Here is a 53,149-nt window from a genome sequence, read left to right as displayed (position 1 = left end):
TCTTCGTACTTATCTAAAAACAAGACAAGAGTAACCTTCATGTTTTTTTACTGTAATCCTTATTGGATGGAAGAAATGTGCGACACTCCTGCCGAATAACTGGCTAGCCGAGACCCCACAGACGCTTGAGTCGAGGAGGCTTGGCAGACAGTCGGCGGAAAGGGAGCGGATTTCTGAAATCAACTGGAACTTATTCAAAGAAAAAACTGCAGGCAAACGCGTTTTCTTCGTACTTATCTAAAAACAAGACAAGAGTAACCTTCATGTTTTTTACTGCAATCCTTATTGGATATGGCAGCTTATGCATTCAGAAACACTCTCTTTTGTAGGTTATTGTTATATTGTGTCAGATTATACTAAGAATTCTTTACATATTAAAGGGTTCAAGTCTTAATTGGAGAAGTATATAATCATGATGTTTTTAACAAAGGAATACTGACTGCAAGGATTTTGACGTAGAAGGAGGGCTCTTAATTAAAAAGCAGCTGTTTAAACTAAGTATATTTTGCTTTATAATCTTTGTTCAAACATTATGGTCTCCCGCTGTTTTTGCTGAAGAAAAAACATTTATAATTGCTGGAGAAAGTGCCCTTCCTCCATTTTCATTTGAAAATGAAGCTGGTGAACTGACAGGTATCAATATTGATTTAATGGAGGAAATAGCGAAATATAATGACGTAGATTTCAAATATATTCCGATGAGGATGGAAGAAGCCGAAAAAGCCTTAAGTAACGGAACAATTGATGCTATTGTCGGAAGTACCTATAATACCGAAAAAGATAACCAATTTGATTTCACGCAATCCTATTTTACAATGTCCCAATCCATAATCATTCCTAGTAAAAGGAAACAGGATATTCATACGTTAACGGATCTACGTGATTCACATGTTGTCCTTGACCATAACACACCAGTTATCAGTACATTTCTCAATATGAGGAATACAAACTTAACGACCGTTTCAAATCAATACTCCGGAATTTTAACATTATTGAACAACCGAGCTGATGTGTTCATCGGAAACAAATGGACTGCTGATTTCTATTTAAAAAAATTCCGCCAAGAAAAGAATTACATCATTCTTGATGAAGTCATTGAACCTGCGGATTATACGATTGCAGTGAAAAAGGGTAATCAATCGCTTCTTTTCATGATGGACAATGCACTCACAGAACTTAAGGCAAACCGAAATATCAATGGGATAATCGATAAATGGGTAATGCCACAATCCAATCAAAAAATTGCCAGACTCGAACAATTCATTTTTTGGTTGATCATAATCTTAACTGCCGTGGCCCTTATCCTTCTAATCATTTACATATGGAATCAAAAGCTAAAAAAATCCGTACATAACCAGACTTTGAAATTACATTTATTAAATAAGGATTTAGAGAAACAACGGCAAAACATCGCTAATGCTGAAGCGTTCAAAGATCAAATCTTAAACAATATCCATAATGGCATCATAACATTCGATCTCGATTTCATGATTACTAGCTGCAATGCAAAGGCATCGGACATTCTAAACATTTCCAAGGAAATGATTCTGAATCTTACGAATCATTCGCATTTAATGAAGAATTTCGAAGCTTTACACCAAGAACAAAATGAGAATAATCGTACGGGTTCTTTTCGGATATTGGTATTAAATGAGGAAAATGAACAGAAGGTGATTTCTTATTCGATTCATAAGATGTTCAATTCTGAAGATATACAAACCGGATACTTACTTTCCATGAATGATGAGACGGAAAAGAAAACATTGGAGAAAAAATTGGTCACACAAGAAAAGCTGCACGCTCTTGGTCAACTAGTTGCAGGTGTCGCACACGAAATAAGGAATCCTTTAACATCGATTAAAACATTCATTGATTTACTTCCGAGTAAATATGATAATCCTCAATTCCGACAAGTTCTAATGGAACACTTACCTACTGAAGTTAACCGCTTGAATGGGATTGTTACCGATTTAATTGAATATGCACGTCCGCGTCCGCCAAATATTACAAATTGCCACGCTCATGAGCTTATATCCTTACTTGCTTTTCATAAGGTGACAATGGAAAAGAACCAAATAAATTTCGAGCAGATGATTGAGGAGGACTTTATTTTTTATATAGATTTACAACAAATTCAACAAGTGCTTCTTAACTTGGTGTTGAATTCGATTCATGCCGTGGAAGAAACAAAGGAAAAGACCATTAAAATCACCATTGATAAAGTGAACGAAAAGACAGGGCGGATTACCATATCGGATACGGGAAAAGGGATGAAGCAGGAAGAACTGAACCATATTTTTGAGCCTTTTTTCACGAATAAAGAAAAGGGCGTCGGTTTGGGACTTACGTTATCGTATAGGCTTATTAAAGAAAATAACGGAGATATCCATGTAAAAAGTTACCCTAATTCAGGAACGACATTCACCATTTTACTACCTATATATATTGAATAGAAGCCTGGAAAGAGGAGGAGTCATATGAAAATGCAAGTATTGGTGATTGATGATGAACCTGCTATTTGCACCGCTCTTAGCTTTGCATTGGAAGATTCTTATGTTGTCATGACAACTACAGACCCGGATGAGGGTCTACGGAAAATCGACAATCAGCACTTTGATATTGTGTTACTTGATTTGAGAATAGGAAATAAAAGTGGACTTGATGTCCTCCAGAAAATCAAACAAATATCACCTAACGTAACAGTCATCATGATGACTGCCTATTCATCCATTGAAACTTCCATTGAGGCCATAAAAAAAGGAGCCTACTACTATATTGAAAAGCCAATTAATATTGAAGAACTTTCTTTGCTGTTGATGAGGGCAGCCGAATTCAAACAGATGTCCAATCAATTGGAGACATTACATGAAGAATTAGAGATTCAAAAGAGATTTGGTAACTTCCTTGGTAACAGCAAGGCGATGCAGCGTATTTTCTCAATGATCGAAAGAGTGAAAGATATTGATTCCAGTGTTCTCATCACGGGTGAAAGTGGTACTGGAAAGGAGCTTGTAGCACGAAATATCCATACTTTGGGAAGAAGGAAAAACAATCCAATGCAGATCGTCAACTGTGCAGCAATTCCTGAGATGCTGCTGGAATCTGAATTGTTCGGTTATGAGAAGGGAGCATTTTCAGGTGCAACTCAGAGGAAGGAAGGGAAATTCGTTGCTGCTAATGGAGGTATCCTTTTTCTGGATGAGATCAGTGAAATGCCCCTTCCACTTCAAGCCAAATTATTAAGGGTATTGCAGGAACGGGAAGTGACGCCTCTGGGATCCAATACAAAAATCTCATTGGACGTCCGTATTATAAGTGCAGCCAATAAAAACCTGGAACAAATGGTGATGGAAGGGGAATTTAGGGAGGATTTGTTTTTCAGGCTAAATGTCATTCCCATCTCGATGCCGCCACTAAGAGATAGAAAAGAAGATTTACCGATCCTTATGGATTATTTTATAAAAAAACACGCGAAGGATATGAATCGTGAAGAAAAGATGTTCTCGGCAACCGCACGTCGGATTTTACTGGATTATCATTACCCTGGGAATGTCCGGGAGCTTGGAAACATTATAGAATATGCTGTTGCCCTATCAAACTCAAAAAAAATGGAAGAAACCGACTTGCCGCAATATGTTCAAGAACAGAAGTTCATTCTCCAGCCGGATGGCACGGACGACGATTTTAACAGTTTCAGGATTCCCATTGGCATTTCCATGAAAGAGATAGAAGAAAAAGTCATAACGGCCACTCTTCAATATTGTAATAATCATCGTCAAAAAACAGCCCAAATCCTAAAAATTTCTGAAAGGAGCCTTCGTGATAAAATCAAGCTCATTTCAAAAGAAGAATAAAGGGTTCATCGTGTTAACCGGCAATTTTTTCTGGAAAACCGGAAAAAATTGCCGGTTTATCCTTGTATAACATTCTTGAAATCGGCAGAATTTGCGTTTTAAAGCAGAAAATCGACTTGGCATGGCATTTGCATCTAAATTCATTAAGAAAGGAGGATCACGATGAAAAATGGAGCACTCTTTATAAAAGTCGCTTTGTTATTTTGTTTCATGACAGGATGTTCTTTTATGAATGAGCAGCAGGAAATATCTAAACCTGCTACTACCTTGATCCAGAGGCAACTAACTTCTGAAGGACAGGATTTAAATAACAGGATGTTAATCATTGGAACCGGAGATATGACAGGGGTTTACTTTTCATTAGGACAAAGATTATCAAATATGTATGAAAAATACAACGGGGCTGTGTCAGGTACCCAGGTCACCGATGCTTCCATCGAAAATACTGAATTGGTTAGCCGTCATCGGGCAGAAATTGGTTTTACCTCAGTGGATGTACTGGATTTGCCTGAAACGGATAAATCCAAGTTAAGAGCTTTAACGGCCCTATATTCCAATTATGTTCAAATTGTTTCTACTAAACAAAATGATATTGATTCCTTGGACGATTTAGTTGGTAAACGCATTAGTGTAGGAACGGCTGGAAGTGGTACAAGGCTTATTGCAGAGCGGATACTGTTAGAATCCGATTTACCGACTGATCAATTGAATTTATCCTATCTTTCTTTTTCTCAATCTGCAGAAGCATTACGAAATGGTACCATTGATGCAGCTTTCTTTTCTTCGGGAATTCCTAATAATGAAATCGCTTTCATATCCAAGCAGACGGAACTAACTTTCATTCCAATACCGGGAGACATCATTGAACGCCTTCAAAAACAATATGGAGTTTATACTCATAATGAAATTCCCAGTGATACATACAGGGGGATGAAAAAAAATGTCCAAACGATTTCAATTAAAAATGTCCTGGTAACCTACAAGGAAATGTCTGATCCTCATGCTTACAATCTTGTGAAAACATTATATGAACATCTGCCTGAACTGCAGCATACACATCCAGCTGCTTCTGATATTTCAATAACGGAAGCAACTAAACAAGTTCCCTTGGATTTTCATCCAGGGGCCGTGAATTATTTCACCGAACAAGGAATTATTGGAAATCAATGAAAAACGGGAGGTAATGACTATGAAAAAACTGATGAGTCTTTTATCAATAATAGTATTGATCGCTCTTGCGGGATGTGGTAATCCTACTCCGCAAAAACCGGGGGAATCTGTACAAACGGGTGCAGGTGAAAAAGGAGAGAAAAAAATAACGATAGCCGGTAATGGCGGTGTCATCGAAAGTGCCATCCGAGATGTGATTGCCCCAAAATTCAAAGAAGAAACGGGAATCACGGTTAATTATATTTCCGGTTTATCAGGTGAAATCCTATCCAAAGTGGAATTACAGAAGAATGCTCCGCAAATAGATGTTGCCCTTTTTGTACCGGTTGATGTTATACGCGCTAAGGAGAAGGAACTGATCGTACCAATTGATGAGTCCAATGTTCCCAATATGAAATCGGTGGATTCACGGTTCATTCCGGTTGAAAAAGCCGCCGCTCCAGCATTTGGTTTAGTCATTGCACCAGCTTATAATACGGAAACCTTTAAAAAGGAAGGCTTAAAATCAATTGAATCATGGAATGATCTTGTCTCACCTGATTACGAGGGTAAAACGGCATTTTCAGATATTACGAATGATTGGGGTTTCAATACCCTTAATGGTCTGGCGATTTCAAACGGCGGCAGTACGGAAAACATGGAACCAGGTCTCGAAAAGGCAAAAGATCTTGCAGCGTATTCCAATACATTTTATAAAAATTCAACGCAAATGATGCCAGCTATCCAACAAGGAGCTGCTGACGTAACGGTCATGGGAAGTTATTCCATAGGTGAATTAGCCGTTTCAGGTATTCCGATTAAGATGGCCGTGCCTAAAGAAGGCGTGCCGCTTCAAGCTTTCAGCGCTGGTCTAGTGAAAAATACTCCAAATAGCAAAGAAGCCCTAGAATTCATCAACTATGTAATCAGTGAAGAAGCACAGGCATTAATTTCGGAAAAAGGATTTTATCCGACAGTGGAAGGCATGAAAATTCCAGAAAAATATGAAGAGTCAATCGGGCTTAAAGCAAGTGATAAAACATTCAAACCTGATTTCGCCAAGTTTGCTGAGATCCGTGCAGAGGTGTCAGACAGATGGGCGAAAGAGGTTACTCCTGAATTAGGGAAAAAACTCAAATAAAAAGGAGCGTGTTGATCACATGGAAGTATTAAAAAAAGATGTGGAAATTAATAGACAACACCTGGAGGCAGTTCAGGGGGTTGGCTCAAATAAAAATGATGTAGAGATAAAAGGCGCGTTTAAACAATTTGGAGCGAATGTTGTCCTGAATGGCATTGATTTGGAGGTGAAACAAGGAGAGTTACTCACTCTTCTTGGTCCTTCCGGGTGCGGAAAGTCCACAACCTTAAACCTTATTGCCGGGTTCCTCGATCCGGATCGGGGCGAGGTCCATATTAAAGGCAATAATGTTACGAAGGTTCCGCCTTACAAGCGTGATTTAGGAATGGTTTTTCAAACTTATTCGCTTTTTCCCCATATGACAGTCTATGAAAATCTCAGTTTTGGCTTGAAACTGCGCAAAGTCGGGAAAGCTGAGCAAAAAAAGAAGATTAGTAAAGCGCTTGAATTAGTGAAAATGTCAGGATTGGAGAATCGTTATCCAAGGGAATTATCAGGAGGTCAGCGTCAGCGTGTAGCGATTTCAAGGGCACTTGTTGTTGAACCTGAGCTCCTTTTGCTTGACGAGCCGCTTTCAAACCTTGATGCAAAGTTGCGTCATGAACTAAGGGCTGAGATTAAGCGTTTACAAAAGGAAATTGGCGTAACGACCATTTTTGTGACTCATGATCAAGAAGAAGCTCTATCCATGTCTGATCGAGTCGTGGTCATGAATGCAGGGAAAATTGAACAAATCAGTACTCCGACTGAGATATACAATCATCCGAAGACAGAGTTCGTCTTTCAATTCATCGGGAAATCTAATTGTTTTGAAGGGAATGTGTCTGCTGTCGATAAGCGGAAAGTTGCAGTCAAGATCGGTTCTGATATCACTCATGTCGACACAAATAACGTCATGGGAAATGAAAGTGATCTGAAAACCGGGGATGAGGTAAAGCTTTATATTAGACCGGAAAAACTGCAAGTTGTTTCTCTTGATGAAAAATCTTCATCTCCATTGGATTTCCATCGTGCCAAGATCAGCCAAATGAACTATCTCGGTACCTCATGGGAAATCAATGTTCTGTTACAGGGGAAAAGTATTCAAGTATTGACTTCCGCTTTCGATTCATCATGGCAAAATGGAAGTGAGGTGTTGATTGGATGGAGCCCATCAGAAGTTATGCTAGTCAAGAAATAGAACAGCAAACGAGTCCTATTGAGCCGCAAAAGAAGCCTAAAAGCAAGAAAAGGAAAGTCTGGGTGCCGGGATTACTACTTTTAACGCCGATTCTGCTTTTCATATTTGGTTTCTTTGTCATACCGATGTTATACATTTTATATTTAAGCTTCATATCCACAGATAATCTTGGAGGAGCGGAGGCAGTTTATAGCATAAAAAACTATACACAATTATTTTCCGATAGCTATTACTTATCTTCATTATGGCTGACAGTGAAGATCAGTTTATATTCGGTCTTGGTTGCTTTATTTCTTGGATATCCAGTAGCTTTGACAATGGCCAAAAGTTCAGCGCGGATCAGAGGGTATATCACTCTCTTGATCGTGTCACCGCTCTTGGTAAGTATAGTTGTCCGTAATTTTGGCTGGTACCTCTTGCTCTTGCCTAATGGAACGATTAATCAAACCTTGATGGCCCTTGGCATAATAGATGCACCATTGAAACTATTGTTTTCGGAAATCGGAGTTGTGATTGGGCTTTCCAATGCATATCTTCCTTTCATGATCTTATCCATCGTTGCAAGTCTTTATAATATCGATCCTTCTCTTGATAAGGCAGGAGCCATACTTGGGGCAAGCCCATTCAGAAGATTCTTTTCCATTACATTGCCGCTAAGCATCCCAGGTATCGTATCTGGCTGCATTCTCGTATTCAGTTTGTCAATGAGCGCTTATGTTACGCCTGCACTAATGGGGGGAGCCAACGTGCCCGTGATGCCTGTTGTCATCTATGATCAAATTAATAACCTCCTGCATTGGACATTCGGATCTGCTCTATCTTATATTCTATTAGCAACCACTGTCATATCGGTAGCCGTCTTTACCAGAGCGTTTGAAAAAGGGAAATTCAAGGAGGTATTCCGATGATGAAAACGTTTGGCGGCCTTCGGATTGCAGTAGCCGTTTTGGCCATTATCTATATCTTGATCCCGCTCATTGTCGTTATTCCCGCTTCTTTTACAAGTGCCAATTATCCAAGTTTTCCGGCTGAAGGCTTTTCACTGCAATGGTATGCCAAGATCTTGGAGCGCCCTGAATTTTTGGAAGCATTTTTGAACAGTGCGAAGTTCGCAGCATTAGCTGCTCTTTTCTCCGTCATATTCGGTACTTTGGGTGCCCTTGGCATCGCAAAGTATGATATTCCGGGAAAATCGTATATTACGGCCCTTTTAACTTCTCCATTAAGTGTGCCGCAATTAGTCTTAGGGATTGCACTCTTAATGTACTTTACACCAATGATGCTTGCCGGTACGTCCACAGGATTTTTAATTGCCCATATCGTGATATGCATACCATATGTCATGCGGCTCGTATTAACCGGTTTAAGTGGATTTGATTATAATCTGGAAAGGGCCGCGGCCATACTTGGAGCCAATCCACTAACGGTATTCATGAAAGTGACACTTCCGCTAATTGGATCCGCGGCCATCTCAGGGGGATTATTCGCATTTTTGACATCATTTGATAATGTAACGGTCTCTCTTTTTATGGTATCACCTGAAATGAGAACGCTGCCGATCGAGATTTTCTCGCAAATGCAGGATGCCTACAATCCAATCGTCGCATCCGTGTCAAGCGTGGTTATTTTCATATCAGTCCTTCTGATTGTCATACTTGAAAAAATTCAAGGTGTAGGAAAAGTTTTTGGCGGTTCGCATCATACAAACGGTTAAAAAAAGATATATATGATGTGACAAACGATCATGCTCGCAAAGTTATGATTTTTTCGAAGAAAACTCATGTGTACATTCCATTCAAATGGGCCAAACACCTTTTCGCAGCCAATAACGGCGCCGTTAGGACTGGGACAGAGGGATTAACCTGCTTTGCGATATGTTCCATACTATATTGTGAAAGCAAAATCACGTCTGTCTTTCCATCCAATTGTTCCACCATCTTTTTAACCCGATCGTCATGTTCCTTTCTTTTTCCTTGTGATAATAAATGGATGATTCCGGGATCGACCAATGACTCGATCATACAGTCCGGTTTCTTATTTAATAAGTAATTTTGAAGGGCGATCGGCGTTTCTTTTACGGTAGAAACCAGGCCAATGCGAGTATAGCGAAGAGCTTCATCAAGCATGGCCTCATCTGAACGAAATAACTTTACAGAGTATAAAGGTTGTAAAATTGCAGTGATGTCATTAAAGGCAGAACAAGTAAGTTGGATGCATGAAACATCAGAATCATAGGCGATATTCACTAATGCAGAAAAGCGGCGGATGATTTCAGGAGTTAACTTGCCGCTCTTTTCCATCAAGGAGAGAAGAGACGTGTCCATGAAATGAAGGAGTTCAATGTTCGGTGCAACGGTCTGAAAGGCAATTTCAATTGGTTTTAGTGCAGTTGTGGTTGCATGAATCAGTGCGATTTCCAAAAAAAACCTCCTTTTCTTTCATCATTATAACTAGCAGAATCTTAAAATGCCATTATATTACATACGGATAGACCTTTTCCAATTTCTATTAAGAAAGGAAGTGAGAAGCATGGAGAAAGAAGCCCTGGTCGATCTTCGACAGGTAATTCCAGGTGACAGAATGTTTCTTGATTTGGCAGAAAGGTATTGTTATAGCTACGACGCTTCTTTTGGGGAATATTTACCCGAAATCGTCATCCAGCCAAAAAACGCGGAGGAAATCAGTGAAGTGGTTAAATTGGCTAATACTCACAAAATACCTGTTTACCCTAGAGGATCTGGAACTTCGCTAAGCGGCGGCCCTTTACCTGTTAAAGGGGGGATGGTTCTTGATATGACCCTTTTGCGGGATAAATTGATCATTGATCGGGAAAATATGCTTGCCATAGTCTCTCCAGGTGTGATTACGGCTGATATTCATAAAAAGGCTGAAGAAGCCGGCCTATTCTATCCGCCCGATCCAAGCAGCTCCAATGTAGCCACTATTGGCGGGAATCTATTAGAAAACTCCAGCGGGCCAAAGGGATTGAAATATGGAACGACAAAAGAATATGTGATAGGCCTGGAGGTGGTCACCCCAACGGGAGAAATCATTCGTACTGGTGGAAAGACCGTAAAAAATGTAACAGGGTATGATTTGACCCGATTGATCGTGGGATCGGAAGGTACTTTGGGCATTGTTACAGAAGCAATCATCCGCTTAATACCAAAACCTCAATCTAAACAAACATTTGTCGCCCACTTCAATCATTTGATAGACTCTGGTCATGCCATTACCAGCATTTTATCGTCAGGAATTCTACCATCTGCCCTGGAATTGATGGATAATGCGTGCATCCTTGCTGTTGAAAGCTACCGTCCTTCCGGATTGCCTCTTCAGGCAGAAGCCATTTTGATCATAGAAATAGATGGACACCCATTGGCGATTGAGGAAGAAATCAATAAATGCGCCGATATATGCAGGGCAGAGGGTGCTTCCTACGTCAAGATAGCAGAGACAGAGGAGGAACGACAAACGATTTGGAGTGCGCGTAAATTGGTTTCCCCTGCCATTACACAAATGGGGCCTACAAAAATTTCTGAAGACGCGACCGTTCCACGCAGTCAAATACCGGCAATGATGGAGAGATTAAACAATATCCGGGAGAAATACGGGTTGAATTTGGTTGTATTCGGTCATGCAGGGGATGGAAATTTACATCCGAACATCATTACCGATAAAAGAAATATTACGGAAATGAAAAAAGTGGAGCTTGCTGTCAGTGAAATTTTTGAAGCAGCAATCGAATTAGGCGGAACACTTTCCGGGGAACATGGAATCGGTACTTTAAAGTCACCATATATGGAAATGGAATTAGGAATAACCGGGGTGAATATGATGAAAAAAATTAAAGAAGCATGGGATCCCAATAACATCCTGAATCCAGGGAAGATTTTTCCTGATAAGGGACAGACAAGGGTCGTGTTGGTTACATGAATCTACCCGCCAAAACGAATGAGTCAAATGCTGCGGTCCAAAATTTATATTCAGATGCCTATGATTGGACAAACCAATGCGTAAAATGCGGATACTGTTTACCGGCATGCCCTACATATGAATCAATGGGTGTGGAATCCGCCTCTCCACGCGGTCGTATCAATCTAGTGAAAATGGCAGCCGAAGGAAAAATAGATTTCCAAAAAGATTTAGCTGAACCAATCGACTTATGCTTAGGCTGTCGTGCTTGTGAAACAGCATGTCCCGTTGGTGTGCCATACGGACATATACTGGAAGCGGCAAAAGAAGCCATTGAAAACTCCCCGTCAGCAAACCAAAAAAACAAAATGACAAGAATCAAAAAACTGGCATTGGTTCATCTTTTTCCATACCCAAAACGAATGAACAGGATTGGAAGTGCAGTGCAACTCTATCAAAAAACAGGCTTATCCAAGCTTATCCGTTCATCAAAAGTATTGCAGAAGGTTTCCCCTGCCCTTGCACATTTAGAACAGGCACTTCCAGACATCGAGACTTCCTCCAAACGTATCCGGCCAGGTACGCTTATGCCGGCAAAAGGGGAAACGAAATTAAAAGTGGCATTTTTTACTGGGTGCATCATGGATTCCATGATGTCACGAATAAACCGTCTTTCCATTGAGCTGCTTACCATAGCAGGGTGTGAGGTCATTCTCCCTGAAAATCAGAATTGCTGCGGTGCTCTGCATTCCCATCAAGGTGAAACAAAACAAGCGAAAGCATTGGCAAAGAGGAATATCCAAGCCTTCATGCAAACGGATGCTGATGTAATCGTCAATAACGCTGGAGGCTGCGGTGCTTCGCTTCTTGAATATGGACATCTATTGGCAGAGGATCAAGAATGGGCTGCGGCGGCAAAGTCTTTCTCGGAAAAATCAAAAGATATCAGTCAAATACTTCATCAAATGGGGCCGCTACCCTTCACTGAAGAATGGCAAGGCATCGTTTCCTATCAAGATTCATGTCATTTACGCAATGTTCAAAAGGTCCAAAAGGAACCTCGTTTATTATTGCAATCCATACCAGGAGTTTCCTATGTCGAAATGGAAGGGTTTGACCGTTGCTGTGCATCTGGAGGCATTTACAATCTTCTCCACTTTGATGAATCCATGAAAATTCTTGATGAGAAAATGAAAAATCTTAACGAAACGAAAGCAACTACCATTGTTACGGTTAACCCAGGATGCCAAATGCAAATGAGCATTGGCATCCAAAGGAAGGGAGCGGCAAACCAAATGAAAAGTTTGCACCTTGTTGAAATACTCGCCAAAGCTTGCGGCTTGGATTGACAAAAAGAAATACTTCAAACTTCATAGGACATTACTCGTCAGTATTTCCTGCACTTATGGGAAAATACTGACGTTTTTGTTTTAAATGATGAAGGCGGAAAAATCTTTGCAGTCAATAATGCAGTGCCATATGTGAAAAAATATCGGTGCCGGTTCGTAAATGAAAAAAACCGTTCAATTATCTGAACGGATGGAATCAAATTAAATGTGTTAGTAAATAAATTTAAATTCCTGTTTTTATCCCAAAACCGATTAAAATTACGCCAGTTGATTTTTGGAATGCTTTCTGGAATTTGGAATTGTTCATCCACTTTTTTGCGTAATCAATTAGATAAACAAGAAATAGAAACCACAGTACAGCTAGCAAGGTTAAGATGAAGGCTAATATAATCAATTGCTGGTTTACATTTCCGTTCAAATTGATAAATTGCGGCATGATTGTTATATAAACTAAAACGGTCTTTGGATTAAGAATATTATTAAGTAATGCTTGCATGAAGGAATCTTTATTGTGCCGGTTTGAATACTTCGCAGGTGTATTTGCTTGTGCTTGAATTTCTTTTAAGGAAAAAACGCTTTTAGCAAAAAAACTTTTTATTCCTAAGTAAATTAAATATGCGGCTCCCAAATATTTGATTGTACTGAAAAGAATCACAGACTTTGCAATGACAACAGATAGTCCAAGAATGGCTATTAGCGTCCAAAAAGTAAGTCCCGTTGCCATTCCGAAAACGGTATAACGTCCCGCTTTCGGACCATGGCTAAGTGTGTTTTTCACTAAGAGCATTGTATCTGCTCCCGGTATAATAACCATCATTGCCACTATTGATATGTATGTAAGTAAGCTGTCCATACTAATTCCCCCTCTCACTTTTATAGTGGTTACTAAAGTAACTACTTAATAAGTATATTAGATGAAAATGGAAAACGTCAACAGATTTTGCTAAAATATTAGTTACAAAGGTAGCAACTACGGTTGTGTTGGAGGGTTTATGAAAGAAAACATTTTAGAAACATTAAAAAATCTGAATTTCACCGAATATGAAGCGAAAGCATATCTTGCCTTATTGGAAGAATCGCCATTAACAGGCTATGCAGTAGCAAAAAATTCCGGTGTACCACGTTCAAGAATATATGAAATTCTGGATAGTCTCGCCATACGCGGAGATATTCTGGTCAGTCCTGGAAACACACCACAGTATACTCCTGTTCCTGCAAAGGAGCTAATAAAAAACCGTCGGATGAAAGCGGAAGAGAATTTTGAACGGGCAGAAAAATCATTAGCGGAGTTCGAACGATCTGCAAATGATCGTGAAAATATCTGGAATATCATGGGGCGCAATGAAATACTCGATAAGGTAAAAGCTTGTATATTATCTGCTAAAAAAAGAATACTCTTAGAGATTTGGGAAGAAGAATTCGAAGAATTAGAACCTGAACTAAGACAGGCCGCAAATAGTGGGGTCAATGTAACAATTATTGCCTACGGGGAAATCGTCTGTGATTTTGCAAATGTTTACCTCCATTATATGGGTTATGAAATTACAGAAGAGTATGGTGGACGATGGCTTGTTATCAGTGGAGATGATTCAGAAGTAGTCGCAGGTATAGTCTCTCTTGGTAAAGATAGCCGTGCAGCATGGACCATGCATGTAGGTTTAGTGATGCCCATTACAGAAGTCATGATTCATGATTTGTATCTCATGGAAATCATGGAGAAACATAGAGAACTTTTAGAAGAAAGTTTTGGTGAAAACCTCGTCAATTTACGGAAGAAATTTTCCATTCATCCAGATAATAAAAAACATTACGTGGACTAGATTTGTACATGTTCCATAATAAAAGCATCCTTCAAAGTGGCATGAATCCAGGCAGGATTTATGCCTTTTAAAGTTGAAGTTGATAGGCGCAGGTAAATTGAAGACAAACAAAGCATCTCGTCCCCGGAACCCGGGTGATTGACGATACGGCAGATAAATTTAACTATATTAAAATATGGAAAAGGGTATAATAAAGAATGGAATAAGCCATTTTGGTAATGGGATTATCATATCGGATTACATGTTTGATATCCGGATCACTAAGACAGAAGGAGAAATGATTCATTTGAATAACAAGGAAACAAAGGGTATCGAGTTACCTGCCAACTATGAGGAATTAAAAAAATCTGCCAATCGAAAATCTAATTGGAGAGAACGTTTAGATGCAATCGAAGAATTAGGTCAAGCAAAAAATAAACAAGTAATCGACATTCTCACACATATCATGAATAATGATTCTGTATATAAAGTTCAAGAGGCAGCATACCGTCAATTGAAAAGTTTAGGCGAAGATGTGCAATTGCCAGCAAGGAAAAAGGGCGAGTTAATCAAAGGTTTGACCAAAATCTTAGTGAGGATCAAGAAGAGTTTACCTGAAAATCACACATATCACGAATTCAAAGACAAACTCCAGAAGATGAGAATGGATATATATGATACATATGAGGGTGAAAAAGGAGCAGACTTTGATAAATGGCTTGAAAATACGTGGTCAGCTTTATCCAAAAGATAAAAGTATATAGAAAAATACGCAATATGGATACAGGAGCAAAGTTTTTGCTCCTTTTTCTTATGTGTAAAACAAAGTTTTAGCTATGGTATGCTAATATATTTAAAAGAGGAAGTATTTGGCTGTTTGCTTTATTTTGAAAACCGATAACTACATACGAATTCAGGGGAGACAAGATGACAGATTATATTGAACTTTGGAAACAGGCAATGACAGATCATACAGGGAAGATACCTAACAGGCTAAAAGATGATGCTGCAGAAGAAGCTTTTTGGGCTTCCAAGGTTGCAGCGAAAAAACAACATAAAGCGGACCCTTATGCAAAAATTGTGCAGCAAGAGTTATTGGCATTATTAAAACAGGATGATCATGTATTGGAAATCGGCCCTGGATGGGGCAATTATACATTTGATATTGCAAAAGAAGTCAGGAAGCTAACTTGTATAGATAGTTCCAAAAGCATTATCAGCTTTTTGGAATCCCAGGCAAACGAAAAAGGTTTCGAAAACATGGAGTTAATTCATGATAAGTGGGAAAGTGATAACAAAAAAGTCAAATATGATGTAGTATTTGGTTTTAATTGTTATTACCGAATGAGTGAAATCGGTCATACCTTATTAAAAATGAATGATTCTGCAGCTCGTTTAGCGATAGTAGGTATGACAACCGGACCAGAAAAACCTCATTATATGGAATTGAAGCAACGAGGATATACGATTAATTTAAGAAGACGGGATTACATACACATCTTGAATGTTTTGTATCAACTTGGAATACTGGCGGACTGTAAGATCGTTAAATTGAAAAGTAAAAAAATCTATTCCACCTATGAAGAAGTGATCCGAGATAATACAACAAAAATTCTTGATGAACATTTTTCCTATGATGAAGTAAAAACGATCCTAAATAAATATGTCGTGGAAAAAGAAGGAGTTTTCGAATACGAATATCCGTTTCATGCAGCTTTGATGTATTGGAATCCAAAGTTAAATTAACAATTTTAGTACCTTTTTCTCTGGCCCTTCAGGAAAAAGGTATTTTTTCTGTTGGATATTCGCAAAATAATAGTAAGGCTACAAAAAATGATGAAAAAACGGAGTGTGAATGATAAATGAAAGAAATATCCGAAAAGAGATTTTGTGAAACTTGTAAAAAAGAGACAGTTCATACAGTAACTGAAGATGCATTGGAAATAGAATATTCATGTAATGAATGCGGTAAGCACCAAGATATTTTCAAGACATTTTTTTAGAAACACAAATTTCACTTGAAAATAATCAGTAAAGTGAAGAAGTATCCAGTTCATTCACGAAAAATATTCAATATTTGTTAATTCTGAAAGCAATAAACTACACATGCCGTTAGTCTCAATCTAGTGTACTAAGAATTTTAAAATACATACAATGGTATACAAAAAAATAGAACTTTATTTTTAATCAGTGAATCGTTGTAAATCTAAAGCACGAGGACTCATGGTAGAAGGATTACTTTCATCATCGTAAAGAAGTGTTTTTACTATGGAAGGATTCCCTTTTATTATGTGAAAAGATGCTTGATGTTTTATTAAAGGACCCAGATTTAAATTTTCTATAATTTCTTCCAACGGTATGCAATATGTGATATATTGCATATTATATATCTGTATTTTAAGGAGTTATAGCCGTTGAAGCATTCAAATTATTCACAAAAAATTAAACGTACGTCTGTACGTGAAGAAGCATACATGATATTGCGGGATTGGATTGTCCAGGGGATCCTGACGCCAGGTCAACAATTACGCGACAAAGAATTAGCCGAACAATTGGGAGTAAGCAGAACCCCTATTAGAGAAGCACTTTTAAGGCTTGAGGATGAGGGATTTGTCGAGACCAAGCCGAGCCGTTCAACTATTGTTTCCCCTATTCGATTCGAAGGGGGATTAAACATATATTCCATTGTTTGGACACTGGAAAAGCTGGCTATGGAACAGGCTTTTGATTTCATTGAAGAAAGACACTTAATGGAGATGGAAGCCATCAATCATGAAGTGAAAAACGCAATCGACGAGGGAAATCAAATAGTGGCCGTCCAGAAAGATAATGACTTTCATTCCATTTACATCAATCTTTCAACAAATGACGAGTTGAAGCGGATTCTATCGGGACTCAAACAAAAACTTATACGAATGGAACTGTTTTATTTCAATCAGGTAAGTGATGTTCACTTTTCCGTTGATGAGCATGATCAAATCATACAGGCAATTAGGGGTGGAAGTCTCACTATGGTGCTTAAGGAGATAGAAAAGAATTGGAAAGAAAGTTACTTTAAAATTCAAGCCCATACGGAACGTGTAATAAGTGGGGAAGAAAAAAATGAATAATGATACTTTAGTTGCTATATCACCTTCAAGAAATAAAGGGATTGCACTGGTACTGACTGGCGCTGCGTTATGGGGAGTGTCAGGAACGGCAGCTCAATATCTATTTCAGCAGCAAGGTTTCAGTCCTGAGTGGCTCACTGTTGTACGCTTGTTGCTTTCTGGAATCATCTTATTGGGGGTCGCTTATAAGAATGAAAGACTGAAAGTTTTTGAGATTTGGAAAACTAAAAATGATGCGCTTCAAATTATCCTTTTTGCCATCCTGGGCATGCTCGCTGTTCAATACACATATTTTGCAGCAATTGAACATGGCAACGCAGCCACTGCCACTGTCCTTCAATACTTGGCCCCGGCACTGATCACTTGTTATTTAGCCATTCGTTCAAAACGTTTTCCAAGCATTACGGTGAGCGTAGCTGTGATCATAGCGATTTTAGGCACTTTTTTGCTTGTGACGGGAGGAAGCATACGTACACTCTCCATTTCCGGGTGGGCAGTATTTTGGGGAGTAACATCAGCCTTTGCCTTGGCATTCTATACATTGCAGCCTTTTAAACTCCTTTCAAGATGGGGTTCAATGATTGTTGTGGGTTGGGGCATGTTGATTGGAGGCATATGCTTTAGCATGATCCACCCCCCATGGGCATTTGAAGGCAAATGGACGTTATCTTCATTTACAGCGGTTTTATTCATCATCATTTTCGGTACGATCATTGCTTTTTATTTTTATTTGGAAAGTACAAAATTCATATCTGCTTCAGAGGTAAGTTTATTGGCTTCCGTTGAGCCATTATCCGCAACCTTAATATCCGTTTTCTGGTTGAATGTAACGTTCGGTTTTGCCGAGTGGCTCGGCACACTCTGCATTATAAGCACCATTACGATACTATCCATCGTAAAAAACAAGTAAGGTCATTGTAAACCGGGGAAAATCTGCAGTAGTTTATTTTTACTTGGCGATTAAACCATAGTCTACCCTGTAAGGGGATAGCTCGAATATTAACGAAAGCTTAATTAACATGAGTATATCCATACACTTCTTTAAAAAAGCAATTACACTGCATGTGAATTGCTTTTTTTGTATCGCTTGCCGAAGAAAAGGAATCCTCAGCAACAAATGGGACGAGGGCTGAGGTCGTTCAACAACTGGAAAAAGACCTATTTGAATTGTATAGGGATCCTGATTGAATGTTAAACCGACTCAACTAGAAAAGCGCGGTGGAGCGTATTACAGCGAAGCGGCCTGCAGTCTCATCAATTCGATTTACAATGATAAGCGGGATATTCAGCCAGTCAATACACGTAATAACGGAGCGATAGCGAGTATTCCAGATGAATCAGCCATTGAAATTAACTGTGTGATCACCAAAGAAGGGCCAAGACCAATCGCCATAGGCGACCTGCCTGTAGCAGTCCGGGGGGTGGTCCAGCAAATTAAATCATTTGAAAGAATGGCTGCTGAAGGGCTGTCACAGGAGATTATCATAAAGCTTTGGTAGCGATGAGGATAAACCCTTTGGTACCATCAGACACCATCACCAAAAAAATGCTGGATGGAAATGCTCGAAGCGCATAAAGAAGACCTGCCGCAATTTTTCAATGAAGTGAAATCATGAATTAATTCAATGAATACAGAATGGGAATATTAAATAGCAATTGGCTTTAAGACTAAAATAGATCACCCCTTGTCCGCTTTCAATCAGGGTGTGATCTATTTTATTGACCTGCAATTTATTCAAAACTTTTATCGATTAAGGCTGTTGTCGAGATGGTCTTACAATAAACTCATTAACGGTAACATCTAGAATCGTTTCCGCTATACGGGCAGGACTAATCGCAAAAGCATCGTATAATTCTTCGAACGGACCTTTCAAGTCTGTATCAGCAATAGTTTGAGTTAATTCTGTTGTTATAGCTCCTGGAGAAACAATCGACACCCGAACAATACTTCCAGCCACGGCTTCCTCTTGACGTAACGTTTCACTAATCATATTTACAGCTGCTTTCGTTGCGCTATAAACAGCTCCAATTAAATTTATTGGTTTAATCAGGAGGCAGTAATGGCAAAAAAGCACAAAAGATAACTGTTTACCTTTTACAACGGATGACAAAGCCTCAAAGAAGGAAAAATCACCACAGAAAATTGAAAGATCTGGGTGGCTATGTCTTAAGAAATCACCAAAATTAATTAGGCGATAGGGCAGGGGGGAGGATAGTAACTTTAAAATTACATATCTCATATGTGTCGAATCTTTATGTGTACCCGGTATGAACTTCTGCTTGGCGGTACAATGCTATGGGAGTTGGGATATAGATATAAGCAGCCAGAAAGAAAAAGTAATTCGATGATCAAGTTGTTCACATGTGGATGATCGCAAAGTGTGCAATGAATGATATTCGATCTCTTAAACAAAGCAGAAATACAAAAAGAGCAACTCGGATTAAAGTTGCCCTTTCGATTTACTATTTATCTTACCTACTGTCTAATGTAAAAAAGAATGGGTGAAATGTAATTGAGATTGAGAAGGGGGTTACCGTATATCTATATAATGTTGTAGGACCTTTGACGGGAAGAATTTGAGGGGCAATGGTCGTAAGGATACGATAATGGCAGGGGGCATAGTTAAATTCCGTTGTGCTTGCTTTAAACAGTTGTACATCGCTTTACCGCCAACTGAATTGGCAGAGTGAATAGTAATGCGATTAGCAAATAATTTTTCTTTCACCATCTCTTGAACAAGCATAAAACCATTCCTGGTTTTATTTAATAAATCATGGTCTAAAGAGAGATGTTCAATATCAAAGTTTTGCAATAGCTCTAAACATTCGTCAATAGTCTCGACTAACACATAGCCATCGGGTGCTTTCCGATAGTCATCCAAAAAAACGCTGATTTTCTCCATTTCCTTCACTCCTTTGCTTATGCAAGTGTGACTAAGAAAAGTCAATTAAAACCAAGAAAATATGGTTTTATCTATTAAGTCTAACACAACAAGGTAAGAAGGGGGCATATTCGACGTTTAATACTACTTTACGACAGCCTTTTTTAGATCGTCGTGCTACTTCAACTAGCGGACCTTTACTATAAGAAGGAACTGTTACCGAGCAATCCCTTGTGAAATATAGTACAAAACATCCGCTTATAAGTTAATGATTGTAATAATTTGGGTAAAAGGTAATATCTTGATTAAAAGGAGAAGTGATATGTTACATCAAGACGAGATTTACCTTATATTAAGGGACAAAACGCTGTTGTTGGAGTTAAAGGAACAAATTAATGACTATCATATTTCCTACTTATCAATGATTAATGAACAGCTTTCATTGATTGATAATGCTCTAAAAGTATGTAACATTGATTCCTTCACTATGTCAAAAGGATAAAACCAACATTTACTTATATAGGGGATCAATTTTTTAACTATAATTAACCAGCTTAGCGCCCTCTGAGAAAGGCGCTTTTTTTATTGGGCAAAGTAGTGTCAATTAATAGGCCAAGGTTAAAAAATCACTAAGTTGATAATTTTAGAGGTGTAGTTCCATATTGGGTTAATCATATTGCAAGCGGAACTTTATTTTTCACCTACAGCATTGTGAGGCTGGTCATTTTTATTTGGATAAGCAGCAATTTTTGCATCTTCTCCAATGCTTTCAAGTGTAGCCGCAGCCATCTGCTCTCTAATGCGAATGATATGGGCATTCATTAGTTGCTTGGCTTTGTCCGCGTCCTTTAATGCGATGGAATAGTAGATTTCTTTATGTTCTTGAAGCGTTTCTTGAAAATGACCTGGTTTTGCGAAACGATGCCGTCTGGTGGCACGAATCGTATTTTTCATTTGGTCACTTAAAGTATGAACCAATCCAGCATATATGGAATTATTTGTGGCTTGTGCAATACTATGGTGAAAAAGCAGATCTGCTCGCAAGCCTAATTCTTCATCATGTTCCGAGCGTGCCATTTCTTCTAGAGCTTTAAGGATATTTTGTAAATCAAGAGAGTTTGCTCTCTGCGCAGCAAGAAAAGCACACTCCGTTTCAATTACTCGACGGACTTCAAGCATTTCATAGACCATGTTTTCCTCAGATTTGATGATTGAGGTGGATAGCTGTTCAATCAGTGATTTAACATCAGATTGTCTGATAAATGTTCCATCACCTGGTCTAATCTCAATGACTCCGTTTATCTCCAATACTCGAAGGGCTTCCCTGATTGATGTTCGACTCACTTTAAAAAGGTTGGATAATTCGCGTTCAGGCGGTAATTTATCTCCAGGTTTCAATTCACCGTTAATAAAAGATTCCTTAATTTGATTGAAGATGACTTCGTACACTTTGGGAGATTTAACTGGTATTGAATCCATTACTTTCTTCCCATCCTTCCATGACAACCCTAACAACTTGCTGGTACGACTATTAGTGAAATCATTCTAACAAGCATTCATTTATGAAGCAAGGGGATAATCCCCAATTATAAAATTTAAATAAATAACTGTTCAAAAAATCTGATATTTTAATTGGTTAGACCAATATTGTAAAAATATTATGGTCTAGATTCAGTCAAATTACGTTCACATGGCTATTAAAGGTCATTTGGGTTTTTGTTATAAGGATGGAAAATTAACTATAAATATTGAGAATAAAGCATATTTTTATGGAGAAAAGTATAAAACGGATAATTGTTGAAAAAGTCAAAAAATTTAGTATAATGAAAATTGGTTAGACCAATTATCCGATAAATGGAAGCGGTATCATATAAAGCCATTTAAGGAGGGGGAAACCATCTCTTGATACTCAGTTGAAGAATAGAAGAAGAAACTAAATATTGGTATAGGTACGACCAAAGTTTTTGATATGACAAAAACGGATGCTATAGCAGAAAGAAGGAGAATAGAATGGAAGCGGCTAGTGTAAATTTAATCAACGATTTAAAGCAAATCCTTTCGGAAAGTCAAGTAACGGAAAACCAGACAGTAAGAGAATTGCATGCCAGAGATGAATCCTATCATGCTGTAAGTCTTCCTGATATTGTTGTATTTCCGGAAACAGCACAGCAAGTCAGTGAAGTTGTGAAATTGGCAAATAAGTACAAAATCCCGATGGTTCCTTTTGGGTTGGGATCAAGCCTCGAGGGACATGTCATACCATACAACCATGGCATAACAATTGATTTTTCACTAATGAATAAAATCCTGGAAGTGCGTGAAAACGATTTTCTCGTAAAAGTTCAGCCTGGCGTAACGCGTTCGCAACTAAACAAAGAATTAAAAAAATACGGTTTGTTTTTTTCCGTTGACCCGGGAGCTGATGCTACTCTTGGCGGAATGGCGGCAACAAATGCCAGTGGAACGACATCAGTTAAATATGGTGTGATGCGTGATCAAGTCCGTGATCTTGAAGTGGTACTTGCAGATGGTTCGATTATACATACTGGCAATTTGGCCGCTAAATCGTCATCAGGCTACCATCTAAACGGCCTTTTTGTTGGATCAGAGGGAACGCTTGGCTGCTTTACGGAATTGACGTTAAGAGTTTACGGAATTCCTGAGCACGTTATGGCGGCAAGAGCATCATTTCCGACATTGACCCATGCGGTGGAAGCTGTTGTATCCATTTTGCAGTCAGGTGTTCCAATAGCAAGGGTGGAACTTGTCGATGAACCCTCAATGAAGCAGGTTAACCTTTATAGTGATACAAGCTATAACGAAGCGCCAACACTATTTTTGGAGTTTCATGGAAATGAAGCCGGGTTAAAGCAAGACATAGAGTTCACTAAGGAAATAGTAGCTGAACATAATTGTTTCGATATTGAATTTGAAACAGATAATGCTGCCAGGAACCGCCTATGGGAAGCTCGCCATAATCTTGCCTATGCTTATATTCATGGCAATCCTGGGAAAAAACTGATGGTGACTGATGTCTGCCTTCCGATTTCAGAGCTGTCCGGTGCCATTCACCACGCAAGGGAAGCTATTGATTTCCTTGGCCTTACCGGTGGGATCGTCGGCCATGTAGGCGACGGGAACTATCACGTACTCTTAATGATTGATAACAATAATCAAGAAGAGATTAAAAGAGCAGAACAGCTAAATGAACAAATTGTCCTGTATGCCCTAGAACGTAAGGGAACATGTACTGGCGAACATGGTGTTGGGGTCGGTAAACAAAAATATCAGGAAAAAGAACATGGGAACTCACTGTTTGTGATGGAAAAAATCAAATTAGCCCTTGATCCAGATAATTTATTAAATCCAAATAAAATATTAATGCTAGAAAGAGTGTGATGGAATGAAAGTATTAGAAGCATTAAGCGCAGTAGCCGGAAAATATTTTGCTGTTTGGGTTATCTTAATATCCGTCATTGCTTTTATATTTCCTGAGCCATTTTTGGGATTGGGGGGATTCATTACAATATTGCTTGGCGTTGTCATGTTTGGAATGGGGCTCACTTTGAAGGCAGTTGATTTTAAAATCATTATTACTAAACCACTGCCCGTGATAATTGGAGTTTGCGCCCAGTTTATCATTATGCCATCTGTAGCATTCCTTCTTGCTAAACTCATGAATTTGCCAGCCGAATTAGCTGCAGGTCTGGTATTGCTTGGTTGTGTACCAGGCGGAACAGCCTCTAACGTGATGGTATATCTTGCAAAAGGGAATGTACCTTTATCGATAGCTATGACTTCGGTTTCAACTTTACTGGCTCCAATCATGACACCGCTGCTTCTGCTTTTGCTGGCAGGACAATGGATGCCTGTTGATTTTTTTGATATGTTTAAGTCCATTGTACAAGTCATCCTTCTACCGATTGTTTTAGGATTGGCCATTAAGCGGTTTTTCCCAGTAGCAGTTGAAAAAAGCTTGACCGTTTTACCACTTATTTCGGTAGCAGCCATCATTACTATTGTAAGCGCAGTAGTCTCAGGCAACGCAGCTAGCATTGCTGCTTCCGGGTTCCTTATTTTTACTGCCGTGATGCTTCATAACGGATTTGGGTTACTTTTTGGTTACTTAGCAGCAAAAGTGCTTGGACTTGATGAAGTGAATAGAAGAGCGATTTCGATTGAAGTGGGCATGCAGAACTCCGGGTTAGGTGTTGCGCTTGCCACTGCACATTTCGGCCCGCTGGCAGCCCTTCCAAGCGTCCTGGCTGCTGCATGGCACAACATATCGGGACCAATTCTCGCGACTTACTGGTCAAAAAAACATGCTGGCGACAGTATAGAGGAACCGATAGTTCATCCGGTGGAGACCAAGCTTTAATTTATATGTAATTTTAAAAAAATCCCATGCTTCCAACAGGGGTTTTTTTTGTTATCTATAAATCCCAGCACTAAGTAAGGGTTTTAACCTTCCACTAACTGATTTTTACCAATTCGCTTAAACGCCTTTTGAAATATTGAAGCAGGTCATAAGAAATGTACGACATCGTAATTATAAGGAGTGTCTCAAATAGTTTTAAGAAAAGATTGTCAGATATATGATCCATTCTTAGTGCCGATATAATTAAATCAAAAATATCGATGAAGACTACATGAACAATGTATATACCTAGAGCTCTTCCTCCTACTTTTGTAATGAACAAATCTTTCCCCAATGTTTTATTATTTAATGCAAATAAAAAAAGAAATGCAGTTAAAAAGATAGTAGAAATAAAATACTCCCCATGACTTCCCGATAATATCTTTTCTAATAAGTATCCTTCTACCACTTGGATAGTAAAGAAGATAAAAATTAAAGATAAATTGGTTTTGGCTGTTATTGCTCCCGACTTTTTAAAGAATTTATCATCCGCAAAGAAGAATCCCAAAGTTGTATAAAAAAGACCAATGAATAAAGCATCCCGTGTACTCAGAGGAAGATCATAGAATACCGAATACGATTGTCCGAAAAGACCTAACAAGTTGAATATTAAGCTAATGGGTAAAAGAAGCCATGCTTTTTTTAACTTAAAAAAACCGAATAGAATGATAACACTCCAAATTAATGCGGTTAAAAACCACAATTGGTATCCGCTAGTCCCAGTTCCGTAATATAAAAGGTCAAGAAAAGAAAAATGATTAATGTATTGCGCAAATTCCTTTGGTACATCGGCAGCATCTTTATAAAGAATTAGAACATCATACATCATATAAAAGAAGAGCCAGCACAAATACAGTTTCAAGATTTTTATAATATACCTTTTAAAATAATCAAAGGAATCCCTTTTATGGATCATCTTTTGACCGAACAAATAACCAGATGCAGTAAAGAAGAATGGCACCGCAAACCTTGAGAGGTTATCGAGAATAAATAGACCAATTTGGCTATCCCTAGGGAATACATGAATGACTACAACAGAAAATATGGCAAAAAATTTAATAAAGTCAATCGCGTTATTTCTTTCCATTTGTTCACCCTTTTCATAACACTTTTACTATCATTGGTTATTCCCTATATTATGTACACCAAAGAAAAATTTATTTTTCTCTTTCTGATTCCAATTACAAGATACTGTAAGACTTAATTAATGAACAGCTAATCGTTCAGGAGGGTGGTCTGTTTATAGTAGTAGCTTCACTATACAGATAGTAATCATTTGAATGCCTATGTTCTTGTTAATCTGGCCCTTACAGAAGAAACCCCTGTAATCAAGCCTTTTGACTAAGGGAAATGGGAGACTTTCTGATTGCAACTTGCAAATTGATATTTAATTATCATTGCTTGGAGCACTGCACACATGCTGGAGCATAAGTCCTGCTGATATATTAAAAACATTTAATTTTTGCTGCTCTAAAAGAATGCTTAATAGTTTTGGTAAGACAATGTGATGAAGGGGGAGGAGGCGTTCTTATTTTCTACTTTCTCTATTAACTTGCTCCCATATTAAATTCACTAATTCTTTGCGTCTCATTCCTGAATTTTCAAGTAATTTAAACATTAATTCATCCTATTTAAAGCACCAATGCGACGTAGCTGTGTCTGTGTATTAATCATGATTGATGACCTGATTTTATACAAAACAGCTTACATTGGACGATGTGAGTCCATCTAATTCCAATTTAATATAAACATGGTAAGTACAAGCAATTTTATGCATATAAAATTCGCATATATCAATAATAAAAAGGAACTTTTTAACTTTGGAAGGAGATGGTTTTATGAAAAAATTATTGTTGATGGGATTTATTTTATTATTTCCTCTAAACATGGTGGCCGGAACAACTAGCGCATACGCTAAGCCACAGGAACAACGTATTAGCCAATCTGAGGTAAACTTCGAAAATGAATTCAGGAGACTTTGGATTGATCATGTATTATGGACAAGTAATTATATAACAAGTGCAACCACCGCTGGAGCGGAGGATCAAACACAGGTACTGGCTAGACTTCTAAAGAATCAGGAGGATATTGGTAATGCTGTAAAGCCAGTATACGGAGAGAAAGCTGGTAACAAACTTACGGATCTGCTTAAGGAGCATATTGTAATTGCGGGAAAGATTGTAGATGCGGCTAAAAGCGGAAATGATGCCTTGGTGAAACAGCTAAACAAAGAATGGTATAGAAATGCTGATGAAATAGCAGCTTTCCTTAGCGGTGCCAACCCCTATTTAAAAAATGAGGATCTAAAAAATTTGCTGTATATGCATCTGAAATTTGTGACAAATGATTTAACTGCAAGCTTAGCAAAAGATTGGAACGCAAGAATCGTTGCAATTGACGAAGGGGTCACACATATAATCCTAATGGCAGATACTATCTCTGCGGGAGTTATAAAGCAGTTTCCGGATAAGTTTAAATAATAATCTTAAGAATCCTCCAGCAATCTGTTGGAGGATTCTTTCATGTTGAGAGATGAATTGATTATGTTTATATAGGTGGTTCAATCAAATGCGCGCTGTTGCGTAACTGCATTATTACACTGTACTGCACGGTTACTTTAAGTACATTCCTTCACAACCTCTTTTATAAAAGAGATTTCTTTAGCATCATGCCAGTGCTATGAACGCTTTAATGACAACTGAAGAAAGGTAAATTTCACTTTTCGAATTATTAAGGGTATGGGGATATTTCTCATTAGTTAATAATCAGTGGAGTAGAAGCTAAAACAAATAATAAAGTAGAGTGATCAAGACACAAAAGTGTTGTTTTTCATTCGATTAACAAAAATACAAATTAATCAAAAGACAGCAGGTTTGTGTTTGTGTCACTATATTAATAAATACGAATCTACTGTCTTTTTAATTTTTTGACATTATGATTCCACTAATGTGTGTACCCAAAACCACCACGTTCAGTAAATCGGAAAAAGCCCACAACACAACATTTAGGTAGGGCTCTTCTTGCTCCTATTTACTGACCTTGCAGCTAGTTGGCGATTTTTGTGACTACTAATGAGGGATACCTATATGTTACATTGGCAGATGCAGTAATAACCCTAATACTTAGCCTATCGTTTGCGGATAATTGAAGTTGGATTGTTCTTCCTATCGTGTTTCTAGTTTCAACTTGCGATGGTTGCCCGCCTGGACCCCCTGTAATTCGATTAAAGGATTCAAAAGTACTTTCAAGAACTGGGGTTGTGTCATTGATGAATAACCTGAACTGCACTTCGGTATTAAACGTTAAGTTAGAAGCATTAATTAGTCTAGCTGTTAAATCCATGCTAATCTCATATACCCCAGCAGTCAGAACCTCAATATCAGTATAAGGTCCAAGACCAGGAGGAAAAGGAGCTGTTCCTAATAACGGCCCAGGAGTTGTGAAAACAACCTTCTGCCCCAGAGTAGGGGGATTTACCGTAGACACTGTGACAAAATTTCCAGACGGATCGTACAGTGATCCATAAGCCAAAGCACCCCCTGGTCCTGGAGGTCCTGGAGGTCCTGGAAGTCCTTGAAACCCTTGAGGTCCTTGAGGTCCTCGAGGACCTTGTTCACAATCCTTACATTTTTTATGATCTTTTTTATTGACGAAATCATCTTTTTTATTAAAGAAATCATCTTTTTTACACTTATAGGTCGTGTCAACAAATCTACGACCTTGAATTGGCTTATCTATTTTACTCACCCTTTTTCTCATTGTTCACTTTCCGAAAAGTCGAGCAATGAAGCTTTTTTTCTGTTTTTTCCGTTTCTCTTTCTGCTTTAATAGTTTCTATTTCCTCTTTAGCAGAGGATACAAGGGGTCCTATACGTAGTTTTACAGTAAGTGACGGAGATCTATAAGAAACACTTCCACTCACATTTTGAATAAACACAAACACTTTTTCTCCTGCATTTAATTCCACTTGGACGGTCTTACCTATAGTGTTAAACCATGAAGGTTCTCCAGTTTGACTTGTCAATCCTGTTACGATTTCGAAAGAGGAACCTGGAATGGGCCCTATGACACTTCAGTTAATCGTGAATAATGAAGTTTCAAGTTCATTAGTAACACAAGGTCGGCACTTATTTCATAGACACCACTTAGAGAGACAGTGATCTCATTTGTTTCCGGATTCGGGATTGTATTTAAACTGAATCCTTGGAAATCAAAATCTTATGACAAAATTCCCAGACGGATTTGTACAATGATTAAGCCAAAGCACCCCCTGGTTCTTGAGGTCCTGTTTTCCGCAGTGTGATTCTTTGCAACAATTATTATCGTAATCGGCCAAGTTAATCACTCCCTTTCTACACTATATATGCCGATATAAAAAAAAGGCTTGGATTTTTAAGTTTGTTTTTTTAAAAATAAGGATCTATTTAAAGTTATATTGAATGGGTTATATTGAATGGGTTATATTGAATGCGTACAATTAAGAATGATAGCTGAATATCGTTTGGGCAAATTATTTTAAAGAAGAAGCTGGAATATCGATTTATCAACGTTATGTATATACTGAACATAAAAAAACCTATAAATGTGCTTGTTGAAATACCATGAAAATTAACTTCTGGGGAAAAAAGCAATACTGAAGAAGACGCAGTTCATTTGTAAAAGGGGAGAGCGTCTTATATATGGAATCGGATTGGTTAACTGAATTAAGAAGCCTCCGGTTCTGCCAATGTAACCGTGTAGCTTAAACTTTCAAGTCTTCCAAGCGAATTCCGAACAATGGATTGTTGCAACTGAGAAATATGATTTTCGTAAAAGAAAGTATTGTCGAATCCCGTTGCGTGTGGAAAATCATGGATTTCTAAATTTGAATCACCCTGGGGTATATTTGAAAAGTTTAGATTCATGAATAGGATATTTGTAAAGATTTGTGAATTATTTCGGGAATAAGGAAATGAATCAAATAATAAACGGTTCAACAAGGATATTTATCAATTAGATAATAATTTTAAAAAGAAAGTCTTGACAGGAATTTAGAATTAATCATAAAAGGAAAATAGAGAAGCTAAAACATTCGTAAAAATGATTTTCCGTATGGATGTCTATATGTCAGGGGTAGTCGTTGTTAAAAATGTTTAATAGATGAGGGGCGGTAGACATTAAAGGAAAGAATCATTTTTATTAAACATTTTTCTAGTTTACATAATATATATTATAGGAAGTTGTATTTTTAATGTTTATTTTGTCTCATATCTTAAGAATACTTAACTTAGTGAGACGAGATGCAGATTTTTTATATTTAATCATTGCCATTATTTATCTATAATTTTTTTATTAATTAGTCATTGTTAACTTATACTTTAAAACGTAAATAAATATTGTTCCAATTAAAATGATTGATCTTCAATTAAAAATTCGGTTTAAATTCGCAATAAGATTTGGATTTAAGCTAATTTCACATCAGTTACGGTCATTAAAGTTTTCTTGATTTATATATTGAATTTTAATTTATCTGCTAATTGTTAACATATTTCGTTTTCAGTCATTTTTATGCTATAAATCGGATTATTCAATTAGTATTTATCATCCTTAGTCATTTCACTCTAAGGATCTCTAATTGCTTGGTTGTGGTAATTAAATCTATTTTATTATTTTCCTTCATGTATAAAACTGAACTTTTCCCCTTTTTCCATCCATTCGCTTTAAGGGCCATTGCATATCCAAATGGAATGCGGTCTTCTTCAGAAGCCCTTGACCATTCATATCTATTCCCTTGTTCATTTAACTGAACCAATTCAGCATTTTTAGGTACAGGGAATTCATTTAAATCTTCTGTAGCTGTGTATAAAGATATAGAAATTGAGTAATAAATGATTGCCCCTCCTATTAAAAAAGCAGCTAGGGTAAATGCACAACTAATCTTTTTCTTCATATTGCTCCCTCCTTTCCTAAAGACCTATTATCGTCATCTAATAATTCTGCAGTAATCTAAATACCCTTGATTTATTTACATATTTTTCATTTTTATTATTCTTATATATAAATTAAATGGATAAATGAAAAAAATCACGGGTTAACACTCAATAAAAATTATATAAATATAATTTATCTCAATGACAATTCAATAGGTTTTTTATCATGAAAGTTCCGCTTTCTACCTGAAATTGATGATAGATCCTCCATTTGGCCACATAATCTCCTATAAGCTTTCTTAATTAACCCCATAGCAGCCTATAGCATGAATAACCTTTAAAAAATGTTTTAAACTTAATGATGCTCAATCCGCCATCGAGTTTTGATGTACAATAACAAGCATTGACCGCTTTCATATGTGCAGCAAACATGCAGTGAATCAATAGGAAGCTCCCAAGGGTTATAAGGCAAATCAAATTTGTTTAGAGCCACACCTACTTTCAGCAATCAGTTCTTGTTTCTCATGAGTGAAATAAAATCGTAAAAGTCGATTTTGCATTTCATATAAAAAGGTTTAAAAGTTTCAGGAATTAAATATGCCAGAAGAAATTAGAATGGTTTTAAGATCTCAAGCTTTATTTGATTTAGCTGAATAAAAATGTTATGTAAACACTCACGAAATGTTAATTACCTTTTTCTTTGGTTTTTTACTTGTGAAAGTCTTTATTAAGAAGTTGCTTAAAGTTAGTTAGCAAGTAATTGATCGGCTATGTAGCTTTTTTCTATTGAATTGGCCTTTCTCGTTAGAGTTATAAATCATTCTTCTGTTATAAATAACGGTCATGCATTTTTGAAAAAGTCTATTCTTGACCACCTATGGAACTTTATGTTTAATAGATAAAAAAAGGAACACGAAATCACTATTGATCGCATGTTCCAGTTAGGTTATTTATGTTCGAATGGATTCGATACGGCTTTGGATGAATTCGAACGAGTTTTTTGCTTCTTGGACGATTTGTTTGATCAGTTCATTGACGGTCAATATTTCTTTTATGAGTCCTACGGATTGACCGCATGACCAGATGCCTCCGTCTAAATTTCCTTCAAAGTAAACTTCCTTGCTTCTTTGTCCCGTAATTAGCGGAATCAATTCCTCTATAGTGGCACCTTCATTTTCAAGTTTGTCCACTTCTTTACTGACGGCATTTAATGCTACACGCGAAGGACTGCCTATATTCCGTTGGATGACGACCGTATCCGTTTCATTGGCCGATACCATCCACTGCTTCACGTTTTCATGAATCGGTGCTTCTTGCGTTGCCATAAAGCGAGTCCCCATGACGATACCTTCAGCACCGAGTGATAAGGCGCTGATAAGGCCCCTCCCATCCGAAAATCCCCCTCCAGCTATTACTGGTATATTTACAGAGTCAACGGCTCTAGGGAGCATGACAAGCGTTCCTACATCCCCCATGCCTGGATGTCCGCCTGTTTCATTCCCGACAATAATAATGGCATCGACTCCTAATTTCTCTGCAGACACAGCGTTTTTGACGTTCGCTACCTTATGTAACACGGTAAAGTCGTGCTCTTTAAGTCTGGGCATTAAACTTTCTGGGCTTCGGCCACTCGTTTCAACAATTTTCACATCTTCCTCAATTAAAATATCGATGAACTCATCATTCGGGGTTGCCGTTTGACTTGGAAATAGGTTCAGGTTGACAGCAAAGGGTTTCTTGGTCAAAGTTTTCACTTTGCGTATTTCATCACGGAGACCCTCTGGTGTCACCTGTGTTTTCGAAGTGATGATACCAAGTCCCCCCGCTTCTGAAACAGCGGCTGCGAGCGGGGCTCGGCCAACTTGAAACATCCCGCCGCAAATAATCGGATATTCAATCCCCAATAATTCAGTCATTCTCGTTTTCATTTGCCATACCCCTTTCATTTTTAAAGGATTTCTATAAGTTTGCTTTTCTTACATAATGTACACACGCATGTCTATATACCATACTTATGGAGCCGCTTGTAAAATGTACTTCTTGGTATATCCATCAGCTTTGCTGCAGAAGTGACATTTCCTCTTGATTTTTGTAATGCCTCTATCATTAGATCCCGTTGAATTTTTTCACGGATCGTCAGTTCATTTCCCTTGATTCCTTTTTTACCACCAGGTTCCTCCCATGCAGGGAACTCATCATGCTGTGTAACCGGCTGTGAATGCATGGAATTCAACACTTTAACATAATCCAGAGGTCCTTCTGCTAGTAAGATGGTCAATCGCTGAAGTACATTCTGCAATTCTCTAATATTGCCTGGCCAATTGTACTCCTTTAAACGATTCAATAATTCTTCCGTTAATGGAATATTCCAACTATTCTTCGAACACAAGTAGTTGACCAGATAAGGAATATCTTCAATCCTTTCCCTTAAGGGAGGTACATGAATGGGGTAAACGTTCAACCGATAGTATAAATCCTTCCGAAATGAACCTTCATTGACAAGCTCTTCAAGATTACGGTGTGTTGCAGTGATAATGCGAATATCCAATGATATGCTTTTTGTGCCGCCGATCGGAACGATTTTTCTTTCCTGAAGAACACGCAGTAAGGCAACTTGCATCGCTTGAGGGATTTCACCGATTTCATCGAGAAAAATGGTTCCTCCATTTGCCTGCTCGAACTTCCCTTTGTGACCTTGCCGTTTAGCCCCTGTAAAAGCGCCATCAACATACCCGAATAATTCACTTTCCATTAAATCTTTAGGTATGGCTCCGCAATTTATCGTGACGAACGGTCCTTTTTTGCGCATGCCATTTTCATGAATAGCCATGGCAATAAGCTCTTTCCCGACACCTGTTTCACCGGATATATACACATTTGCTTCTGTCGGTGCAACAAGCTTCACTTTACGTAATGTGTTATGAAAGGATTCACTAATCCCCCTTTCCCCTTCGAAGGCAAATCTTTCTAAAGGCATTGAAGCAGGAAAAAGCCTATTGGCTTCACGACCATGATTCTCCGATAAGAATAAACACTTACCGGAAATCCTATTATCCTCTTTGGATAGAAGCGGATTTTCCTTTACGATTCGATATCCATGATTTAACAGATCGGCCAACGCCATACCAATGGATTGAGGAATTTTTTTGCGAACCTGTTTACTGGCGGAGATTATCATTTGTTTATGATTACATACGATAAAAGGCAAATCTGGATAGGTTTCTGCAAGTTCTATCGAGTGCTGGGTCAGTGCCAGCTCCTTTTTATAGGAACGCATTCCCATTTCCTGTTCGATCGTATACGCCAAATTGGCTACCATCCCCAGCATGGAGGGATGGAAATATTCTACTGGACATGATATATCCAAAACTCCCAATATCTTACCGTCTTCATTTAATATGGGCATCGCAGAGCAACTCCATTTGTGCGAGGCAATCGAATAGTGCTCGGTACCTTGGATCATTACGGCTTCACCCGTTTTCAAAGCTGTTCCAATTGCGTTCGTTCCGACCTCACCCTCCGTCCAGCATACGCCCTCCACAAAATTTATTTTTCCTGCCTCATCGAGGATTTTCTCGTTTCCGGAAAGTGAAAGGACATACCCATCCGGATCGACCAATAAAGCCATCATTCCAGATTCTTTTATCGATTGATTCATCCTGGATAATTGGGGTGATGCCACTTCTAATAGGAAGGAGTTTTTTTCTCTTTGAATGTCCAATAATTCATTCGTCAAAATATGTTTGCCTTTATTAAGGTATGGGTTGACTTGATCTTTTTTGCAGCGATACCAGGATTCCATTATTCGCTTGTTCAGACGATTTGAATCGAGAACCCCTTCACTGACAAAGCGTTCCCATGTACGTAGATAACAACTGGTGGATAGCATATAATCCTCCTCTAATCATTTGGTTTGAACCTTCATTTGACCAGTCAATCTAGAGGAAAAATACCATGGAGTAATAAAATAGGATGTTATTCGAGGTCTTTTTAATTATAGTAGATTATGTATTCGCTTACAATATATAGATTGAGTTTACAAAAAAGCATCATGTGATCATTCACATGATGCTTCTCCATTTAAACAATAAAGTTTATGAAAAAATAACTCCTCCATCAATCATGATGGATTGACCTGTCATATAATCCGAATCCGGTGAAGCAAGGTAAGAGACGAATTTCGCCACATCTTCTGGGGTTTCGGAGCGTCCTAAGGTTATGGAATCTATAAACTTTTTAAATGTTTCCCCTTTAGCAAGATTCATATATTGACCCATTTTTTCATCGATTAAATCCCACATTTGCGTCCCGACTATTCCTGGACAGTAGGCATTCACCGTAATGCCAAACTGGGCCAATTCCTGTGCAGCCGCTTGTGTTATTCCTCTTACGGCAAATTTCGTGGCCGAGTATGTACCTAGTAAGCTAAATCCTTTATAACTGGCGATGCTGGCAGCACTTATGATTTTCCCGCCTTCTTGCTTTTTCATTTGTTCTGCCGCGGCTTGCAGGCAAAAGAGGACACCATTTACATTTATTTTGAAAATCTGTTCAAGATCTTCTTGAGTTACTTCCAATAGAGGCTTTATTTGTGCAATTCCTGCATTTGAAACCATAACATCCAGTTGTCCAAAACGTTCCACAATTTGATTCACCATTTCGAATACTTCCCGCCTATTGCTTACATCCGCTTTAACGGCAAAGCTTTCACGTCCAAGTTCCCTAATCTCCTTCACGACCGATTCAGCCGTATCCAGATTGACGTCATTAATGACCACATTCAATCCATCTTGAGCTAATCTTAAAGCAATGGCACGTCCGATACCACGACCTGCACCAGTGACTATCGCCGTCCGTTGACCGCTAGCCATACAAATTCCCCCTTCAGTTTTAGCAATGCACAGCTTGACCTACAACATTTAAAAGAGCTTCATGTATGGATTCCGACAAGGTTGGATGCGCCGCCACTAAATCTTCCATCATATCTGCCGTTATTTCTGCATGCAGCATGATCGTTCCTTGTCCAATCAATTCTGTTGCATGCTGACCAACAATGGAAAAACCTAGAATTTCATTATATTGTGGATTCACTAGGACTTTGACCTTTCCTACCGGTTTATTAGAAAGGACAGCTTTCCCATTTGCCGAAAAAGCGAATTCACCTACTTTTATTTCACCATATTTTTGACGCGCTTCTTTTTCGGTCAAGCCTACACTGGCAATCTCGGGGGAGGTATAAATGCAGCGAGGGATTGCCCGGTAATTCACTTGTGCAAATTGACCGCAGGCATTCAGGGCCGCCACACGCCCTTCATGAAAAGCTACATGGGCAAGTTGGATGCCCCCTATCACATCACCGCAGGCATAAATCGATGGATTGCTTGTTTGCATTCGATCATCCACCGAGATGCCAAGTCGGGAAAAATCAATATCGTTTTCCTCTAAGCCTATTCCGTTCACTCTTGGTCTTCTCCCTATAGATACGAGTACGTAATCAGCTTGCATTTCTTCCAATTTGCCATCGCTATTCTCTAAATATACCGTTTTACTGCTTGCGTTGATGTTTTTGACAGCTGTGGAGGTATGGACCGTAACGCCTTGGTTTTTCAATTCTTCATGCAGTATGCTCGTGATATCCTCATCTTCCCCTGGAAGCAGCTTTTCCCCCATTTCGATAACGGTAACATCGGTGCCCATCCTGCTATAAATGCTGGCAAATTCACATCCGATGACGCCCCCTCCGACAATTAGCAGGGAATCGGGAATGGCAGGAAGTGACATGGCATGACCACTGTGAATGATCCATTCACCATCAAACGGCGCAAAAGGTAGTGGAATCGGTTCAGAACCCGTTGAAATGATGATCTTACTTGCATCAATCACTTCATTTTTATTTCCGTTCTCGATCCGCAGTCGATTGCTTGAAAGGATAGAAGCTCTGCCCTGTATAACTTTTATTTTATTCTTACCCATTAAATATCGAATGCCGTTCACTAGTTTAAAGATGACCTCTCTTTTTCGTTCCTGTACGGTATCCCAATCGACTTCAATCAAATGGGGGGAAAGGCGAATTCCCATTTGCCCGGCATTTTTCACCAAGTCATACGTATCGGCACTTTTCAATAATGATTTCGTTGGCATGCAGCCTTCGTTTAAACAGGTTCCGCCCAATGGCCCATCGACTACCAATATGACCTCCTTATCCTGCTGGGCAGCAGTGATTGCCGCTACATACCCTGCAGGACCACCGCCTATAATAACTATACGATTCAAGGCTTTCCCTCCTTTTCTATAAAATAACGGTGATCGGCTCTTCTAAATACCGTTTTAGTGTTTGTAAAAAGGCAGCAGCGGGTGCTCCGTCCAGTACACGGTGATCAAAAGTTAAACTGAGTGGCAAGATCGTTCTCCTCTCCAATTCTTCACCAATATAAAGCGGGGTATCGTAAGCAGAGCCAATTCCAAGTATCCCCGTTTCCGGAGTATTGAGAATGGGTGTAAAATGCTCAACGCCAAATGCCCCGAGGTTACTGATTGTAAAAGTGGACCCTTGCATGTCTTCAATTGGCAATTGACCGTCACGTGCACACCGGGCCAACTCCTTCCCCTTATTCGATAACTGTCTTAGGGTACAATTTTCGGCATTTCTTATGACGGGAACCACTAGTCCATTCTCCAATGCCACCGCTAATCCAAGATGGATATGCTCATACAAAATGATGTTATCTTCAATATAGGCACTATTCATTTTAGGGTGCTCTTTAAGTGAAAGCACGACAGCCTTGGCAACAAAGTCCGTTATAGTCAATTTAGTTGAGTCATGTTTTTGCAGCGTTTCTGTAGCCTGTTTTTGCAAAATGACTAGATCAGTGACATCAACTTTCATCGTTAGCGTTAATTGGGCACTGCTTTGCAAACTCTCTTTCATACGTTTGGCAATGATGTTCCTCATTCCCATAACAGGAATCTGCTGCTGACTCTCTAAAGCAGGTTGGGGCGGAACTATTCTTTTTTCTGTATTTACCGGGATGGAATCTCTTTTCTCAATTACTTTCTGGACATCTTCTTTAGTGATTCTTCCTCCTGGCCCGGTGCCTTGAATCTTCTCAATGTCAAGATTCGCTGCCTGTGCCATTTTTCGTGCAACCGGAGTGATCATCAATCGATCTCCCATGGGCAAAGTGGGGGACTCTTTTGTTTTCGGCTTTTCTTGTTCATCAATTTTCAACTGGGTCTCTACAGCAACAGGTTCATCGATCTTTATTTTTTCATTCGGATCTCCGATATGACAGATAACGGTTCCTGGAGGTACTCCTTGTCCTTCTTGAACAGCTATATTCAGAATCGTACCTTCCGCTGGAGATTCAATATCCATTTCTATTTTCTCTGAATTGATGCTGGCTATTGCTTCACCTTTTTCGACTGGATCCCCAACAGCCTTACTCCATAACGAAACAGTGCCTTCTTTCATTGCCATGCCCAATTTCGGCATTACCACTTCGACAGCCATATCTTATTTCTCCCTTCAGAATGGTTTGTTTGTCCATCATTGGTTTTGTTGCTCCAACTTTTGCAGTTCAATGCGAAGAAGCTGGAGCATGCATCTGGATTTATTTACACTCCTAGAATGGAAGGTTCCCCTAATAATTCTGAAACGGCTTGTATCACTTTTTCTGATGTAGGAAGGTAAATATCTTCAAGCGGTGGAGAAAAAGGGACAGGTGTATGTGGTGCCGTAATCCTCTTAATTGGCGCATCGAGCGTATCAAACCCCTTATCCGCTACCAGTGCGGCAATATCCGTTGCGACGCTGCATCTTGGGTTCGCTTCATCGATCACGATCAAACGATTTGTTTTTGCCACAGAGGAGAGAATCGATTCTTCATCCAGTGGTGACAAGCTCCGCGGATCGACAATCTCAACTTCAATGCCTTTAGCTGTGAGTTTTTCAGCAGCCTCCATCGCGGTGTGAACTTGTTTACCGATGGCAACGATTGTCAAATCCGAGCCTTTCCTTTTCATTTCAGCTTTACCGATTGGAATTGTATAGTAGCCTTCCGGAACCTCCCCTACCATGTTGTATAGCGTTTTATCTTCAAAAAAGATGACGGGGTCATTATCTTCAATGGCTGAAAGTAAGAGCCCTTTTGCGTCATAGGGGGATGAGGGAACGACGACCTTCAATCCAGGAATGCTGGTGAACAAGGCATAAAGGCTTTGTGAATGCTGAGCTGCAGCCCTGAACCCTGCACCATGCATCGTACGGATCGTCACGGGAACCTGTGCTTTACCGCCAAACATATAGCGGAACTTCGCACCTTGATTCAATACTTCATCCAAACAGCTGCCAATGAAATCGTTGAACATTAACTCGGCAATCGGTCGCAAGCCTGTCGAAGCAGCTGCCATGGCCGCTCCCATATATCCTGCTTCCGCAATGGGTGTATCAAGAATTCTATCCCGGCCAAACTCTTGAACCAATCCTTTCGTGACACCTAAAACACCCCCCCATGCTTCGTCATCCTGCAAATGATCGACCTCTGCACCGCCGGCTACATCTTCTCCCATAAGGATGACATTTTCATCTTTTCTCATTGCCATGGCCATTGCTTCATTTATTGCCTGTGACATACTGATTTTTCTACTCATCTCAATTCCTCCTTTTATAGTTTAATAAGATACATAAACATCGTTTAATAAATCGGATGCCTCTGGATACGGGCTATCTTCACTGAACTTGACTGCTTGTTTAATAGATTCCTCAACGGCATTCTCAAGAGAAATCAGTTCTTTTTCCGCCAGCAGATTCTGATTCAGCAAGTAATTCCTAAATAGGGCAATCGCATCTTTCTCTTGTTTATGCTCCTTTTTGTCTTGTTCCTTTTTATACTTCTGTGCATCTCCCTCGAAGTGGCCATAATTACGATAAGTAACGCATTCGATCAATGATGGCCCTTCTCCCCTGCGAGCCCTCTGAACGGCTTCTTCAGCAGCCTTATACACAGCCAATACATCTTTCCCATCCACACGGACACCCGGGATATTGTAGCTTATCGCACGATCGGCTATCGTTTTACAGCTAGAAGCATAGTTGAAAGGCGTGGCTTCCCCATACCCATTATTTTCAGCGATGAATATTACTGGTAGCTTCCAGATTGCCGCCAGATTTATCCCTTCATGGAATGTCCCATGATTATTGGCACCATCACCAAAAAAACATACACTAACGTGATCGGTCTTTTTATATTTGGCAGTTAATGCTGCACCGCATGCGAGCGGAAAGCCTCCACCGACTATCCCGTTTGCACCTAACATCCCTTTATCCAAATCGGCAATATGCATGGAACCGCCTTTTCCTTTGCAAAGCCCGGTCACTTTCCCATAGATTTCAGCCATCATCCCGTTTAGGTCGCATTCTTTTGCAATACAGTGGCCATGGCCTCTGTGGGTGCTTGTAATGCTGTCCTTTTCGGATAGGTGGGCACATACACCAACAGCAACCGCTTCTTCCCCTGCATATAAATGGACAAACCCAGGTAAAATCCCTTTTGCAAAAGATTCATGAACTTGGTCTTCGAATTTTCTGATCTCCAGCATTTTCTTGTACATCCAATAAGCTTTGTCCTGTGATAACTTTATTTCATTCGATTGAACCGTTTCCATTTTTCAGCCCCCAATCAGTAATAGCGAGTCAATCTTATATAGTGCAATTGCCGTGCCAAAATGGGCGGCGATAAAATTAGGACTTTAACTATTTTCAGCAGAAACAAAACGAGACAAAATGAGATTGCTGTCTCGTTTTGTCTCGTTTTGTTTAAAATATACGATCCGAATTCACTTATAGCTGAAGTTCAAAGATGGTTTGAATGTGGAAAGCAGCTGCTTAAGCTTAAGGAATAAGCTCTTTTTGCACCTTTTAATTAGGTTTCAGTACTTACTAACATGAATTTTGTTAAATGGTTAGAGAGGAAGGAACTAGCTAGTAAACTATCAAGCTTAACGTAAATTTTTTAGCGCACCGCTCCATGCAATTGTTTGATCTAGCATTGCATGGACATTACCAAGGTGTATATCAGCTGGTTTAAACGTTTTGAAGTTTTCAAAGTCTGTAAATAGCGATAATGTTGGATTTACAYGAACGTCCGCAACTAGTAATTCCCCTAATATGCCACGCAAATGTTCGGCTGCACGGGCTCCGCCAGTTGAACCATAGCTTACGATGCCCGCAGCTTTGTTGTTCCATTCATCACGTGCGGAATCAAGTGCGTTTTTTAATGCCCCTGTAATGCTATGATTATATTCTTGTACGATAAACACAAAACCATCCAAGCTAGAGAGTTTTTCTGACCAAGCTAATAATCCTGGTTCTTTACCAGTGCCTTCTCCAAAAAACGGCAATTTGAAATCTGCGATATCGACGATTTCATAAGTTGCATCTTCTCGTTTATCAGCTATTTCTTTAATCCAATTTCCCACTTGTGGACTTACGCGTCCTATTCGTGTGCTTCCTAAGATAATTCCAATCTTTAATTTTTCCAATGTTTTCTCCTCCTCGTAAAAACTGACTGGCCAATTAATTGTTTAAGAATATAACCTCATAAGTTGATGGATTTACATATTTTCAATCTCTTCCACTAACGTGTAGTACCCACCTTCTGTATCTTCAATGAGATGGTTTATTTTGTTAAGGTGTTCTCTGAATTCACTTTTTTCTAACCAATTTTTATGAAAATCAATACTCTCAAAGGTCGTTACCATAATTGCCTTATCATTATCTACAGAACGATGCCAACGGCTGCTGATCCAACCGGGAACACCTTGTGATCCCTTCTTGAAATTGAGCAGTTCTTCAGCTTGGATAGCAACCAATTCATCTAGTTTGCCTGTTTTAGCTGTAAATACATTAATCCATACTATTGTATTACTTGATTTCATATTCATAATCTCCTGTCATTTAATCTATTTTTTTAGTTCATTAAAAATTGGAATTTATTTTACAATCACCATGGTATGTCAGTGCTGACTGACATTATACTTATTCAAAAACTAGGGAGTCAAAGCCCTAGTAAATGTTTGCACACTCTCCATGATAAATGCCTCCAGGGACACGGTTGGATAGTTCTCATCGGCATCCAGATTGTTCATAAAGGCACCAAAATTCATCATCATGAACGACAATGCCTGAAGCTCTGGGTCTGTGTGAATAAGCTTTCCTTTTTCATGCATCGTGTTAAAATAGTTTGTCAAAATTCCCAGTAACTGTCGGGGATGCTTTTGTGTTTTTTCTCGAAAACCAGGTAAATTGCCTTCCTCCTTGATACTTATCATAATCATTTTCCGGTTACGATTCATGATTTCATGATATGTTCGACTGATCAGTTGTAAATCTGAATGCAAATCCCACACGATTTGCTCTTCATTAAAAAGTTTGGTCATCTCTTCAGCATAATGATATCGGTCAAATGCCGTTTCTAAAAGATTTTGCTTGCTTCCAAACCGACGGAATAGTGTTTTTTCACTAAAACCTGCGGAACCAGCAATTTCCTGAGTAGAAACACCATTGTACCCTTTCTCTGCAATTAGATCGATTGCCGCTAACAGCAGCTTATCATCGGTACTAAGCTTATTACTGCTACTCATGCTCTCACTTCCTCCGAATGGACTGTCAGTACTTACTGACTTTCCATTTTATTCTATTCATCTGTTTTTAAATTGTCAAGAAAATATTTCCAACAGTATTATATTTTTTACGATGGCAGGCCACTCCAGAAGAGTGAACCTTATTGGGGAATTAACACCAAGGCCATTCAGGAAAAACAAATAAAAAACGGAGCTTTTTTGCTCCGCCTGAATTCTAGAATATTTTTTTCTCATTCAACTCGAGTGCCAATTCTTTAAAAAACTGTAGCGATTCTGGATTTCCCATGGAGTCTGCATTCACTACTTTATCAAACTCGAAACCTAATAATACTTTACGTATCGGGACTTCCATCTTCTTTCCGTTCAACGTTTTAGGAATTTGTCCAACGACATGGATTTGGTCAGGGATAAAGCGAGGGGATACATGCCCTCTGATTTGTTCCTTGATTTTTGCCGTCAATGCTGGATCCAGACTTTCCCCGGGCTTAAGGACTACGAACAACAGCAGTGAGGAACCGCGGCCAAGCACTTCCCTATCAATGACTAGGCTTTCCATCACCTCGTCTATCGCTTCGACGACCCGGTAAATATCGCTAGTTCCCATCCGTACACCAGAACGATTGATGGTCGAGTCGGAACGTCCATAAATGATACAGCTGCCCTTGTCGTCGATCTTTATCCAATCCCCATGTTTCCATATGCCAGGATACGTATCGAAATAACTCTCGTAGTATCTTGTCCCATCTTGATCATTCCAGAAATATAGCGGCATGGACGGCATCGGTTTGGTAATGACCAATTCCCCGACTTCATTAATCAATGTTTGACCATGCTCATCAAAGGCTTCCGCACAAACACCCAATGCCCTTCCTTGTATCTCTCCGATTCTCACGGGCAATGTTGGAACTCCGCCCACAAATCCGGCACATACATCGGTCCCGCCACTGGATGAACTGAGCCAGATATCCTTTTTGACATTTTCATACACCCATTTATAACCGTCTCCAGATAATGGGGCTCCAGTGGAAAAAAGAGCCTTCAATTTCGATAAATCATATTTTCCCAGAGGCTTGTTTCCTAACTTCATGGAATTCGTAAGGAATGGTGCACTTGTTCCAAAGAAGGTCATGCCTGTATCTTCCGCCAAATCCCAAAGAACCTCCATATTCGGAAAAGAAGGACTGCCGTCATAAAGGACGATGGTACCTTCATTTAGCAAACCACCCATAAGGAGATTCCACATCATCCAGCCTGTCGTCGTAAACCAAAATACGGTATCCTCGGAAGTCAAGCCTTGATGGATTCTTGTTGATTTAAAATGCTCCAATAATATACCGCCATGCCCTTGTACAATCGGTTTTGGCATCCCGGTTGTACCTGATGAATAGAGAATCCAAAGCGGATGATCGAAAGGAACACTTTCAAAAGATAATTCTGCCTTTTCTTTTAAAAGGTCATCCCACGGAATCGTATCTGTCAGACTCACTTCCAAAATCTTCTTTTCTATGTAAGGAACCAGCACGGTATGCTTGACAGAGACCAATTCCTGTTTAAGCTGTGAGACGACTGGTGTTTTATCATGTACATTTCCATTGTATTGATACCCGTCAACCGCCAGTAATACAACCGGTTCAATCTGTTTGAAACGATCTATGACACTTCTTGCCCCAAAGTCAGGTGAACAACTGGACCAGATGGCACCTATGCTCACAGTTGCCAAGAAAGCTATCACCGCTTCGGGTATGTTTGGCATATAGGCAACAACACGGTCACCGGATTTCACACCAAGTTTCCTTAATGAATGGGCGACAGAGGCCACTTTTTCTTTCAGCTCTTTCCAGCTAACCTCTTGCTGCCTGATATGTTCGGAACGAAAAAATATCGCCGTTTTCTCTTCTTGATCATTCAATAATGCATTTTCAGCATAATTAAGCCTTGCCCCCTCGAACCATTTCGCACCTGGCATAGATTGCTCCGCTAAAACCCTGTCATATTTCCTGCCGGCTTTTACATCACAATAATCCCAAATTGAAGCCCAAAATTGCTCCAGTTCATCTACCGACCATTTCCATAATTCATGATAATCATGAAATGTTAAACCTTTCTTTTCTTTTAACCATTTCACATATTGCGTCAATACCGTTTGCTCGATTCGTTCCTTTGTCGGTTCCCAAATGATTTGTCCATCTGTAAGCGATTTCATTCAATCATCTCCCTTAGGTATCAAATGCGTCATTGAATTATTTCATAATAATTGGTAATTTACTTAAATTGTAATCTATGAGTTTTAAAACTGTCAATTTACACTAAACTCAATTAGGCTCGTATTTATGTATGGGCAGGTTGATGGAGAAACATGTCCCTTTCCCTTGTACACTTGACACATGTACCGTACCATCCATGCTTTTGATAACGCTATACGAAACCATCATGCCCAATCCCGTCCCTTTATTTTTTGTCGTGAAGTAAGGCTCACCTAAACGATATATTTGTTCCTGTGTCATTCCAATTCCCTGATCTTGGATCTTAATTTGGATGGTGGAGGCAGCATGAATCAAATGTACGTATATTTTGCCATCATGGTCCATCGATTCTATGCCATTCTTTAAGATATTGAACAAACTCTGCTGGAATTTCTTCCTTTCCCCCATGATATAATAAGCTCCATCTTCGAATAAGGATAACTTCAATTCTGTTCCATTATTGTCAGCCAGGGGTTTTATGCTGTTCACGACATGCTGAATTTCCTCCGATACCCTTAATCGCTCCGTGTTTTCAGGGCTTATGGCTGCAAACGTCAAATAATCATTAATGACATCCGTGGCCCGATCTAATTCCTTCAATGCAATATTTGCATATCTGATCTTTGTATGGGAAGAAACGTCTTCGCTTAACATTTGTATATAGCCCCTGGTAACTGTAAGGGGATTTCTGACTTCATGAGATATGCTTGCAGCCAGATGGCTAACGATTTGCAATTTTTCCGCTTTCACTAATTTTTCGAGAACCTGAAAATTAGTGAGGATGACCTCCCATAGTAAGATTACAACAACGATTCCAATGACTTGGATCGTGAAGTATTGTTTCCATAGACTTATCCCGATAGTAAGTTCAAATACTACTGTTGAAATAAACTGAGTGAGAATATGTACAATGAAGATTAATGATATACCGATGAGAATTTTTTTACTGACAGAGAGTTTCAAATAGTATTTAGATATAAAAAACAAGGAAACACCCACAAGTGGAAAAGTGATGCATGATATGTAAAATCCATTATCACCCCCTGATAAATAACGGATAATAAGAGTGATGACTATCAATATGATTCCTAACCGATAGCCTCCATATAAACCGCCTAACAGAAAAGGGATCCATCTAAGGTCCCAAACAAAATCCTCTTCTATAACAACGGGAAATAGCATGCATAGAACAAGTGAAAGAATAGGGAAAATCGATAGGAAGGATCCTTTTAATGCATCTAAACGGTATACGTACTTCACTAGATAGCTCATTTGCAATAAAAAGATCGGAAAAAGGATAAGTAAAAAGTTAATCAGTAAATCTTTGGTCATAAGATTCATTTCTACACCGAACTTTCGATATTTTTCGAAGATTTAGACAGATATATCAATCATAACAAGATAGATAATGATAAGCTAGTGAAATTATTATGAGGAAAATAAAAGTTACCTCTTCCGCCATCCAGGAAAGAAATTGAGGTAATGTTATATAAAAAATACCCGTTCTTAAAGATCGGGTACTTTTTTCCATATTGGTAAAACTGTTGAATTTTCTAAGAGAATAATTTTCAATTACCATTATTTTCAATTAGTATTAATGGGGAGAATTATCAACTGATTTGTTAAAAATGATCAGTCCACGGAATATCGAAATTTTTTTCTTCCAAAAAGCGTCCTATACAGAAACCCTTTTTAGATATAGAAGTGAGATGTTACAGTTCATTCACTCTTCTGGTTCTTGAATGTTTTCCCATCATGGTAATAAAGTTCAGAACCTAGATGAACATTGTCATTTTCTTTCAATTGCCGAATAAGTTCTTTACTTTTTGTTTTATTCATTTCTTTATACCAGGTTCCTTGTGGATATAGAACAGCAATCGGACCATACTTGCATTGGCCGTTGCATAATGTTTTTGTTGTGAGAATCTCCTTTTGTAGTTCTAAGTTTTTCAATTCCCCTCTAATCGTCTCTGTTACTTCTTCTGCTCCATTTTTCGTACATGTTTTCCCGTTGCAAATTAATAGATGTTTGCTAACCCCATCTACGTTCATATAAATTCCCCTTTTTCCTTATTATATTATTTGCCCTCTATAACGAATGGATAGCACTTGACTTTACCATGAAATTTAAATTCTCCTCAAATTTTTATCAACCTCAAACTCTATCGGACTAACCTGATAGCAAGGTTTCCAGGTTTACTATCAACAAACACATTATAAGAGTATTCAGGCAGTCGAATTTCAGAGTATAAACGCCATTTCCTTTTTCCTCAGGATTGTATGGAAACAATTAACGACCAAGGTAATGATAAACCATACCCCGGTAAAGTATATGTTACTCTAAAAGAAATCGTGCTACAATTCGCACGTTCTTTTTTAATGTTATGGTACATGTCTGGATTAAATTCCACTTCAAAGGTTCTTTTCTCTACACTACCTTCAATCGCTTTATTGCACTGCCCCTAAAACATAAAAAAGCCAAGCACCGATTCAGAGATTTTCTAATACTAGTTTTCCCCACACTCTAGAAGTCTTACATGTGTACGAAAAAAGACTACACCTAAAAACTGTACTTAAAACGAAAACACAAAATAATGTTAGAAAAAGAATAGAAAAAAACACTGAAACGATCATTTCAGTGCCATCAAAAAAATATTTGAATAAGAATTAATAAAGAGCTGATTTTGCGAGCATGGTGATTGTCGCATCATCCATCGGAGGATTATGAATTCCTGCGCGTACATCCCTATAGTAGCGTTGCAGGGGATTGTTTCGTTGTAAACTTTTGGCTCCGACGACTCTCATCGCTTTATCGACGATGGAAATCGATTTGTTGACGACCGATAACTTAACTGCCCCCAATTGCTTCGATAATTCATCATGATTTTCAGGCTGCCGCACCCATTTTTCTGCGACAGAGTAGAGGAAATGGTGTGCTTCACCCAATTCCAGTTCCATCTCCCCAATTGTGCGTTGAACATTCGGAAGGTCCCTGATTGGTCCTGGTAAGCTATTCGGAGAATAGGTTTTCGCAAATTCGACTGCGTAATTTCTGGCAGCCACTGCGATTCCCAAGTAGCAAGCCGGTATATGTAATAGCCACGCTTCAGGTTTTCTTTTTTCACCAGGATTGCTTTTCATCACATAATACTTCTCAGGCAGGCTGACATCTTTTAACACCAGATCATGACTTCCTGTCCCCTGCATGGAAATCATATTCCAAGTTTCTTCTATACTTACACCCTTTACATCACGATGAACTAAAAATGTGCCAAGTCGCTCATCCTCGGGTACCCATGCCGTTACTAGAAAAATATCAAGGACGGGAGAGAGTGTAGTAAAAGTCTTTCTGCCATTCAAATTCCATTGATTACCCTTTTTGATCGCGATGGTTTCCGGTCGGCCTCCGCGCGTCGGACTCCCCGTTCCAGCCTCAGATGCTGCCGTATTGATTAGTGCACCTTTCGAAACTTCATCATACAATTCTTTCATGACTCCTTTTTCCCATGGTCTCTTCTCCGATAAGGAAAGTACCGTTCCGACATGCCAGCCTATTCCTAAGGCTGTTGGGCCGCAATATTGAGCTATTTTTTCTTGGCATAGGAGAAAATCATATAAGGAACCGCCATATCCGCCATGCTCTTTAGCTAAAGTTAATTGGGGGTATCCGAATTCCTTTAACTCCTGAATGTTTTCATAAGGAAATCCCTTTGAATCATCAAGTGCCTCAGATCGGCCGGTAAAGGACTGAATCGCTTCCTCTAATTTTTGTATATATTCTTTTTGCTTCGGTGATTGAAAAAACGACATGAAGATCATCCCTCCTCTAGTAAACAAAAATCTTGAACCATCCAGCAGCAGAAACAGAACTGCTAACTCCACTTTATCATATCACCTTAGTGTAGTTTATGGTTCGAATCTGCACATTAAGAGTCAATGTCTTCATTTTTATATTCTTTGTTCGCGTTCTTGTAAGCCTCCTTCGCCTGATCAATATTTTTGTTTTCGAGAAAGTAAGCTATCGCGGCTTGCCCGATTCCATAAGTGACGGCACCCGCTACCGCACCGGAAACGACTAGACCAGCTCCTGGGATGAAACGGACTGCAGCCCTGACACCTTCCCTGACAAGGAGTCCAATGCCAACATTGATTCCTAACGCTGCAATGAATTCACTTGCCGTTTTCGTATTGATTTCTTTATCCGCGATAAAACCAATCACCACAATCATCAAACCCTGAATGCCGGTCAAAATGGGAAAATCGGCAAAAGGTATTGGCTCTGCACCGATTAGACCTGCGATTGCCGTAAACGTTCCCACTATCGTCCGCGCGAATTTCTTCTTAACGAATTGGCTCTGCATCGCTTTGGCAGTCTTCAGCTTCGCCTCACTGGGTAAGGCCTCAATTAAGTAATCAGAAAGCAAATCTATGTTCCAACGCATATCATATTCAATATTTCCGCTTTCATCAAAATCAATATACGAACAAGTAGGAATAATGTTCAAAAGTGGTATTTCACTATCTTTAAATCGTTTTGACATCAAAGCGATGGCTTCATCAATATTCTTTTTTTTCTTAGGATTGGCATCAAAAGGTACTTGTTTATAATGTGGCGGATCTAATTCATCCACTTGTGTGACCACACAGATGACAGGAACATCATAATGGTGATTCTCTTTAACGATCTTGCGCAGCTTATTCAATTCTTGTAAATCTTCTTCAATACGTGAATCCGCTTCTTTTGCTTTAATCAAGAAAAGAAACACATCAGGCTGTTCTTCAGTCACCGCTTTTATCAATTCATCCAATGGTGTATCTTCTTCGAACTCTTCCGTAGGAGCTTCACTCTCACCCAGCCCGCGTGAGTCCAGTAAACGAATTTTGGGTTCGGCATCACTCGGGTACCATAACCATTTCCCCTTACCCGTTCCAGATTTAACGGAACTGACATATTGCCGTTCCTGACCAAACATCGCATTGATCAGTGAGGATTTTCCAGACCCTCTTCTTCCGACAAGAGCAATTCGCGGTTCCCTTGCATCAACAGTCATCGTTTTCAGCTTTAAGAGCTGGTCGAGCATTTTGGTTTTTTTCGATTGTGAAATTGGGAGCTTATCTACCTGGCCTTTAATGAAACTGAATATGCTTCCCATTTCATCTTGTTTTTCCGCCATCACTCATTCCCCCTTTTTAAGAAGTGTCTTAAGTAACATTTACCCTTGAGCAATTCAATTTAAGCATGTAACTTCATTCTCCTTGCAAATTAAGGGGTTGCATTTCTCTAATCAATAACTCTTTTCTTTTAAGAACATAACGACACTGGCCATGTATTTTTGAATTTCCTGGACTTGAAAGGCCGCAGAATCCGCAATCTGTTTGTAATGATGCTGTCCTTCATCGGTTATTCGTAAATACCGTTTAGTTCGTTTTTCACTTTCCCACCTGCCGACAAGTAGGCCTTTCTCTTCCATTTCATGAGATAAATCGTATAAATAGCCGTTAGAAGCGATCCAACCGAACTGATTTTTAAGCAGATCGCCAATTTCCCCCATATAAATGGGTTTCTTAGTGAAAGCGGCTTTTAAAGTTACATAACGGACAAGGTCCTTCACCGATATTATTTTCGAGAAATAAGACCTGTATTCTTCTGGAAGCTCATTTACAACCGGTGGGTTTTCACCAGACCCCCTTAAATCGAACATGAAGCGATCAATGACCTTTTTTACTTCGGAAAACCGTTCCAGGAAATTTTCTTGATACCATATGTAAAGCTCTTTGCCTTTTTCCGTTATTTGATAATAATTTCTTCCCTTATTCGTATATAATGATAAATGATTGGATTCGACTAGCGTATTCGATATTTTACATAAATAGTCATAGCTATGCACTTTTCCAGTGAACGTATTTTTCAGGTCCTGATGAATCGCCCTTGGATAATTCGCTTTTATCCTCAAAGAGTGAAGTAAGAAAATCGTTAAAAATTCGCGCTGGCTCAACCCCACGGTTTCTACCGTCGCAGACAGTTTCTCCCCTTTCTTCACAGTCATTCCCCCTTAATACTGTATATAATTAAATATTTCTTCCTTCCCCTTATTATCCTGTGCTGCCACATAATAGTAAAGTTTTTAATGCCAAACTGCCTAGTACTAATTTTTTGGATTCGATCTATTGTGGGATAGGAGAAGTCCGAATATTCTGTCGAGGTTTATTGTGAAATAGTTTAAAACTAAAAAAGAAACGGCCTATGATAAGGCCGTTTCTTTTTTTGCTTACTGTTCCGTTAAAATGATCGGATCTTCTTTTGTAATGACGAGGGTATGTTCATATTGGGCGGAAAGCTTTCCATCTGCCGTTCTTGCCGTCCAGCCGTCTTGGTCCATTTTCATATGCCATGTTCCTGCATTCAGCATAGGCTCGATCGTGATGACCATGCCCTCTTTTAAACGGGCACCTTTACCTGGCTTACCATAATGTAGGACGGTAGGGTCCTCGTGCATGGTTTTGCCGATTCCGTGTCCTGTAAAATCGCGGACAACAGAAAACTTTTCACCTTCTGCATAAGACTGGATTGCATGCCCTATGTCCCCGAGACGATTTCCTGCCCGTGCAACTTCAATGCCTCTATATAAAGCTTTCTTGGTTACATCCATTAAGCGCTGAGCTTCTTCGGAAACTTCTCCGACTGCATATGTCCAAGCTGAATCCGCCAAACCGCCGTTAAGGTTCACCACCATATCGATCGTGACGATGTCTCCCTCTTTTAGGGCTTTCTTTTGCGGAAACCCGTGACAAATCACATCATTCACTGATGCACATGTTGCATATTTATAACCGTTATAGCCCTTTTGTTCTGGGGTAGCACCATGCTCTGCCAAGTACTTATCGACAAATTCTTCGATTTCCCATGTCGTGATTCCCGGTTTTATCATTTTTGCAATTTCTCTATGCGTCGCAGCAAGAAGTTTGCCCGCTTCATGCATCAAATTTATTTCTCGTTCACTTTTAATGGTTATCATGTAAAATCCTCTTTCGTTTTATAACTTATCTGCTTGAGACTCCTTATTTATCATATGCCTTTTTTTATATAAAAAGCAACCAAAAACCCGGTAAAAATCACCGGGTTGATTAATTCATGAAATTTTCTGTACCTGTAATTCTGATAAAATAAGCTATAAATTACAAAAGCCTAAAAAGGATCAAGCGATTACTTATTTACCCGATTGAATATTCCAGGTGTGAATCTATATAGGCCCGTGTGTATTAATTGGGTACAGTTTCCCATTCAATGCAAATGAAACTCTTCCTGTTTCCTCTGATACTACCAATACAAGGGCATCACTCCGTTCAGATAAACCCAAAGCAGAGCGGTGGCGTGTTCCCAGTTTCTTTCCCCCGGTTGACCTGTCTGAAAGCGGAAGGACATTTGCTGCGGAAACAATCTGATTTTGACTAACCAAAACGGCACCATCATGCAGTGGATTTCCAGGAAAAAAAATCGATTCCAATAAAGAATGGGTTAACTCCGCTCCTATTGAAATACCGGGTTGAATTAAAGAATCAAGGGGATCTCCCCGTTGAATCACAATCAACCCGCCATGTCTCAAATTCGATAAATTTTGAACGCAAGTTGATAATTCGGGATATTTGTCGGTAAATGGTGACAAATAACAGTTTAAATAAAATGTTGCTGCTTTCATATCAATGTATATGAATTTATCCTTTATTTTCTCGAAATTTCCAAGAAGACAATAATTTTCATCACCCATTGCTTCTAAGTTATCCTGTAATGCCGATATTACTTGGCGTATCTCCTCTTTTAACGTTTGTTTCATTGGTGAAAAATCACAATGGCCATTATTCACAGGCATGCACCTCCCTTTAATTATTCAACATCTTAATTACCTCTAAAAGACCATGCTTATTTTCCCTAGCTTTATTTATCCCTTGTGTCATTAATAATTATGAATGTACTTAAAGTTTGTCTTCACGATAATTAATTATTCATCTTTACTATCAATCAGCAGTGACTTCACATTTTTTTATGTCATATGGACAAGTTAAGAGAATAGTTATATTAATGACCTGTTGATAGATATCCTATAATAAGAGGTGGTATAAGATGCCTTATGTAACAGTATTTGACCAAGGAACGTTTGAAGTTGAAATGGGAAAAAAATTAGTATTGGCATTGGAAGATAACGGAATAAATATTCTCCACCGATGCGGTGGGAAAGCTAAGTGTACAACTTGCAGAGTGGAAATATTGGCAGGTGATTTTTTGGAGGTAACACATAAAGAAAAAAAGGTCTTTGAGGAAAAAGGAATGGAAGATCATTTGCGTTTATCTTGTCAAATTTACGTGAATGGTGACATAACCATTCGGCCGATCAAAACGGTTGAGAACTCTGGACTTCATGCTGGGCCAAGGCCTGAAGACTAACTAGTTACATAAAGAGGGTAGTTTTATCAAAAAACATCAAAACGACTAAAAATATTTTTTCTAGTCGTTTTGATGTTTTTACCTATAGCTAAATGATTTACTTCTTTTCCATGACCGCAAA

General features: G+C 39.0%; 47 protein-coding genes and 1 pseudogene (1 of these 48 running past the window's edge). 20 read left to right on the top strand and 28 right to left on the bottom strand.

The features are described from left to right. The first annotated feature begins 473 nt into the window (after positions 1–473). The 7 genes from AC1DIV_RS17335 (at position 474) to AC1DIV_RS17305 (ending at position 9,038) form a co-directional block, all read left to right on the top strand. Entirely contained in the window at positions 474–2,453 is a 1,980-nt protein-coding gene (locus AC1DIV_RS17335; protein ID WP_340878523.1) for a transporter substrate-binding domain-containing protein, read from the top strand. Positions 2,454–2,477: 24 nt separating this feature from the next. Next, positions 2,478–3,854 carry a sigma-54-dependent transcriptional regulator gene (locus AC1DIV_RS17330; RefSeq protein WP_226990466.1) on the top strand — a complete coding sequence of 459 codons (1,377 nt, stop codon included), beginning with the start codon at positions 2,478–2,480 and terminating at the stop codon, positions 3,852–3,854. A gap of 162 nt (positions 3,855–4,016) precedes the next feature. Further along, on the top strand, positions 4,017–5,024 hold the full coding sequence (locus tag AC1DIV_RS17325) for a TAXI family TRAP transporter solute-binding subunit (RefSeq protein ID WP_251539549.1): 1,008 nt from the start codon (positions 4,017–4,019) through the stop codon (positions 5,022–5,024). 19 nt (positions 5,025–5,043) lie between these two features. After that, positions 5,044–6,144 (top strand): ABC transporter substrate-binding protein, encoded by a 1,101-nt coding sequence (locus AC1DIV_RS17320; protein ID WP_477576967.1) that lies wholly within the window; start codon positions 5,044–5,046, stop codon positions 6,142–6,144. A 19-nt stretch (positions 6,145–6,163) separates the two neighbouring features. Continuing rightward, on the top strand, positions 6,164–7,324 hold the full coding sequence (locus tag AC1DIV_RS17315; RefSeq protein ID WP_134781678.1) for an ABC transporter ATP-binding protein: 1,161 nt from the start codon (positions 6,164–6,166) through the stop codon (positions 7,322–7,324). Continuing rightward, on the top strand, positions 7,288–8,232 hold the full coding sequence (locus AC1DIV_RS17310) for an ABC transporter permease (RefSeq protein ID WP_048684420.1): 945 nt from the start codon (positions 7,288–7,290) through the stop codon (positions 8,230–8,232). Before AC1DIV_RS17315 ends, AC1DIV_RS17310 begins: the two co-directional genes overlap by 37 nt. Continuing rightward, on the top strand, positions 8,232–9,038 hold the full coding sequence (locus AC1DIV_RS17305; RefSeq protein ID WP_094246734.1) for an ABC transporter permease: 807 nt from the start codon (positions 8,232–8,234) through the stop codon (positions 9,036–9,038). Before AC1DIV_RS17310 ends, AC1DIV_RS17305 begins: the two co-directional genes overlap by 1 nt. Positions 9,039–9,102: 64 nt before the next feature. On the opposite strand, the gene AC1DIV_RS17300 is transcribed toward AC1DIV_RS17305, so the two are convergent. Then, complete coding sequence (locus tag AC1DIV_RS17300; RefSeq protein ID WP_477576966.1) at positions 9,103–9,744, bottom strand: hypothetical protein; 642 nt, start codon at positions 9,742–9,744, stop codon at positions 9,103–9,105. A gap of 109 nt (positions 9,745–9,853) precedes the next feature. On the opposite strand from AC1DIV_RS17300, the gene AC1DIV_RS17295 reads away from it, so the two are divergent. Together AC1DIV_RS17295 and AC1DIV_RS17290 are read left to right on the top strand one after the other, a co-directional pair. Then, on the top strand, positions 9,854–11,260 hold the full coding sequence (locus AC1DIV_RS17295; protein WP_340876469.1) for an FAD-binding oxidoreductase: 1,407 nt from the start codon (positions 9,854–9,856) through the stop codon (positions 11,258–11,260). After that, entirely contained in the window at positions 11,257–12,588 is a 1,332-nt protein-coding gene (locus tag AC1DIV_RS17290) for a (Fe-S)-binding protein (protein ID WP_340876468.1), read from the top strand. Before AC1DIV_RS17295 ends, AC1DIV_RS17290 begins: the two co-directional genes overlap by 4 nt. Positions 12,589–12,811: 223 nt before the next feature. Here the strand turns inward: AC1DIV_RS17290 and AC1DIV_RS17285 are convergent, their stop codons facing one another. Then, positions 12,812–13,441, bottom strand: coding sequence for a homoserine/threonine efflux transporter (locus tag AC1DIV_RS17285; RefSeq protein ID WP_251539545.1), 630 nt, complete (start codon positions 13,439–13,441; stop codon positions 12,812–12,814). A gap of 139 nt (positions 13,442–13,580) precedes the next feature. On the opposite strand from AC1DIV_RS17285, the gene AC1DIV_RS17280 reads away from it, so the two are divergent. From AC1DIV_RS17280 to AC1DIV_RS17255, 6 genes and pseudogenes are all read left to right on the top strand, one after another. Continuing rightward, a complete protein-coding gene (locus AC1DIV_RS17280) occupies positions 13,581–14,408 on the top strand; it encodes a TrmB family transcriptional regulator (RefSeq protein WP_340876467.1) in 828 nt (275 codons plus the stop codon). Between the two features lie 277 nt (positions 14,409–14,685). Continuing rightward, on the top strand, positions 14,686–15,141 hold the full coding sequence (locus AC1DIV_RS17275; RefSeq protein ID WP_063594967.1) for a HEAT repeat domain-containing protein: 456 nt from the start codon (positions 14,686–14,688) through the stop codon (positions 15,139–15,141). 173 nt (positions 15,142–15,314) lie between these two features. Beyond that, positions 15,315–16,133, top strand: a complete 819-nt coding sequence (locus tag AC1DIV_RS17270) for a methyltransferase domain-containing protein (protein ID WP_477576964.1) — start codon at positions 15,315–15,317, stop codon at positions 16,131–16,133. A 668-nt stretch (positions 16,134–16,801) separates the two neighbouring features. Beyond that, a complete protein-coding gene (locus AC1DIV_RS17265) occupies positions 16,802–17,497 on the top strand; it encodes a GntR family transcriptional regulator (protein WP_477576963.1) in 696 nt (231 codons plus the stop codon). Further along, the gene (locus AC1DIV_RS17260) at positions 17,490–18,407 is read left to right on the top strand and encodes a DMT family transporter (RefSeq protein ID WP_477576961.1); all 918 of its coding nucleotides are present in this window, start codon (positions 17,490–17,492) and stop codon (positions 18,405–18,407) included. Before AC1DIV_RS17265 ends, AC1DIV_RS17260 begins: the two co-directional genes overlap by 8 nt. Positions 18,408–18,583: 176 nt before the next feature. Further along, positions 18,584–19,113: pseudogene (locus tag AC1DIV_RS17255) on the top strand (family 4 glycosyl hydrolase); the annotation flags it as partial. Between the two features lie 135 nt (positions 19,114–19,248). Here AC1DIV_RS17255 and AC1DIV_RS17250 read toward each other — a convergent pair. Both AC1DIV_RS17250 and AC1DIV_RS17245 read right to left on the bottom strand, forming a co-directional pair. Then, positions 19,249–19,737, bottom strand: coding sequence for an SDR family oxidoreductase (locus AC1DIV_RS17250; protein ID WP_477576959.1), 489 nt, complete (start codon positions 19,735–19,737; stop codon positions 19,249–19,251). Positions 19,738–20,028: 291 nt separating this feature from the next. Further along, positions 20,029–20,400, bottom strand: coding sequence for a cyclic-phosphate processing receiver domain-containing protein (locus tag AC1DIV_RS17245; RefSeq protein WP_057277645.1), 372 nt, complete (start codon positions 20,398–20,400; stop codon positions 20,029–20,031). 301 nt (positions 20,401–20,701) lie between these two features. On the opposite strand from AC1DIV_RS17245, the gene AC1DIV_RS17240 reads away from it, so the two are divergent. Continuing rightward, positions 20,702–20,881 carry a hypothetical protein gene (locus AC1DIV_RS17240; protein WP_477576957.1) on the top strand — a complete coding sequence of 60 codons (180 nt, stop codon included), beginning with the start codon at positions 20,702–20,704 and terminating at the stop codon, positions 20,879–20,881. Positions 20,882–21,069: 188 nt separating this feature from the next. On the opposite strand, the gene AC1DIV_RS17235 is transcribed toward AC1DIV_RS17240, so the two are convergent. Then, complete coding sequence (locus AC1DIV_RS17235) at positions 21,070–21,858, bottom strand: FadR/GntR family transcriptional regulator (protein WP_340876462.1); 789 nt, start codon at positions 21,856–21,858, stop codon at positions 21,070–21,072. Positions 21,859–22,389: 531 nt separating this feature from the next. Between AC1DIV_RS17235 and AC1DIV_RS17230 the strand changes: the two genes are divergently transcribed. Both AC1DIV_RS17230 and AC1DIV_RS17225 read left to right on the top strand, forming a co-directional pair. After that, positions 22,390–23,778: an FAD-binding oxidoreductase gene (locus AC1DIV_RS17230; RefSeq protein ID WP_477576955.1), complete on the top strand. Its 1,389-nt coding sequence runs from the start codon at positions 22,390–22,392 to the stop codon at positions 23,776–23,778. 4 nt (positions 23,779–23,782) lie between these two features. Beyond that, entirely contained in the window at positions 23,783–24,757 is a 975-nt protein-coding gene (locus tag AC1DIV_RS17225; protein ID WP_323596864.1) for a bile acid:sodium symporter family protein, read from the top strand. A 94-nt stretch (positions 24,758–24,851) separates the two neighbouring features. Here the strand turns inward: AC1DIV_RS17225 and AC1DIV_RS17220 are convergent, their stop codons facing one another. Next, positions 24,852–25,883 carry an acyltransferase family protein gene (locus AC1DIV_RS17220; protein WP_377332030.1) on the bottom strand — a complete coding sequence of 344 codons (1,032 nt, stop codon included), beginning with the start codon at positions 25,881–25,883 and terminating at the stop codon, positions 24,852–24,854. A gap of 751 nt (positions 25,884–26,634) precedes the next feature. Between AC1DIV_RS17220 and AC1DIV_RS17215 the strand changes: the two genes are divergently transcribed. Beyond that, complete coding sequence (locus AC1DIV_RS17215; RefSeq protein ID WP_328131529.1) at positions 26,635–27,276, top strand: glycosyltransferase; 642 nt, start codon at positions 26,635–26,637, stop codon at positions 27,274–27,276. 565 nt (positions 27,277–27,841) lie between these two features. On the opposite strand, the gene AC1DIV_RS17210 is transcribed toward AC1DIV_RS17215, so the two are convergent. The 21 genes from AC1DIV_RS17210 to cdaS all read right to left on the bottom strand — a co-directional run bounded on the left by AC1DIV_RS17210 (position 27,842) and on the right by cdaS (position 52,450). Continuing rightward, entirely contained in the window at positions 27,842–28,543 is a 702-nt protein-coding gene (locus AC1DIV_RS17210; protein WP_477576953.1) for an exosporium leader peptide-containing protein, read from the bottom strand. Continuing rightward, positions 28,536–28,763, bottom strand: a complete 228-nt coding sequence (locus AC1DIV_RS17205) for a hypothetical protein (protein ID WP_477576951.1) — start codon at positions 28,761–28,763, stop codon at positions 28,536–28,538. Before AC1DIV_RS17205 ends, AC1DIV_RS17210 begins: the two co-directional genes overlap by 8 nt. 1,623 nt (positions 28,764–30,386) lie before the next feature. Further along, positions 30,387–30,725, bottom strand: coding sequence for a hypothetical protein (locus AC1DIV_RS17200; protein WP_340876452.1), 339 nt, complete (start codon positions 30,723–30,725; stop codon positions 30,387–30,389). A gap of 930 nt (positions 30,726–31,655) precedes the next feature. Beyond that, positions 31,656–32,633, bottom strand: a complete 978-nt coding sequence (locus AC1DIV_RS17195; RefSeq protein ID WP_340876450.1) for an NAD(P)H-dependent flavin oxidoreductase — start codon at positions 32,631–32,633, stop codon at positions 31,656–31,658. Positions 32,634–32,704: 71 nt separating this feature from the next. Then, on the bottom strand, positions 32,705–34,594 hold the full coding sequence (locus AC1DIV_RS17190; protein ID WP_340876449.1) for a sigma-54-dependent Fis family transcriptional regulator: 1,890 nt from the start codon (positions 34,592–34,594) through the stop codon (positions 32,705–32,707). 205 nt (positions 34,595–34,799) lie between these two features. Next, positions 34,800–35,576, bottom strand: a complete 777-nt coding sequence (locus AC1DIV_RS17185) for an acetoin reductase (protein ID WP_340876448.1) — start codon at positions 35,574–35,576, stop codon at positions 34,800–34,802. A 19-nt stretch (positions 35,577–35,595) separates the two neighbouring features. Beyond that, on the bottom strand, positions 35,596–36,978 hold the full coding sequence (gene lpdA / locus AC1DIV_RS17180; protein ID WP_340876447.1) for a dihydrolipoyl dehydrogenase: 1,383 nt from the start codon (positions 36,976–36,978) through the stop codon (positions 35,596–35,598). Between the two features lie 16 nt (positions 36,979–36,994). Continuing rightward, positions 36,995–38,215 (bottom strand): dihydrolipoamide acetyltransferase family protein, encoded by a 1,221-nt coding sequence (locus tag AC1DIV_RS17175; RefSeq protein WP_340876446.1) that lies wholly within the window; start codon positions 38,213–38,215, stop codon positions 36,995–36,997. A gap of 104 nt (positions 38,216–38,319) precedes the next feature. After that, positions 38,320–39,354, bottom strand: coding sequence for an alpha-ketoacid dehydrogenase subunit beta (locus tag AC1DIV_RS17170; protein ID WP_098936477.1), 1,035 nt, complete (start codon positions 39,352–39,354; stop codon positions 38,320–38,322). A 21-nt stretch (positions 39,355–39,375) separates the two neighbouring features. Next, positions 39,376–40,368: a thiamine pyrophosphate-dependent dehydrogenase E1 component subunit alpha gene (locus AC1DIV_RS17165; protein WP_241591712.1), complete on the bottom strand. Its 993-nt coding sequence runs from the start codon at positions 40,366–40,368 to the stop codon at positions 39,376–39,378. 333 nt (positions 40,369–40,701) lie between these two features. Next, positions 40,702–41,244, bottom strand: coding sequence for an NADPH-dependent FMN reductase (locus AC1DIV_RS17160; RefSeq protein WP_477576949.1), 543 nt, complete (start codon positions 41,242–41,244; stop codon positions 40,702–40,704). A gap of 72 nt (positions 41,245–41,316) precedes the next feature. Further along, on the bottom strand, positions 41,317–41,640 hold the full coding sequence (locus AC1DIV_RS17155) for an antibiotic biosynthesis monooxygenase family protein (RefSeq protein WP_328118430.1): 324 nt from the start codon (positions 41,638–41,640) through the stop codon (positions 41,317–41,319). 111 nt (positions 41,641–41,751) lie between these two features. Next, complete coding sequence (locus AC1DIV_RS17150) at positions 41,752–42,345, bottom strand: TetR/AcrR family transcriptional regulator (RefSeq protein ID WP_340876443.1); 594 nt, start codon at positions 42,343–42,345, stop codon at positions 41,752–41,754. A 214-nt stretch (positions 42,346–42,559) separates the two neighbouring features. After that, the gene (locus tag AC1DIV_RS17145; RefSeq protein WP_340876441.1) at positions 42,560–44,548 is read right to left on the bottom strand and encodes an acetoacetate--CoA ligase; all 1,989 of its coding nucleotides are present in this window, start codon (positions 44,546–44,548) and stop codon (positions 42,560–42,562) included. A gap of 109 nt (positions 44,549–44,657) precedes the next feature. Then, positions 44,658–45,920 (bottom strand): sensor histidine kinase, encoded by a 1,263-nt coding sequence (locus AC1DIV_RS17140; protein ID WP_318292718.1) that lies wholly within the window; start codon positions 45,918–45,920, stop codon positions 44,658–44,660. 387 nt (positions 45,921–46,307) lie between these two features. Next, a complete protein-coding gene (locus tag AC1DIV_RS17135) occupies positions 46,308–46,640 on the bottom strand; it encodes a (2Fe-2S) ferredoxin domain-containing protein (RefSeq protein WP_340876438.1) in 333 nt (110 codons plus the stop codon). Positions 46,641–47,255: 615 nt separating this feature from the next. Further along, positions 47,256–48,398 (bottom strand): acyl-CoA dehydrogenase family protein, encoded by a 1,143-nt coding sequence (locus AC1DIV_RS17130; protein ID WP_340876436.1) that lies wholly within the window; start codon positions 48,396–48,398, stop codon positions 47,256–47,258. Positions 48,399–48,514: 116 nt separating this feature from the next. Beyond that, positions 48,515–49,762 (bottom strand): GTPase family protein, encoded by a 1,248-nt coding sequence (locus AC1DIV_RS17125; protein ID WP_034311978.1) that lies wholly within the window; start codon positions 49,760–49,762, stop codon positions 48,515–48,517. A 111-nt stretch (positions 49,763–49,873) separates the two neighbouring features. Then, positions 49,874–50,629, bottom strand: coding sequence for a PadR family transcriptional regulator (locus AC1DIV_RS17120; protein ID WP_323596825.1), 756 nt, complete (start codon positions 50,627–50,629; stop codon positions 49,874–49,876). Between the two features lie 228 nt (positions 50,630–50,857). Continuing rightward, positions 50,858–51,604, bottom strand: a complete 747-nt coding sequence (gene map / locus AC1DIV_RS17115) for a type I methionyl aminopeptidase (protein ID WP_340876433.1) — start codon at positions 51,602–51,604, stop codon at positions 50,858–50,860. Between the two features lie 225 nt (positions 51,605–51,829). Further along, positions 51,830–52,450, bottom strand: a complete 621-nt coding sequence (cdaS, locus tag AC1DIV_RS17110) for a sporulation-specific diadenylate cyclase CdaS (RefSeq protein ID WP_221408391.1) — start codon at positions 52,448–52,450, stop codon at positions 51,830–51,832. A 257-nt stretch (positions 52,451–52,707) separates the two neighbouring features. Here cdaS and AC1DIV_RS17105 point away from each other — a divergent pair, with 257 nt between their 5' ends. Next, positions 52,708–53,028, top strand: a complete 321-nt coding sequence (locus AC1DIV_RS17105; protein ID WP_251539496.1) for a 2Fe-2S iron-sulfur cluster-binding protein — start codon at positions 52,708–52,710, stop codon at positions 53,026–53,028. A 97-nt stretch (positions 53,029–53,125) separates the two neighbouring features. Here the strand turns inward: AC1DIV_RS17105 and AC1DIV_RS17100 are convergent, their stop codons facing one another. Further along, positions 53,126–53,149: the final stretch of a VOC family protein gene (locus AC1DIV_RS17100; RefSeq protein WP_323596819.1), read on the bottom strand. It continues 357 nt past the right edge of the window; only the last 24 of its 381 coding nucleotides appear in the window; its start codon lies off the right edge, out of view; it ends in the stop codon at positions 53,126–53,128.

This window comes from Peribacillus sp. 05N428 (genome assembly GCF_056397085.1).
The sequence above is the reverse complement of the archived record's forward strand: the minus strand, read 5'-3'. Positions and strand labels throughout refer to the sequence as shown.

Bases quoted from the DNA above. Each gene is read 5' to 3' on its own strand.
- AC1DIV_RS17330 (WP_226990466.1), top strand. From the start codon at position 2,478: ATGAAAATGCAAGTATTGGTGATTGATGATGAACCTGCTATTTGCACC.
- AC1DIV_RS17325 (WP_251539549.1), top strand. From the start codon at position 4,017: ATGAAAAATGGAGCACTCTTTATAAAAGTCGCTTTGTTATTTTGTTTC.
- AC1DIV_RS17320 (WP_477576967.1), top strand. From the start codon at position 5,044: ATGAAAAAACTGATGAGTCTTTTATCAATAATAGTATTGATCGCTCTT.
- AC1DIV_RS17315 (WP_134781678.1), top strand. From the start codon at position 6,164: ATGGAAGTATTAAAAAAAGATGTGGAAATTAATAGACAACACCTGGAG.
- AC1DIV_RS17310 (WP_048684420.1), top strand. From the start codon at position 7,288: ATGGAGCCCATCAGAAGTTATGCTAGTCAAGAAATAGAACAGCAAACG.
- AC1DIV_RS17305 (WP_094246734.1), top strand. From the start codon at position 8,232: ATGAAAACGTTTGGCGGCCTTCGGATTGCAGTAGCCGTTTTGGCCATT.
- AC1DIV_RS17295 (WP_340876469.1), top strand. From the start codon at position 9,854: ATGGAGAAAGAAGCCCTGGTCGATCTTCGACAGGTAATTCCAGGTGAC.
- AC1DIV_RS17290 (WP_340876468.1), top strand. From the start codon at position 11,257: ATGAATCTACCCGCCAAAACGAATGAGTCAAATGCTGCGGTCCAAAAT.
- AC1DIV_RS17285 (WP_251539545.1), bottom strand. From the start codon at position 13,441: ATGGACAGCTTACTTACATACATATCAATAGTGGCAATGATGGTTATT.
- AC1DIV_RS17280 (WP_340876467.1), top strand. From the start codon at position 13,581: ATGAAAGAAAACATTTTAGAAACATTAAAAAATCTGAATTTCACCGAA.
- AC1DIV_RS17275 (WP_063594967.1), top strand. From the start codon at position 14,686: ATGATTCATTTGAATAACAAGGAAACAAAGGGTATCGAGTTACCTGCC.
- AC1DIV_RS17270 (WP_477576964.1), top strand. From the start codon at position 15,315: ATGACAGATTATATTGAACTTTGGAAACAGGCAATGACAGATCATACA.
- AC1DIV_RS17260 (WP_477576961.1), top strand. From the start codon at position 17,490: ATGAATAATGATACTTTAGTTGCTATATCACCTTCAAGAAATAAAGGG.
- AC1DIV_RS17250 (WP_477576959.1), bottom strand. From the start codon at position 19,737: ATGAGATATGTAATTTTAAAGTTACTATCCTCCCCCCTGCCCTATCGC.
- AC1DIV_RS17245 (WP_057277645.1), bottom strand. From the start codon at position 20,400: ATGGAGAAAATCAGCGTTTTTTTGGATGACTATCGGAAAGCACCCGAT.
- AC1DIV_RS17240 (WP_477576957.1), top strand. From the start codon at position 20,702: ATGTTACATCAAGACGAGATTTACCTTATATTAAGGGACAAAACGCTG.
- AC1DIV_RS17235 (WP_340876462.1), bottom strand. From the start codon at position 21,858: ATGGATTCAATACCAGTTAAATCTCCCAAAGTGTACGAAGTCATCTTC.
- AC1DIV_RS17230 (WP_477576955.1), top strand. From the start codon at position 22,390: ATGGAAGCGGCTAGTGTAAATTTAATCAACGATTTAAAGCAAATCCTT.
- AC1DIV_RS17225 (WP_323596864.1), top strand. From the start codon at position 23,783: ATGAAAGTATTAGAAGCATTAAGCGCAGTAGCCGGAAAATATTTTGCT.
- AC1DIV_RS17220 (WP_377332030.1), bottom strand. From the start codon at position 25,883: ATGGAAAGAAATAACGCGATTGACTTTATTAAATTTTTTGCCATATTT.
- AC1DIV_RS17215 (WP_328131529.1), top strand. From the start codon at position 26,635: ATGAAAAAATTATTGTTGATGGGATTTATTTTATTATTTCCTCTAAAC.
- AC1DIV_RS17200 (WP_340876452.1), bottom strand. From the start codon at position 30,725: ATGAAGAAAAAGATTAGTTGTGCATTTACCCTAGCTGCTTTTTTAATA.
- AC1DIV_RS17195 (WP_340876450.1), bottom strand. From the start codon at position 32,633: ATGAAAACGAGAATGACTGAATTATTGGGGATTGAATATCCGATTATT.
- AC1DIV_RS17190 (WP_340876449.1), bottom strand. From the start codon at position 34,594: ATGCTATCCACCAGTTGTTATCTACGTACATGGGAACGCTTTGTCAGT.
- AC1DIV_RS17185 (WP_340876448.1), bottom strand. From the start codon at position 35,576: ATGGCTAGCGGTCAACGGACGGCGATAGTCACTGGTGCAGGTCGTGGT.
- AC1DIV_RS17175 (WP_340876446.1), bottom strand. From the start codon at position 38,215: ATGGCTGTCGAAGTGGTAATGCCGAAATTGGGCATGGCAATGAAAGAA.
- AC1DIV_RS17170 (WP_098936477.1), bottom strand. From the start codon at position 39,354: ATGAGTAGAAAAATCAGTATGTCACAGGCAATAAATGAAGCAATGGCC.
- AC1DIV_RS17165 (WP_241591712.1), bottom strand. From the start codon at position 40,368: ATGGAAACGGTTCAATCGAATGAAATAAAGTTATCACAGGACAAAGCT.
- AC1DIV_RS17155 (WP_328118430.1), bottom strand. From the start codon at position 41,640: ATGAAATCAAGTAATACAATAGTATGGATTAATGTATTTACAGCTAAA.
- AC1DIV_RS17150 (WP_340876443.1), bottom strand. From the start codon at position 42,345: ATGAGTAGCAGTAATAAGCTTAGTACCGATGATAAGCTGCTGTTAGCG.
- AC1DIV_RS17145 (WP_340876441.1), bottom strand. From the start codon at position 44,548: ATGAAATCGCTTACAGATGGACAAATCATTTGGGAACCGACAAAGGAA.
- AC1DIV_RS17140 (WP_318292718.1), bottom strand. From the start codon at position 45,920: ATGACCAAAGATTTACTGATTAACTTTTTACTTATCCTTTTTCCGATC.
- AC1DIV_RS17135 (WP_340876438.1), bottom strand. From the start codon at position 46,640: ATGAACGTAGATGGGGTTAGCAAACATCTATTAATTTGCAACGGGAAA.
- AC1DIV_RS17130 (WP_340876436.1), bottom strand. From the start codon at position 48,398: ATGTCGTTTTTTCAATCACCGAAGCAAAAAGAATATATACAAAAATTA.
- AC1DIV_RS17125 (WP_034311978.1), bottom strand. From the start codon at position 49,762: ATGGCGGAAAAACAAGATGAAATGGGAAGCATATTCAGTTTCATTAAA.
- map (WP_340876433.1), bottom strand. From the start codon at position 51,604: ATGATAACCATTAAAAGTGAACGAGAAATAAATTTGATGCATGAAGCG.
- AC1DIV_RS17105 (WP_251539496.1), top strand. From the start codon at position 52,708: ATGCCTTATGTAACAGTATTTGACCAAGGAACGTTTGAAGTTGAAATG.